General features: G+C 63.5%; 57 protein-coding genes and 1 tRNA gene (2 of these 58 cut by a window edge). 33 read left to right on the top strand and 25 right to left on the bottom strand.

Features of this window, described 5'->3' with window-relative positions; translation table 11 throughout:
* Positions 1-1,550, bottom strand: partial view of an ABC transporter permease gene (locus JOD97_RS30875; RefSeq protein WP_209726638.1) — the 5' portion only. Its footprint begins 988 nt before the window's first position; 1,550 of the gene's 2,538 nt are visible here — the first part of the coding sequence; its start codon is at positions 1,548-1,550; its stop codon lies beyond the left edge, outside the window.
* Between the two features lie 18 nt (positions 1,551-1,568).
* A complete protein-coding gene (locus JOD97_RS30880; protein WP_209726639.1) occupies positions 1,569-2,582 on the bottom strand; it encodes an adenosine deaminase in 1,014 nt (337 codons plus the stop codon).
* A 565-nt stretch (positions 2,583-3,147) separates the two neighbouring features.
* Between JOD97_RS30880 and JOD97_RS30885 the strand changes: the two genes are divergently transcribed.
* From JOD97_RS30885 to JOD97_RS30955, 15 genes are all read left to right on the top strand, one after another.
* Positions 3,148-5,070 carry a PrkA family serine protein kinase gene (locus tag JOD97_RS30885; protein ID WP_209726640.1) on the top strand — a complete coding sequence of 641 codons (1,923 nt, stop codon included), beginning with the start codon at positions 3,148-3,150 and terminating at the stop codon, positions 5,068-5,070.
* Between the two features lie 94 nt (positions 5,071-5,164).
* A complete protein-coding gene (locus JOD97_RS30890) occupies positions 5,165-6,433 on the top strand; it encodes a YeaH/YhbH family protein (protein ID WP_209726641.1) in 1,269 nt (422 codons plus the stop codon).
* Between the two features lie 36 nt (positions 6,434-6,469).
* Positions 6,470-8,014, top strand: a complete 1,545-nt coding sequence (locus tag JOD97_RS30895) for a SpoVR family protein (RefSeq protein WP_209726642.1) — start codon at positions 6,470-6,472, stop codon at positions 8,012-8,014.
* A 519-nt stretch (positions 8,015-8,533) separates the two neighbouring features.
* Entirely contained in the window at positions 8,534-9,196 is a 663-nt protein-coding gene (locus JOD97_RS30900) for an energy transducer TonB (protein WP_209726643.1), read from the top strand.
* Between the two features lie 86 nt (positions 9,197-9,282).
* Positions 9,283-10,206 carry a MotA/TolQ/ExbB proton channel family protein gene (locus tag JOD97_RS30905; RefSeq protein WP_209726644.1) on the top strand — a complete coding sequence of 308 codons (924 nt, stop codon included), beginning with the start codon at positions 9,283-9,285 and terminating at the stop codon, positions 10,204-10,206.
* 6 nt (positions 10,207-10,212) lie between these two features.
* The gene (locus tag JOD97_RS30910) at positions 10,213-10,641 is read left to right on the top strand and encodes a biopolymer transporter ExbD (RefSeq protein ID WP_090322587.1); all 429 of its coding nucleotides are present in this window, start codon (positions 10,213-10,215) and stop codon (positions 10,639-10,641) included.
* Between the two features lie 59 nt (positions 10,642-10,700).
* The gene (locus JOD97_RS30915) at positions 10,701-11,129 is read left to right on the top strand and encodes a biopolymer transporter ExbD (protein ID WP_209726645.1); all 429 of its coding nucleotides are present in this window, start codon (positions 10,701-10,703) and stop codon (positions 11,127-11,129) included.
* A 107-nt stretch (positions 11,130-11,236) separates the two neighbouring features.
* Positions 11,237-12,424, top strand: coding sequence for a tetratricopeptide repeat protein (locus JOD97_RS30920; RefSeq protein WP_209726760.1), 1,188 nt, complete (start codon positions 11,237-11,239; stop codon positions 12,422-12,424).
* 263 nt (positions 12,425-12,687) lie between these two features.
* Entirely contained in the window at positions 12,688-13,680 is a 993-nt protein-coding gene (locus JOD97_RS30925; protein WP_209726646.1) for a bifunctional riboflavin kinase/FAD synthetase, read from the top strand.
* 63 nt (positions 13,681-13,743) lie between these two features.
* Positions 13,744-16,614 (top strand): isoleucine--tRNA ligase, encoded by a 2,871-nt coding sequence (gene ileS / locus JOD97_RS30930; protein ID WP_209726647.1) that lies wholly within the window; start codon positions 13,744-13,746, stop codon positions 16,612-16,614.
* A 64-nt stretch (positions 16,615-16,678) separates the two neighbouring features.
* Positions 16,679-17,182: a signal peptidase II gene (gene lspA, locus JOD97_RS30935; protein WP_209726648.1), complete on the top strand. Its 504-nt coding sequence runs from the start codon at positions 16,679-16,681 to the stop codon at positions 17,180-17,182.
* A 16-nt stretch (positions 17,183-17,198) separates the two neighbouring features.
* The gene (gene coaBC / locus JOD97_RS30940; protein ID WP_209726761.1) at positions 17,199-18,422 is read left to right on the top strand and encodes a bifunctional phosphopantothenoylcysteine decarboxylase/phosphopantothenate--cysteine ligase CoaBC; all 1,224 of its coding nucleotides are present in this window, start codon (positions 17,199-17,201) and stop codon (positions 18,420-18,422) included.
* A 13-nt stretch (positions 18,423-18,435) separates the two neighbouring features.
* The gene (gene dut, locus JOD97_RS30945) at positions 18,436-18,885 is read left to right on the top strand and encodes a dUTP diphosphatase (protein WP_209726649.1); all 450 of its coding nucleotides are present in this window, start codon (positions 18,436-18,438) and stop codon (positions 18,883-18,885) included.
* Between the two features lie 19 nt (positions 18,886-18,904).
* Positions 18,905-20,008 (top strand): M48 family metalloprotease, encoded by a 1,104-nt coding sequence (locus JOD97_RS30950; RefSeq protein WP_209726650.1) that lies wholly within the window; start codon positions 18,905-18,907, stop codon positions 20,006-20,008.
* 4 nt (positions 20,009-20,012) lie between these two features.
* Positions 20,013-20,414, top strand: coding sequence for a surface-adhesin E family protein (locus JOD97_RS30955; protein ID WP_209726651.1), 402 nt, complete (start codon positions 20,013-20,015; stop codon positions 20,412-20,414).
* 77 nt (positions 20,415-20,491) lie between these two features.
* Here JOD97_RS30955 and JOD97_RS30960 read toward each other — a convergent pair whose 3' ends face one another.
* Positions 20,492-20,629: a hypothetical protein gene (locus JOD97_RS30960; RefSeq protein WP_209726652.1), complete on the bottom strand. Its 138-nt coding sequence runs from the start codon at positions 20,627-20,629 to the stop codon at positions 20,492-20,494.
* Positions 20,630-20,672: 43 nt separating this feature from the next.
* Here JOD97_RS30960 and JOD97_RS30965 point away from each other — a divergent pair, with 43 nt between their 5' ends.
* From JOD97_RS30965 to JOD97_RS30995, 7 genes are all read left to right on the top strand, one after another.
* Positions 20,673-21,695, top strand: a complete 1,023-nt coding sequence (locus tag JOD97_RS30965) for an XdhC family protein (protein ID WP_209726653.1) — start codon at positions 20,673-20,675, stop codon at positions 21,693-21,695.
* Positions 21,696-21,861: 166 nt separating this feature from the next.
* Positions 21,862-22,752: a DMT family transporter gene (locus tag JOD97_RS30970; protein ID WP_209726654.1), complete on the top strand. Its 891-nt coding sequence runs from the start codon at positions 21,862-21,864 to the stop codon at positions 22,750-22,752.
* Complete coding sequence (locus JOD97_RS30975; RefSeq protein ID WP_209726655.1) at positions 22,749-23,660, top strand: DNA-3-methyladenine glycosylase; 912 nt, start codon at positions 22,749-22,751, stop codon at positions 23,658-23,660. Before JOD97_RS30970 ends, JOD97_RS30975 begins: the two co-directional genes overlap by 4 nt.
* 61 nt (positions 23,661-23,721) lie before the next feature.
* Positions 23,722-24,624 (top strand): acetyl-CoA carboxylase, carboxyltransferase subunit beta, encoded by a 903-nt coding sequence (accD, locus tag JOD97_RS30980; RefSeq protein ID WP_209726656.1) that lies wholly within the window; start codon positions 23,722-23,724, stop codon positions 24,622-24,624.
* Between the two features lie 84 nt (positions 24,625-24,708).
* On the top strand, positions 24,709-25,755 hold the full coding sequence (locus JOD97_RS30985) for a MerR family transcriptional regulator (protein WP_209726657.1): 1,047 nt from the start codon (positions 24,709-24,711) through the stop codon (positions 25,753-25,755).
* A gap of 69 nt (positions 25,756-25,824) precedes the next feature.
* Entirely contained in the window at positions 25,825-26,265 is a 441-nt protein-coding gene (locus JOD97_RS30990) for a DUF29 domain-containing protein (protein ID WP_209726658.1), read from the top strand.
* Between the two features lie 13 nt (positions 26,266-26,278).
* Positions 26,279-26,719 carry a DUF29 domain-containing protein gene (locus tag JOD97_RS30995; protein ID WP_209726659.1) on the top strand — a complete coding sequence of 147 codons (441 nt, stop codon included), beginning with the start codon at positions 26,279-26,281 and terminating at the stop codon, positions 26,717-26,719.
* A gap of 102 nt (positions 26,720-26,821) precedes the next feature.
* Here the strand turns inward: JOD97_RS30995 and JOD97_RS31000 are convergent, their stop codons facing one another.
* The 3 genes from JOD97_RS31000 to JOD97_RS31010 all read right to left on the bottom strand — a co-directional run bounded on the left by JOD97_RS31000 (position 26,822) and on the right by JOD97_RS31010 (position 27,871).
* Positions 26,822-27,172 (bottom strand): DNA-binding transcriptional regulator, encoded by a 351-nt coding sequence (locus JOD97_RS31000; protein ID WP_229264851.1) that lies wholly within the window; start codon positions 27,170-27,172, stop codon positions 26,822-26,824.
* The gene (locus JOD97_RS31005; RefSeq protein ID WP_373999980.1) at positions 27,150-27,557 is read right to left on the bottom strand and encodes a type II toxin-antitoxin system RelE/ParE family toxin; all 408 of its coding nucleotides are present in this window, start codon (positions 27,555-27,557) and stop codon (positions 27,150-27,152) included. The genes JOD97_RS31000 and JOD97_RS31005 overlap by 23 nt, the downstream gene beginning before the upstream one ends.
* A gap of 237 nt (positions 27,558-27,794) precedes the next feature.
* Positions 27,795-27,871: transfer RNA gene (locus tag JOD97_RS31010), tRNA-Met, on the bottom strand.
* A 173-nt stretch (positions 27,872-28,044) separates the two neighbouring features.
* Between JOD97_RS31010 and JOD97_RS31015 the strand changes: the two genes are divergently transcribed.
* From JOD97_RS31015 to JOD97_RS31040, 6 genes are all read left to right on the top strand, one after another.
* Entirely contained in the window at positions 28,045-28,632 is a 588-nt protein-coding gene (locus tag JOD97_RS31015) for an NUDIX hydrolase (protein WP_209726660.1), read from the top strand.
* The gene (gene aat, locus JOD97_RS31020) at positions 28,629-29,357 is read left to right on the top strand and encodes a leucyl/phenylalanyl-tRNA--protein transferase (protein WP_209726661.1); all 729 of its coding nucleotides are present in this window, start codon (positions 28,629-28,631) and stop codon (positions 29,355-29,357) included. The genes JOD97_RS31015 and aat overlap by 4 nt, the downstream gene beginning before the upstream one ends.
* 85 nt (positions 29,358-29,442) lie before the next feature.
* Complete coding sequence (locus JOD97_RS31025; protein WP_209726662.1) at positions 29,443-30,171, top strand: arginyltransferase; 729 nt, start codon at positions 29,443-29,445, stop codon at positions 30,169-30,171.
* Positions 30,172-30,203: 32 nt separating this feature from the next.
* The gene (locus tag JOD97_RS31030) at positions 30,204-31,244 is read left to right on the top strand and encodes a quinone-dependent dihydroorotate dehydrogenase (protein WP_209726663.1); all 1,041 of its coding nucleotides are present in this window, start codon (positions 30,204-30,206) and stop codon (positions 31,242-31,244) included.
* 9 nt (positions 31,245-31,253) lie between these two features.
* A complete protein-coding gene (locus JOD97_RS31035; RefSeq protein ID WP_209726664.1) occupies positions 31,254-32,300 on the top strand; it encodes an aldo/keto reductase in 1,047 nt (348 codons plus the stop codon).
* Between the two features lie 283 nt (positions 32,301-32,583).
* Positions 32,584-34,941: a TonB-dependent siderophore receptor gene (locus tag JOD97_RS31040; RefSeq protein ID WP_209726665.1), complete on the top strand. Its 2,358-nt coding sequence runs from the start codon at positions 32,584-32,586 to the stop codon at positions 34,939-34,941.
* Positions 34,942-34,981: 40 nt separating this feature from the next.
* On the opposite strand, the gene JOD97_RS31045 is transcribed toward JOD97_RS31040, so the two are convergent.
* From JOD97_RS31045 to JOD97_RS31085, 9 genes are all read right to left on the bottom strand, one after another.
* The gene (locus tag JOD97_RS31045; RefSeq protein ID WP_209726666.1) at positions 34,982-36,568 is read right to left on the bottom strand and encodes a methyl-accepting chemotaxis protein; all 1,587 of its coding nucleotides are present in this window, start codon (positions 36,566-36,568) and stop codon (positions 34,982-34,984) included.
* A gap of 134 nt (positions 36,569-36,702) precedes the next feature.
* On the bottom strand, positions 36,703-37,635 hold the full coding sequence (locus JOD97_RS31050; protein WP_209726667.1) for a CysB family HTH-type transcriptional regulator: 933 nt from the start codon (positions 37,633-37,635) through the stop codon (positions 36,703-36,705).
* Positions 37,632-38,702, bottom strand: coding sequence for a sulfate/molybdate ABC transporter ATP-binding protein (locus JOD97_RS31055; protein ID WP_209726668.1), 1,071 nt, complete (start codon positions 38,700-38,702; stop codon positions 37,632-37,634). Before JOD97_RS31055 ends, JOD97_RS31050 begins: the two co-directional genes overlap by 4 nt.
* Position 38,703: 1 nt before the next feature.
* Positions 38,704-39,597, bottom strand: coding sequence for a sulfate ABC transporter permease subunit CysW (gene cysW / locus JOD97_RS31060; protein ID WP_209726669.1), 894 nt, complete (start codon positions 39,595-39,597; stop codon positions 38,704-38,706).
* A 1-nt stretch (position 39,598) separates the two neighbouring features.
* Positions 39,599-40,405 (bottom strand): sulfate ABC transporter permease subunit CysT, encoded by an 807-nt coding sequence (cysT, locus tag JOD97_RS31065; RefSeq protein WP_373999982.1) that lies wholly within the window; start codon positions 40,403-40,405, stop codon positions 39,599-39,601.
* Positions 40,406-40,584: 179 nt separating this feature from the next.
* Complete coding sequence (locus tag JOD97_RS31070) at positions 40,585-41,358, bottom strand: sulfite exporter TauE/SafE family protein (protein ID WP_209726671.1); 774 nt, start codon at positions 41,356-41,358, stop codon at positions 40,585-40,587.
* A 159-nt stretch (positions 41,359-41,517) separates the two neighbouring features.
* The gene (locus JOD97_RS31075; protein WP_209726672.1) at positions 41,518-42,156 is read right to left on the bottom strand and encodes a peroxiredoxin; all 639 of its coding nucleotides are present in this window, start codon (positions 42,154-42,156) and stop codon (positions 41,518-41,520) included.
* A gap of 150 nt (positions 42,157-42,306) precedes the next feature.
* Positions 42,307-43,308, bottom strand: a complete 1,002-nt coding sequence (locus JOD97_RS31080; protein ID WP_209726673.1) for a sulfate ABC transporter substrate-binding protein — start codon at positions 43,306-43,308, stop codon at positions 42,307-42,309.
* A gap of 98 nt (positions 43,309-43,406) precedes the next feature.
* Positions 43,407-43,790, bottom strand: a complete 384-nt coding sequence (locus tag JOD97_RS31085; protein WP_209726674.1) for a diacylglycerol kinase — start codon at positions 43,788-43,790, stop codon at positions 43,407-43,409.
* Positions 43,791-43,893: 103 nt separating this feature from the next.
* On the opposite strand from JOD97_RS31085, the gene JOD97_RS31090 reads away from it, so the two are divergent.
* A complete protein-coding gene (locus JOD97_RS31090; protein ID WP_209726675.1) occupies positions 43,894-44,673 on the top strand; it encodes an IclR family transcriptional regulator in 780 nt (259 codons plus the stop codon).
* Here JOD97_RS31090 and pbpG read toward each other — a convergent pair.
* From pbpG to JOD97_RS31105, 3 genes are all read right to left on the bottom strand, one after another.
* The gene (gene pbpG / locus JOD97_RS31095; RefSeq protein WP_209726676.1) at positions 44,655-45,731 is read right to left on the bottom strand and encodes a D-alanyl-D-alanine endopeptidase; all 1,077 of its coding nucleotides are present in this window, start codon (positions 45,729-45,731) and stop codon (positions 44,655-44,657) included. The genes JOD97_RS31090 and pbpG overlap by 19 nt on opposite strands.
* 138 nt (positions 45,732-45,869) lie before the next feature.
* Positions 45,870-46,565 carry a nitroreductase gene (locus tag JOD97_RS31100; protein ID WP_209726677.1) on the bottom strand — a complete coding sequence of 232 codons (696 nt, stop codon included), beginning with the start codon at positions 46,563-46,565 and terminating at the stop codon, positions 45,870-45,872.
* 9 nt (positions 46,566-46,574) lie between these two features.
* Complete coding sequence (locus JOD97_RS31105) at positions 46,575-47,510, bottom strand: DMT family transporter (RefSeq protein WP_209726678.1); 936 nt, start codon at positions 47,508-47,510, stop codon at positions 46,575-46,577.
* A gap of 350 nt (positions 47,511-47,860) precedes the next feature.
* Between JOD97_RS31105 and phaP the strand changes: the two genes are divergently transcribed.
* The gene (gene phaP / locus JOD97_RS31110) at positions 47,861-48,421 is read left to right on the top strand and encodes a TIGR01841 family phasin (RefSeq protein WP_209726679.1); all 561 of its coding nucleotides are present in this window, start codon (positions 47,861-47,863) and stop codon (positions 48,419-48,421) included.
* Between the two features lie 210 nt (positions 48,422-48,631).
* On the opposite strand, the gene JOD97_RS31115 is transcribed toward phaP, so the two are convergent.
* From JOD97_RS31115 to JOD97_RS31140, 6 genes are all read right to left on the bottom strand, one after another.
* On the bottom strand, positions 48,632-49,354 hold the full coding sequence (locus tag JOD97_RS31115) for an ABC transporter ATP-binding protein (protein ID WP_209726680.1): 723 nt from the start codon (positions 49,352-49,354) through the stop codon (positions 48,632-48,634).
* A complete protein-coding gene (locus JOD97_RS31120) occupies positions 49,354-50,124 on the bottom strand; it encodes an ABC transporter ATP-binding protein (protein WP_209726681.1) in 771 nt (256 codons plus the stop codon). Before JOD97_RS31120 ends, JOD97_RS31115 begins: the two co-directional genes overlap by 1 nt.
* A gap of 11 nt (positions 50,125-50,135) precedes the next feature.
* A complete protein-coding gene (locus tag JOD97_RS31125) occupies positions 50,136-51,353 on the bottom strand; it encodes an ABC transporter ATP-binding protein (RefSeq protein ID WP_209726682.1) in 1,218 nt (405 codons plus the stop codon).
* A 12-nt stretch (positions 51,354-51,365) separates the two neighbouring features.
* Positions 51,366-52,295 carry a branched-chain amino acid ABC transporter permease gene (locus JOD97_RS31130; protein WP_209726683.1) on the bottom strand — a complete coding sequence of 310 codons (930 nt, stop codon included), beginning with the start codon at positions 52,293-52,295 and terminating at the stop codon, positions 51,366-51,368.
* 270 nt (positions 52,296-52,565) lie between these two features.
* On the bottom strand, positions 52,566-53,528 hold the full coding sequence (ispH, locus tag JOD97_RS31135) for a 4-hydroxy-3-methylbut-2-enyl diphosphate reductase (protein WP_209726684.1): 963 nt from the start codon (positions 53,526-53,528) through the stop codon (positions 52,566-52,568).
* A 7-nt stretch (positions 53,529-53,535) separates the two neighbouring features.
* Positions 53,536-53,988, bottom strand: a complete 453-nt coding sequence (locus tag JOD97_RS31140; protein ID WP_209726685.1) for a peptidylprolyl isomerase — start codon at positions 53,986-53,988, stop codon at positions 53,536-53,538.
* 150 nt (positions 53,989-54,138) lie between these two features.
* On the opposite strand from JOD97_RS31140, the gene JOD97_RS31145 reads away from it, so the two are divergent.
* The 3 genes from JOD97_RS31145 to radC all read left to right on the top strand — a co-directional run bounded on the left by JOD97_RS31145 (position 54,139) and on the right by radC (position 55,458).
* Positions 54,139-54,444: a type II toxin-antitoxin system prevent-host-death family antitoxin gene (locus JOD97_RS31145; RefSeq protein ID WP_209726686.1), complete on the top strand. Its 306-nt coding sequence runs from the start codon at positions 54,139-54,141 to the stop codon at positions 54,442-54,444.
* Positions 54,419-54,694 carry a type II toxin-antitoxin system RelE/ParE family toxin gene (locus tag JOD97_RS31150; RefSeq protein ID WP_209726687.1) on the top strand — a complete coding sequence of 92 codons (276 nt, stop codon included), beginning with the start codon at positions 54,419-54,421 and terminating at the stop codon, positions 54,692-54,694. The genes JOD97_RS31145 and JOD97_RS31150 overlap by 26 nt, the downstream gene beginning before the upstream one ends.
* 89 nt (positions 54,695-54,783) lie before the next feature.
* Positions 54,784-55,458 carry a DNA repair protein RadC gene (radC, locus tag JOD97_RS31155; protein ID WP_209726688.1) on the top strand — a complete coding sequence of 225 codons (675 nt, stop codon included), beginning with the start codon at positions 54,784-54,786 and terminating at the stop codon, positions 55,456-55,458.
* Here the strand turns inward: radC and JOD97_RS31160 are convergent, their stop codons facing one another.
* A protein-coding gene (locus JOD97_RS31160; protein WP_209726689.1) for a hypothetical protein crosses the window boundary here: on the bottom strand, positions 55,459-55,933 show its 3' portion. 290 nt of this gene lie beyond the right edge of the window; only the last 475 of its 765 coding nucleotides appear in the window; its start codon lies beyond the right edge, outside the window; its stop codon occupies positions 55,459-55,461.

Below are 55,933 nucleotides of genomic sequence, written 5' to 3' on the forward strand. Positions count from 1 at the left end.
GGCGTGGCGTTGCGCCAGGCCGTCATCAAATCCTCGCGCACCACCGTCAGCACCAGCAGCGCCATCATGCCCAGCGCCAGCGACACCACCTGCACGATGGTCGCGCCCGGACGGCGCTGCAGCGAGGTGATGGCGAAGCGCCAGCTTTGATGGTCGATGGCGCCGCGCAGCGGCTTGAGCGCCTTCAGTCCCAGCCACGCCACCAGTCCGAACACGACGAACGCGCCGAGGAAGCCGGCCGCCGTGTACGCCGCCAGTTCGGCGTCGCCCGCCTGCCACAGCAGCAGCAGGCCGAAGCCGCCCAGGCCCAGCCCGTAGGTGGCCAGCGCCGCCACTTGCGGCGGGTCCTGCTCGCGGCGGATCACGCGGTTGTGCGGCACCTTGCGCAATTGCAGGATCGGCGGCAGCGCGAACCCGGCCAGCAGCAGCATGCCGATGGCCAGGCCCTGCAGCGCCGGGTAGATCGTCGGCCCCGGCAGATCGGCCGCCACCAGCTTGCCGAGCACTTCCAGCAGCACGTAATGCGCGCCGAAGCCGACCGCGACGCCGATCGCGCTGCCGGCCAAGCCGACCATCAAAAATTCGACTAGGTACATCGCCGTGACCTGGTTCTGCGTCAGCCCCAGGCAGCGCAGCATGGCGCAGGCGTCCAGGTGGCGCTGCATGAAGCGGCGCGCGGCCATCGCCACGGCCACCGCCGCCAGCATCGCCGACAGCAGGCCCACCAGCGACAGGAAGCGGTCGGCGCGGTCGAGCGTGTTGCGCATTTCCGGGCGGCCGTTTTCCAGCGATTCGACGCGCACGCCCTTGATGTTGCCGGCCTTGATCTTGTCGTCGAGCCATTGCTGGAACGACGCCGCGACGGCGGCGCCGTTCTGCAACGCCGGCGGCGCGGCCAGCAGCACGCGGTAGGTCACGCGCGAGCCCGGCTGGATCAGGTTGGTCGCCGGCAGATCGGCCAGCGCCAGCATCACGCGCGGCGCGAAGGCCAGGAAGTTGGCGCCCCGGTCCGGCTCGGACGCGATCAAGCGCGTGATGCGGAAGCTCCGGTCACCAAGCTTGAGCTCGCTTCCAACCGTCGTGTTCAGGCTGCCCAGCAGGCCGGCGTCGATCCACACCGTGCCGGGCGCCGGGATGTCGGCGGCCGGCGTGCCCTGGCTTTGCTCGGCCTGGGCCGGATCGGTGGTCCATTTCAGCTTGCCGCGCAACGGGTAGCCGGGGCCGACCGCCTTGAGCGAGGCCAGCATCGAGGTCGATTGCTCGCCGACGCCCGCCTGCGCCATGCTGGGGAAGACCACGGTGTCGGTGGCCACCAGGCCGCGCTTGAGCGCCTCGGCGCGCCAGGCCGGATCGACCGGCAAGTCGGCGCTGATGACGACGTCGGCGCCGAGCAGCTGGTGCGCATCGCGCTCGAGGCCGCTGCGCAGGCGGTCGACGAAGAAGCCCGTGGCCGACAACGCGGCCACCGCCACCGTCAGCGCGATCAGCAGGAAGCGCAGCTGGCCGGCGCGCCAGTCGCGCGCCGTCATTTTCAGGGCAAGCTTGAACATTGGGGTGACCTTGCTGTCTTAGACGGTGGCGGCGGCGAAGTAGGCGTCGACCTCGTCGAGGAAGCGCTGTTTGTCCTCGGGCGGCAGGAAGGCGGCGGCGAAGCCGTTGCGCGCCAGCCGCTGCGCGTGCGACAGGCCCAGCGGCAACGCGTCGAAGGTGGCGATGAAGTTATCGTTCATATAGCCGCCGAAGTAAGCCGGATCGTCGGAGTTGACGGTGGCCGCGATGCCGGCGTCGAGCAACTCGAGCAGGTTGTGCTGGCCCATGTGCTGGAACACGCACAGCTTGACGTTCGACAGCGGGCAGACGGTCAGCGCGATCTGCTCGCGCGCCAGGCGTTGCGTCAGCGCGGCGTCGTCGAGGCAGCGCACGCCATGGTCGATGCGCTCGACCTTGAGCACGTCGAGCGCCGTTTCGATGTACGCCGGCGGGCCCTCCTCGCCGGCGTGGGCGACCAGGTGGAAGCCGAGCTCCTTGCAGCGCGCGAACACGCGGGCGAACTTCTCCGGCGGATTGCCCAGCTCGGACGAATCGAGGCCGATGCCGATGTATTTGTCGCGGTACGGCAGCGCCTCCTCGAGGGTGGCGAAGGCGTCCTCCTCCGACAGGTGGCGCAGGAAGCTCAGGATCAGGGTGGCGCTGACCGGGCTGTCCTGGCAGGCGCGGTGGATGCCGTCGATGACGGTCTTGATCGGCACGCCGCGCGCCGTGTGCGTCTGCGGATCGAAGAAGATCTCGGCGTGGCGCACGTTGTCGGCCTCGGCGCGGCGCAGGTAGGCGGCCGTCATGTCGTAGAAGTCCTGCTCCTGCAGCAGCACGCTGGCGCCCGCGTAGTAAATGTCGAGGAACGATTGCAGGTCGGTGAAGGCGTAGGCGGCGCGCAGGTCCTCGACCGAGGCGTACGGCAGGCTGACGTTGTTGCGCCGGGCCAGCGCGAAGATCAGCTCGGGCTCGAGCGAGCCTTCGATGTGGATGTGCAATTCGGCCTTCGGCATCCCTTCGAGGATGGCGCGCAATTGTGGGTTCAACATGTTCTTTTTCCTGATACGGGTGGCGATAACGGGACATCTTATCTCATCCCGGCGCCGCCTTCACCGCGCGCCGCGGCGGCGGCGCGCGCGCGGGCGGCGGGCGGTGCGACAGCGGGCGCCGACTTGCGGCAAAATTTATCTATTTGAGGCGCGATCAGCACGGCGCCCACAGGCGTGATAATGTGGCATCAGTGTGGTAAAAACGAGCGAAAAAAATGCCATAAGACTCACGGAAAAGGTCGGAAATTGCGCAATATTATTCTTTAAAATCAGCATCTTACGAAAGAGTATTAACGATATTACGACATATCTTTTGACTTCCTGCGGCAATAGAGCAATAATAAATTTCATAGACGTAAGAAGCATTACGACCGACACATAAAAGCCGTCATCGGCGGACAGCCAGCGGCGATAAAGCCAGCTCGAAGGCACGGGCAATCCGTGCCGCCAAAAGGAAGCTGGAGATAAGAAAAACAAGATAGAAAGGGATCGCACAAATTAGGGCCAGGGCAGCCGTAACTGCCGGTGACCCGTGACTGGTAGGCTTACATTAAAGGACACCCAAATGACCATTTTTGACAACTACGCCGCACGGTACGAACGGACCAAAGAAGAAGAGATGTCCATGAAGGAATATCTCGAGCTTTGTAAAAAAGATCGACTTACCTACGCGAGCGCCCCCGAGCGCATGTTGGCCGCCATCGGCGAGCCCACCCTAGTCGACACCCGCAACGACACCCGGCTGTCCCGCATCTTTGCCAACAAGGTCATCAAGATCTATCCGGCGTTCCGCGAGTTCTACGGCACCGAGGAAGTGATCGAGCAAGTCGTGTCCTACTTCCGCCACGCGGCCCAGGGCCTGGAGGAACGCAAGCAGATCCTGTATCTGCTGGGCCCGGTGGGCGGCGGCAAATCGTCGATCGCCGAAAAGCTCAAGTCGCTGATGGAGCACGTGCCCTTCTATTGCCTCAAAGGCTCGCCGGTCAACGAGTCGCCGCTCGGCCTGTTCAACGAGGAGGAGGACGGCGTGCTGCTGGAGGAGGATTACGGCATCCCGCGGCGCTACCTGCGCAACATCCCCAGCCCGTGGGCCGTCAAGCGCCTGCACGAGTTCAACGGCGACATCAACCAGTTCCGCGTGGTCAAGCGCTACCCGTCCGTGCTCAAGCAAGTGGCCATCTCCAAGACCGAGCCGGGCGACGAGAACAACCAGGACATCTCCTCGCTGGTGGGCAAGGTCGACATCCGCAAGCTCGAGGATTACTCGCAGGACGATCCGGACGCCTACAGCTACTCGGGCGGCCTGTGCCTGGCCAACCAGGGCCTGATGGAATTCGTCGAGATGTTCAAGGCGCCGATCAAGGTGCTGCACCCGCTGCTGACGGCCACGCAGGAGGGCAACTACAAGGGCACCGAGGGCTTCGGCGCGATCCCGTTCGACGGCATCATCCTGGCCCACTCGAACGAGTCGGAATGGAAGACCTTCCGCAACAACCGCAACAACGAGGCCTTCCTCGACCGGATCTACATCGTCAAGGTGCCGTACTGCCTGCGCGTGACCGACGAGATCAAGATCTACGACAAGCTCGTGGCCAACTCGTCGCTGTACCAGGCCCCGTGCGCGCCCGGCACCCTGAAGATGATGGCGCAGTTCGCGATCCTGTCGCGCCTGAAGGACCCGGAGAACTCCAGCATCTTCAGCAAGATGCTGGTGTACGACGGCGAAAACCTCAAGGACACCGATCCGAAGGCCAAGTCCATGCACGAGTACGTCGACTACGCCGGCGTCGACGAGGGCATGAACGGGCTGTCGACGCGCTTCGCGTTCAAGATCCTGTCGAAGGTCTTCAACTTCGACAACACCGAGGTGGCGGCCAATCCGGTGCACCTGCTCTACGTGCTCGAGCAGCAGGTCGAGCGCGAGCAGTTCCCGCCCGAGACCGAGCAGAAATACTTCTCGTACATCAAGGAGCACCTGGCGCAGAAGTACGTCGAGTTCATCGGCAAGGAAATCCAGACCGCCTACCTGGAGAGCTATTCCGAATACGGCCAGAACATCTTCGACCGCTACGTCACGTTCGCCGACTTCTGGATCCAGGACCAGGAATACCGCGATCCGGACACCGGCGAGAGCTTCGACCGCGAGTCGCTCAACAACGAGCTGGAGAAGATCGAGAAGCCGGCCGGGATTTCGAACCCCAAGGATTTCCGCAACGAGATCGTCAACTTCGGGCTGCGCGCGCGCGCCAACAATGGCGGCAAGAATCCCGCGTGGACCAGTTATGAGAAATTCCGCACGGTGATCGAGAAGAAGATGTTCTCCAATACGGAGGAACTGCTGCCGGTGATCTCGTTCAACGCCAAGGCCAGCGCCGAGGACGCCAACAAGCACGCCGACTTCGTCGCGCGCATGGTGGAAAAGGGTTACACGGCCAAACAGGTCCGCTTGCTGTGCGAATGGTATTTGCGCGTGAGGAAGTCGTCCTAGGCCTGGCAGTAATTCTAGGCCGCAATGCGCGCGCCGGCCCGACCGATCACGGCGGGCCGGCGCGGCGCCGACCAATAGCAGCAGGAGGCTTCTTTTGACTTACCTCATCGATCGACGTTTGCAGGGCAAGAACAAATCCGCGGTCAACCGCGAACGCTTCTTGCGGCGCTACAAGTCGCAGATCAAGGACGCGGTGGGCCGGGCCATCAAGGGCCGCTCCATCACCGACATTGAGAACGGCGAAAAGGTCTCGATCCCCGTCAAGGACGTGGGCGAGCCCTCCTTCGGACACGCCCATGGCGGCGTGTGGGAAACCATCAACCCCGGCAACCAGGAATACCAGAAAGGCGACTTGATCAATCGCCCCAAGGGCGGCGGCGGCGCCGGCCGCGGCAAGGCGGGCAATAGCGACCAGATGACCGAGGATGACTTCATCTTCGAGCTGTCGCGCGAAGAATTCATGAACTATTTCTTCGAGGACCTGGAACTGCCGCACATGGTCAAGACGCAGCTGACCGCCACGACCGAGTTCAAGAACCAGCGCGCCGGCTACAACATGTCGGGCACGCCGTCCAACATCCACGTGCTGCGCTCGCTGCGCGGCGCGCTCGGGCGGCGCATCGCCGTCGGCGGCAACTCGCGCAAGCGGGTCGAGGAGGCCGAGGCCGAGCTCGAGGCATTGCTGCTCGACGGCGCGCCGCTCGACGCCCCGCGCGTGGTCGAGCTCAAGAAACTGATCCACCATCTGCACACGCGGCTGCTGGCGATCCCCTTCATCGACCCGTTCGACCTGCGCTACAGCAACCGCATCAAGGTGCCCAAGCCGATGACGCAGGCGGTGATGTTCTGCATCATGGACGTGTCGGGCTCGATGGACGAGACGCGCAAGGACACCGCCAAGCGCTTCTTCATCCTGCTGTACCTGTTCCTCAAGCGCGCCTACGACAAGATCGACGTGGTCTTCATCCGCCACCACACGGCCGCGGCCGAGGTGGACGAGGAGGAATTCTTCCACTCGCGCGAGTCCGGCGGCACCGTGGTGTCGTCGGCGCTGCACCTGCTCGACAAGATCATCGAGGAGCGCTACGGCGCCGGCGCCTGGAACAGCTACGTGGCGCAGGCCTCGGACGGCGACAACTGGGACAACGACTCGGTGCTGTGCCGCCAGATGCTGATCAACACCATCATGCCCAAGGTGCAGTACTACACGTATGTCGAGATCACCGACGGCCCGCCGCAAAACCTGTGGGAGCAGTACTCGCAGATCCCGGACCACCACGCCAATTTCGCCATGCAAAAAATAGTCACGCCGGCCGATATCTATCCGGTGTTCCGCGAACTGTTCAAGAAACAGCCGAAATAAGGCGGCCACGCCGGCCGCCCCCTTAGCGAGCGCCCCATGAACGACATGACGCACCAGCCCAAGCCGCGCCACCCGCGCGCCCTGCCCGAGCAGTCCGAGTGGACGTTCGAGCTGATCGAGCAGGCCCACGCGGAGATCCGCCGCGTCGCCGAGAACTTCGGCCTCGACACCTATCCGAACCAGCTCGAGATCATCACCGCCGAGCAGATGATGGACGCCTACACGTCGGTCGGCATGCCGGTGTCGTACAACCACTGGTCGTTCGGCAAGCATTTCCTGTCGACCGAGAAGGGCTACAAGCGCGGCCAGATGGGCCTGGCGTACGAGATCGTCATCAACTCCGATCCGTGCATCGCCTATCTCATGGAGGAAAACAGCCTGACGATGCAGGCGCTGGTGATCGCGCACGCCGCCTACGGCCACAACTCCTTTTTCAAGGGCAACTACCTGTTCCGCACCTGGACCGACGCCGAGGCCATCGTCGACTACATGGTGTTCGCCAAGAACTACATCGCCGAGTGCGAGCAGCGCCACGGCATCGACGCCGTCGAGCTGCTGCTCGACTCGTGCCACGCGATCCAGAACTACGGCGTCGACCGCTACAAGCGCCCGGCCAAGCTGTCGATGATGGAGGAGCGCGCGCGGCAGAAGGAGCGCGAGGCCTACGTGCAGTCGCAGATCAACGACCTGTGGCGCACGCTGCCGCGCCGCGAGGAAGAAGAAGCCGAAAAGGCGGCGCCGCGCTTCCCGCCCGAGCCGGAGGAGAACCTGCTGTACTTCATCGAGAAGTACGCGCCGCTGCTGGAGCCGTGGCAGCGCGAGATGGTGCGCATCGTGCGCAAGATCAGCCAGTACTTCTACCCGCAGCGCCAGACCCAGGTGATGAACGAGGGCTGGGCCACGTTCTGGCATTACACCATCCTCAACCAGTTGTACGACGAGGGCGTGGTCGGCGACGGCTTCATGATGGAGTTCCTCAAGAGCCACACCAACGTGGTCTACCAGCCGCCCGTCAACAGCCCCTATTACAGCGGCATCAACCCGTATGCGCTCGGCTTTGCGATGATGACCGACATCCGCCGCATCTGCGAGCACCCGACCGCCGAGGACCGCGAATGGTTCCCCGACATCGCCGGCAGCGACTGGCGCAAGACCCTGGATTTCGCGATGCGCAACTTCAAGGACGAGAGCTTCATCGCCCAGTACCTGTCGCCCAAGCTGATCCGCGAGTTCCACTTCTTCGCCGTGCTCGACGACGACAACAACGAGAAGCTGGCGATCTCCGCCATCCATGACGACCTCGGCTATCGTTACGTGCGCCAGCAGCTTGCAGAACAATATAATCTCGGCAATCGCGAGCCCAATATCCAGGTCTGGTCGGTCAACACCCGCGACGACCGGGCGCTGACCTTGCGCCATACGCAGTTCCAGCGCCGTCCGCTGAACCAGCAGGCCGGCGAAGTGCTCAAGCACGTGGCGCGCCTGTGGGGCTTCGACGTCCACCTCGAGACGGTGGCGCCGAACGGCGAGGTGGTCAGCTCGATGGAGGTCAAACGGGAGAAGCGCGCCCGCGGAAGTTGACCGACATATATATAGTGCTGACGCGGGACGCGCGTGCGGTTTCAGGCACGGGTCTTGCAAGGTATGGATCGGGGTCAGGGGCGGTGCTCTGGCCCCGGTTTTTTTTGGTGAATGCATGATGCCGGCGGGAAGTCAACCCTTTTTTGCGCCCGCCGGCAACTTATCCTTCGCAACAATTTCATGCAAGAAACATCTACGGCCAAATTATCAACTGTTGGTAGTAAAATTACGCTGATAATATTCCGTAATTGGGCTTAAGGGAAAACTAAGTAATGTGGAGGTTCGCAATGCCCCATTTCCGCCCCGCGCACGCTTGCCGGGCGAACCGTTTTGGTGCAAAGTGAGCGCTATCACATAGGAAAACCCTATGAAATTTAACCGGTTTTAGGGATGAAAATTCTATGTAAAATCAAGAATTCGTATGTATAATTCGCCGACGTCCCGGATGCGGCTGTTGTTTTGTGTCGCCATTTTGGGGTTTAGTAGCAACAAAAAGAGTTGGTATTGGAGAAAGCAGGCATGAATTTCACGCACAACGAGAAAAGCACCGGGAAGAACTTTACAGGCATTACCATTGTCGTTTTGTTGCACATCCTGGTTGCATATGGGATCGTGACGGGCTTGGGTACCCGCCTGGTGGCAAAGATGGTCGCCCCTGTGGAGACAAAGATCATCGAGGAAGTAGCACCTCCTCCACCAAAAGAACTCCCACCACCGCCACCTCCGCCTGAGATGAAAGCGCCACCGCCGCCATTCATCCCGCCAGTCGAGGTGAACGTGCAGCAGCCGCCGCCGCAGCAGAACGTGATCGCCAACGCGACCAACGTGAAGCCACCGTCGAACGACCTGCAAAAGACGCCGCCGGCCCCGCCGGCGCCGCCAGCGCCGGGACCGGCCAAATCGGTCAACGTCGCCGCGGTAGCGGACTTCAGCACTTGCGCCAAGCCGGAATGGCCGAAGTCCTCGTTGCGTAACGAAGAAACGGGAACGGTGACGTTGTCGTTCCTGATCGCCGCCGATGGCCGCGTTGCCGACTCCAAAGTCGTCAAGTCCAGCGGCTTTAGGGATCTGGACAAGGCAGCGGTGAATGGCATCAGCAAATGCCGTTTCAAACCGGGTCTGACCGACGGGAAACCGACGGAAGCGTGGATGCAGATGCAATACGTCTGGACGCTGGAGTAAAAACCGAGACAGCAGTGACGTCTCACTTAGTAAGTTTCGTTGTCATACATTCAGCGATCTGATTATTTTATCAATTTGGAGGAAGCATGTTTAAGAATACCCGTTTGTCCGCTGTACTGGCCGCTGTGCTGTTTTCCGTGACCGCAGCCACCGCCCTGGTAAGCGCCCCAGCTTTCGCTGACGCGCCAGCCTCGGCCGCTTCGGCGCCGGCAGCCGCTCCAGCGGATGCGGCAGCAGCACCAGCACCGGCAGCCGACGCCGCTGCCGCTCCAGCAGCTTCGGCCCCGGCAGCCGCCGGCGGCCACGAAGAAGTGGCAAACCCATACGGCTTCTCCGCGGTTTGGGACGCGGGCTTCGTGTCGCGCGGCACCCTGATCATCCTGTCGATCATGTCGATGGGTTCGTGGTACATCATCATCACCAAGCTGATCGACCAGGCCAAGATCTTCAAGCAATCGAAGGAAACCTCGGCCAAGTTCTGGAAAGCCTCGTCGATCGCCGCCGGTTCGGCCGCGCTGAAAGAAGGCTCGCCATTCCGCTTCATCGCTGAAACCGGCACCAAGGCCACCGTGCACCACGACGGCGCCCTGCTGGAACAAATCGACCTGTCGACCTGGGTGACGATGTCGATCCAGCGCGCTGTCGACAAAGTTCAGTCGCGTCTGCAAGATGGCCTGTCGTTCCTGGCAACCGTCGGTTCGACCGCACCGTTCATCGGTCTGTTCGGTACCGTTTGGGGTATTTACAATGCGCTGATCGCCATCGGCATGTCGGGTAACGCGTCGATCGACAAGGTTGCAGGTCCGGTCGGTGAAGCGCTGATCATGACCGCCTTCGGTCTGTTCGTCGCCGTTCCAGCCGTTCTGGGTTACAACTGGCTGGTGCGTCGTAACAAGTCGGCGATGGAAGATGTCCGTTCGTTCTCGGCCGACGTGCACTCGGTGCTGATCTCGGGCGCCATGTCCACCAGCGAAGCCGGCCGTATGGCTGGTGCTAAAAAGATTGGATAATTAATCATGTCGATGTCCGTAGGCTCCGATAGCGGAGACGAAGATCAAGTCATGTCAGAAATCAACACGACGCCCCTGGTGGACATCATGTTGGTTCTGCTGATTATCTTCCTGATCACGAGCCCGGTTGTTCTGAAGCTGATCAAGATCAAGCTGCCAGAGGAAACCAACCAGGTCATTCAGACTAAGCCGGAAGATGTCAACATCGTTGTGAGCAAGGATGGCGACATCTACTGGAACCAAAAGAAGATGCGCGACGCGAATGAGTTGTTCGACAATCTGAAGGTGGAAGCAGTGAAATTGCCGCAGCCGGAAGTGCACGTTCGTGGCGACCAAGAAACACGCTACGAAGCGATCGGCAAGGTTATTTTCACTACCCAGCGCGCTGGTATTCAGAAGGTCGGCTTCATCACCGAACCGCCTGATAAGGGTTAATCCCCATTAGCGCATCGCGGGCCTGTGGTTCAGGCCTGCCCTTCTTAAAAGGAAACATCATGAGTATGAATGTCGGCTCCCCATCCGCAGGCGCGGATCCGGAACCAATGATGGAAATGAATATGACGCCCCTCATCGACGTGATGCTGGTGCTGATTATCATGATGATCATTACGATTCCGAAAGCCAACCACTCGGTGAACTTGAACATGCCGGTCGGCACCCCGCCGCCACCGACCAAGGATCCAGTGGTGATCACGATCGACGTCGACTTCGACGGCACGATTCTGTGGGATAACGCGGTCGTTCCCGACCGTGGCACCCTGGAAGCGAAGCTGACCGATGTCGCGGCGCAAGCGGACCAGCCGGAGGTGCATCTGCGTCCGAACAAGCTGGTGTCGTACAAGGTCGTGGCCGGCGTCATGGCTTCGGCGCAGCGTCTCGGCGTGACCAAGATTGGCCTGGTCGGCAACGAACAGTTCCAATAATCAGTTCTATGTTCAACGATAGGCAGGACCATTCCTGCCTATTTCGCATTTTGAAGAAAGAAAACTTACCCATGACCAAGTTTCGTCTCGCTCATTTCGGCCTGGTAATGGCCGCTATTGGTTTTACAGCAGCAGCTCCTTTGGCAGGTTTTTCGTCGGTCGCTTACGCTGCCGAGGCGGTGCGCGCTGAAATCGGCAAACCATTGCAGGAAGCACAGAAACTGGCTGCGGCAGGCAAGAACAAAGAAGCAGTAGCAAAACTGAAGGAAACCGACTCGGTCGGCAACAAGAGCGCCAACGAGACCTATCTGATCGAGCGCACCCGCGCCTCGGCCGCCGCCTCCGCCGGCGACTACGACACCGCCGCGCGCGCCTTCGAGAGCGTGATCAACTCGGGCAAGCTGTCGGCCGCCGAACAACCGAAATTCACCCAGGCGCTGGCCGGCATCTACTACCGCATCAAGGATTACCCGAAGGCCATCACCTGGATCCAGCGCGCGCTCAAGGACAATCCGAACGACGGCGCCATGCATGAACTGCTGATCCAGACCTACTACATCAGCGGCAAGTACGCCGAGGCGGCCAAGGAACTGCAGGCCACCAAGAACCTGAACGAAGCCCAGCTGGGCATGCTGGCCAACATCCAGCTCAAGCAGAACGACAAGGCCGGCTACGTGCAGACCCTCGAGCGCATGGCCGCCAGCTATCCGAAGCCACAGACCTGGGCCGACCTGCTGCAGCGCGTGCAAGCCAAGCCTGGCTTCTCGCCAACGCTGTCGCTCGACGTGCTGCGCCTGCGCCTGGCCAACGGCCTGCTGACCAAGCCGGCCGAATACATGGAAATGAGCCAGCTGGCGCTGCAAGCGGGCAACCCCGCCGAGGCGATCAAGATCATCAACGAGGGCTACAAGAAAGGCGCGCTGGGCACCGGTTCCGACGCCGCCCGCCACCAGCGCCTGAAAGACCTGGCCGCCAAGACCCAGGCCGAGTTCGACGCCAAGCAGGCCGCCGAAGAAGCCGAAGCCGTCAAGAACAAGGACGCCGACGCGCTGGCCGCCATGGGCTACGCGCTGGTTTCCGCCGGCAAGGCCGACAAGGGCCTGCCGCTGATGGAACAGGCGGTCAAGCTGGGCACCGGCAAGAACCCGGAAGCGATCAAGCTGCACTACGGTATCGCCCAATCGATCGCCGGCAAGAAATCGGCCGCGCTGTCGACCCTCAAATCGGTCAAGGGCACGGACGGCACCGCCGACCTGGCCCGCTACTGGACCCTGGGCCTGAACAAAGCCGCTTAATCGGCGTCTATTCGCGCGAAGGTTGCACTCGATGAAGCGCTGTCTGCTCCGGCAGGCGGCGCTTTTTTTTTAGGCAAAACCCGCACGGCCGACCGGGGGCCGGCCCACTGGGCCGGCGGGGCGAAGCCCCTCTCCGACCCTTCGGGGGTACGACCCCTAAGCGGCACAGCCCGCGTTTCGCCAACCGGGTGAGGGGTTAACAGTGTGCATCCCCGAAACAAACCGTATAATCCTCCATTTAGCGACAGTTCCCCCAGATTCCCATGAAGGTATTTCGAGGTCTCCCCAACGCCGCGGCGCGCGCGCCGTGCGCGCTCACGATCGGCAACTTCGACGGTGTCCACCTCGGCCACCAGGCGTTGCTGGCGCGCGTGCGCGGCGCCGCCACCGGCCTCGGCCTGGAAGCGGCGGTGATGACCTTCGAGCCACACCCGCGCGAGTTCTTCGCCCTCAAGGCCGGCGACCCGGCCAAGGCGCCGCCGCGCATCGCCAACCTGCGCGACAAGCTGCAATCGCTGTCCGACAACGGCATCGACCGCGTCATCGTCGAGCACTTCTCGGCGCCGTTCGCCGCGCTCACGCCGCGCGAATTCACCGAAAAAGTGCTGGTCGAGGGCTTGCACGTCAAATGGCTGATGGTCGGCGACGACTTTTGCTACGGCGCGCGCCGCGCCGGCAACGTGCAAATGCTGCTCGAGGCGGGCAAACAATACGGTTTCCACGTCGAGACCTTGCCGACGGTGATGAACGGCAGCATCCGCATCTCGTCGTCGGCCGTGCGCGCCGCGCTGGCCGAGGGCGACTTCGGCCACGCCGAGGCGCTGCTGGGCCATCCTTACGCGATCTCCGGCCATGTGATCCACGGCCAGAAGCTGGGCCGCACCCTGGGCTTTCCGACGCTGAACCTGCGCGTGCCGCACCGCCCCGCGCTGGCCGGCATCTTCATCGTCCAGGTGCACGGCCTGGCCGAGCGGCCGCTGGCCGCCGTCGCCAGCCTGGGCGTGCGCCCCACCGTCGACGACAGCGGCCGCGTGCTGCTGGAGGTGCACGTGTTCGACTTCGACCAGGGCTGCTACGGCAAGCAGGTGCGGGTCGAATTCCTGCAAAAGATCCGCGACGAGGAAAAATACGTCGACCTGCCTACCTTGACGGCCGCCATCCACCGCGACGCCGACATCGCCCGCGCCTGGTTTGCGCAGCGCGACGGCGCCACGGGCGACCTCATTAGCGCGACCAACGCCACCGACCGAATTTGAGCGCGCGACCAGCTACGCGCGCCGGCTATCCAGAATCCCCGAATACATCACTGAAGAAAAAACATGTCCGATAAAAGCAAAGCCCCGAAGAAGCCAGAAAGCAAATACCCGGTCAACATGACCGAAACCCCGTTCCCGATGCGCGGCGACATGGCCAAGCGCGAACCGGGCTGGGTCCAGCAATGGCAGGAAAAGAAGATCTACGAGCGCGTGCGCAAGGCCGCCGCCGGCCGTCCGAAATTCATCCTGCACGACGGCCCGCCGTACGCCAACGGCGACATCCACCTGGGCCACGCCGTCAACAAGATCCTCAAGGACATGGTGGTCAAATCGCGCTCGCTGGCCGGCTTCGACGCCCCCTACGTGCCGGGCTGGGATTGCCACGGCATGCCGATCGAGATCCAGATCGAAAAACTGTACGGCAAAAACCTGCCGACCGCCGACGTGCTGACCAAGGCCCGCGCCTACGCGCTCGAGCAGGTCGACCGCCAGCGCAAGGACTTCATCCGTCTGGGCGTGCTCGGTGAATGGAACAACCCTTACCTGACGATGAACTATTCGAACGAGGCCGACGAACTGCGCGCGCTCGGCAAGATGCTCGACAAGGGTTACGTCTACCGCGGCCTGAAGCCGGTCAACTGGTGCTTCGATTGCGGCTCGGCGCTGGCCGAGGCGGAGATCGAATACGAAAACAAGCGCGATCCGGCAATCGACGTCGGCTTCAAGTTCGCCGAATTCGACAAGCTGGCCGCCACCTTCGGCCTGCCGCAACTGCCGACCGAGAACGGGTTTATCGTCATCTGGACCACCACGCCGTGGACCATCCCGTCCAACCAGGCGCTCAACGTCAACCCGGAGCTCACCTACGCGCTGGTCAAGGCCGAGCGCGACGGCCAGCCATTGCTGCTGATCCTGGCCCAGGACCTGGTCGAATCGTGCCTGGCGCGCTACAAGCTCGAAGGCGTCACCATCGGCACCTGCCTGGGCGCCGCGCTCGAAGGCGTCAGCTTCCGCCACCCGCTGCACGCGTCGGACCCGTTCTACGACCGCCTGTCGCCGGTGTACCTGGCCGACTACGTGACCGCCGACAGCGGCACCGGCGTGGTGCACTCGGCACCGGCCTACGGCGTCGACGACTTCATCTCGTGCAAGGCGCACGGCCTCAAGGACGACCAGATCCTGACCCCGGTCATGGGCGACGGCAACTACGTCTCGACCCTGCCGCTGTTCGGCGGCATGAGCATCTGGGACGCCTCCAAGCCGATCTGCGCCGCGCTGACGGCCGCCGGCGCCCTGTTCGAACTGAAGATGTTCGACCACAGCTACATGCACTGCTGGCGCCACAAGAAGCCGGTGATCTACCGCGCCACGTCGCAATGGTTCGCCGGCATGGACGTGGTGCCGAACGACGGCGGCGCGACGCTGCGCGAGACCGCGTTGAAGGGCATCTCCGAGACCAAGTTCTTCCCGGACTGGGGCCAGGCGCGCCTGCACGGCATGATCGCCAACCGTCCGGACTGGACGTTGTCGCGCCAGCGCCAGTGGGGCGTGCCGATGGCCTTCGTGGTGCACAAGGAAACCGGCGCGCTGCATCCGCGCACGCCGGAGCTGCTCGAACAAGTGGCCCAGCTGATCGAAAAAGGCGGCATCGACGCCTGGCTGGCGCTCGACCTGAAGGACCTGATCGGCGACGAGGCGGCGCTCTACGTCAAGAACAAGGACACGCTGGACGTCTGGTTCGATTCCGGCACCACCCACCAGACGGTGTTGCGCGGCTCGCACAAGGAGCAGTCGGCCTTCCCCGCCGACCTGTATCTGGAGGGTTCGGACCAGCACCGCGGCTGGTTCCACTCGTCGCTGCTGACGTCCTCGATGCTGAACGGCGCGCCGCCCTACAAGGCGCTGCTGACGCACGGCTTCACCGTCGACGGCGAAGGCAAGAAGATGTCCAAATCGCTGGGCAACACGCTGGCGCCGCAAAAGATCTCCGACACCCTCGGCGCCGACATCCTGCGCCTGTGGATCGCCTCGACCGACTACACCGGCGAATTGTCGATCTCCGACGAGATCCTCAAGCGCGTGACGGAAGCGTATCGCCGCATCCGCAACACGCTGCGCTTCCTGCTGGCGAACATCTCGGACTTCGACCACGCGCGCGACGCCGTGCCGGTGACCGAGCTGCTCGAGATCGACCGCTACGCGATCGCCAACATGGCCGCGCTGCAGAAGGAAATCGAAGCGCACTTCGAACAGTACGAATTCCAGCCGGTCTACTCCAAGCTGCAGAACTTCTGCTCGGAAGACCTGGGTGGCTTCTACCTCGACATCCTCAAGGACCGCCTGTACACGTCGGCCGTGACGTCGCACGCGCGCCGTTCGGCGCAGACGGCGCTGTGGCACATCACGCAAAGCCTGCTGCGCGTGATGGCGCCGGCGCTGTCGTTCACCGCCGAGGAGGCATGGGCCATCTTCGCCGGCGACCAGGCTTACCAGGCCAGCGGCGAGACCATCTTCACGCAAACCTGGTGGCAGCTGCCGGAACTGGCCGACGCCGAGGCGCTGCTGGCCAAGTACACGGCGCTGCGCGCGGTGCGCACCGACGTCACCAAGCAACTGGAAGACCTGCGCACCTCGGGCGCGATCGGCTCGTCGCTGCAGGCGGAGCTGACCATCAAGGCCGCCGGCGACAAGTACCAGCTGCTGGCCAGCCTGGAGGACGACCTCAAATTCGTCTTCATCACATCGCTGGCGCAAGCCGTCGAAGTGGCGGCCGAAGCCGATGAAGCGGTCGAAGTGGCCGCCTCCACGGCCGAGAAGTGCGAGCGCTGCTGGCACTACCGCGCCGACGTGGGCAGCCACGCGGACCATCCGACGCTCTGCGGCCGTTGCCACAGCAATCTGTTCGGTGCGGGCGAAAAACGCAAGTTCGCTTAATATTGGGGCCGCCGATTTCCGATGGAATCGGCGGCGCCGCCGCCACGAACCTCCCTGATATTTTATGGCCACTAAAAAAATCTTCCCCACCAAGTCTTCGTCCAGCCTGACGCCGTGGCTAGGTATCGCCTTCATCATCATCCTGCTCGACCAGCTGTCGAAGATCACCATCACCCGGATGTTCCAGCTGGGCGAGGAGAAGTTCGTCACCTCGTTCTTCAACCTGGTGCTAGCCTATAACAAGGGCGCGGCCTTCAGCTTCCTGCAGCACAGCGGCGGGTGGCAGCGCTACTTCTTCACCGCCATCGGCCTCGCGGCGGCGGTCTACATCATCGTCCTGCTCAAGAAGCACGGCGGCCAGCGCATGTTCTCGTGGGCGCTGTCGCTGATCCTGGGCGGCGCCCTTGGCAACGTCATCGACCGGCTGATGTACGGCCACGTGGTCGACTTCCTTGATTTCCACTGGGACGGCGTGGGCCACTTCCCGGCGTTCAACCTCGCCGACTCGGCCATCTGCCTCGGCGCGGCGCTGTTCATCCTCGACGAACTGCGGCGCGTTAACAAATAAGCGGGAGAGCGGCATGATGGAACTGACTGGTAAAAAAATCGTCCTCGGCTTGTCCGGCGGCGTGGCCTGCTACAAGGCGGCGGAGCTGTGCCGCGCGCTGACCAAGGCCGGCGCCTCGGTGCAGGTGGTGATGACCGACGCCGCGACCCACTTCATCACCGCCGTCACCATGCAGGCCCTGTCGGGCAACAAGGTGTTCAGCAGCCAGTGGGACCCGCGCGTGGACAACAACATGGCCCACATCGACGTCACCCGCGACGCCGACGCCATCCTGATCGCGCCCTGCTCGGCCGATTTCATGGTCAAGCTGGCGCACGGCGTCTGCGACGACCTGCTGTCGACCATGTGCCTGGCGCGTCCGCGCCGCGTGCCGCTGCTGGTGGCGCCGGCCATGAACGTCGAAATGTGGCAGAACCCCGCCACCCAGCGCAACGCCCGCCAACTGGAGGAAGACGGCATCGTCATCTTCGGCCCGGCCGCCGGCGACCAGGCCTGCGGCGAAGTGGGCATGGGCCGCATGCTGGAACCGGCGCAGCTGCTGGAGGAACTGATCGCGTCGTTCCAGCCGAAGGTGCTGGCCGGCAAACGCATCCTGATCACCGCCGGCCCGACGTTCGAGCCGATCGACCCGGTGCGCGGCATCACCAATCTGTCGTCCGGCAAGATGGGTTACGCGGTGGCGCGCGCGGCGCGCGAAGCCGGCGCCGAGGTGGTGCTGGTGTCCGGCCCGACCGCGCTGCCGGCGCCGTTCGGCGTCCAGCGCATCAACGTCCAAAGCGCGCTGCAGATGCACGACGCGGTGATGGCCAACGTCGACCACCAGCACATCTTCATCGCCGTGGCGGCCGTCGCCGACTGGCGCGTGTCCAACGCCAGCGTGCAAAAACTGAAGAAGAATCCGGACGGCTCCGTGCCCGACCTGAAGTTCGAACAAAACCCGGACATCCTGGCCACCGTTGCCGCGCGCACGTCGCTGGCGGGCCATCCGTACTGCGTCGGCTTCGCCGCCGAATCGGAAAACCTGATCCAGTTCGGCGCCGACAAGCGCGAGAAAAAAGGCATCCCGCTGCTGGTCGGGAACATCGGCCACCACACCTTCGGCCAGGACGACAACACCATCGTCCTGTTCGACGAAAACGGCCACACGATCCTGCCGCGCGCCGACAAACTGACCCTGGCGCGCCAGCTCATTTCCGAAATCTCCAAACGCATCTCGCAGCACTCGCTGTTCGCGAAATAATACAAGTACACGCATGAAAAACATCGACGTCAAAATCCTCGACCCGCGCATGAAGGACCAGCTGCCGGCCTACGCCACCCCGGGCTCCGCCGGTCTCGACCTGCGCGCCTGCATCGACGCGCCGCTCACCATCGAAGCCGGCCAGACGGTGCTGATCCCGACCGGCCTCGCGATCCACGTCGCCGATCCGGGCTACGCGGCCATGATCCTGCCGCGCAGCGGCATGGGCCACAAGAACGGCATCGTCCTGGGGAATCTGGTAGGCTTGATCGACTCCGATTATCAGGGTCAGTTGATGATCTCGACTTGGAACCGTGGCAACAGCGCCTTCACCCTGAACCCGATGGAGCGCCTGGCGCAGCTGATCATTGTTCCGGTCGTGCAAGTCGGTTTCAACGTCGTCGAAGAATTCGACACCAGCGAACGCGGTGCCGGCGGATTTGGAAGCACCGGAAAACACTAAAAAAATACGGAGACTAGGGATGGTCCTGCAAAACAATTCGAAGAAATTCGCCACTATATCCCTGCCAGCCATCGCAGCGGCGCTGTCGCTGTCGGCCTGTTCGACCTTTTCATCAAAGCCGGCCGCACCCGAACAGGGTCCGGTCGTCGCGCGCACCATCGAGGAAGGCGCGCCGGTGGTCACCGCCAAGATGGCCGCCGCGCGCCAGGCGCTGGGCCAGATGGTGGCGCTGCAGGACCGCCTGTACCGCATCGCCGGTCCGCTGTTGATCAACAACGCGGACCTGTGCCGCACCCAGGCCCGCAACCTGCTCGGCTTCACCGCCAAAAACAAATACTCGTACACGGGCGAATTCGTCGACGCCGCCCAGGCCGTGCTCAATTATGGCGACCGGCTGGAGGTGGCCAGCGTGCTGCCGGGCAGCGGCGCCGCGCGCGTCGGCCTGCGCAAGGGCGACGTGCTGCTGGCGGCCGAGGGCAAGAGCCTGCCGACCGGCCAGCACGCCGAGACCGAAGCCGCCGGGGTTCTGGGGCCGCTGGTGGCCAACAACCAGGCGCTCAACCTGATCGTCGAACGCAACGGCAGCAACCAGGCGCTCAAGGTGCCGGTCACGCGCGCGTGCGCCTTCAAGATCGACATCGGCAATTCGGACAACATCAACGCCTATTCGGACGGCCAGCGCGTGATGATCACGCGCGGCATGGTCAACTTCGCGCAGACCGACGAAGCGATCGCCTACGTGCTGGCCAAGGACATCGCCCACAATGTGCTGGGCCACGCCGCCAAAACCCGCTCGGCCTACACGGTCGGCAGCATCATCGACAACCTGGTCGCGGTGCGCCCGGATGTGTCGATGCTGATCGGGACCGCCGGCATCAAGCCGATGCCGCAGGAGCTCGACGCGGCCGCCGATTCGCTGTCGCTGTACATGGTCGCGCGCGCCGGCTACAGCACCGCGCAGGCGCGCGCCTTCTGGCAGCGGCTGGCCAACCAGTATCCGGCCTCGGTGCTGAACGGCTACACCGCCAACCACCCGGCCGTGAACTACCGCTTGGCCGTGATCGACAAGACCGTCGCCGAAATCAAGGGCAAGCAGGCGGCCAAGAAGCCGCTGGTGCCGTGACGCCATGAACAAACCGGCATTGATCGCGCTTCTGCTGATGTCGGCGGTGGCGCCGGGCTGGGTCCAGGCGGCGCAATGGACCAAGGTGGGCGGCGCCAGGGGCGAGGCCTTCTACATCGACAAAAGTCACGTCATCAAGAAGGACAAGACGCGCAAGGTGTGGTCGATGCACTCGTACGCCAAGGCGCAAACGACGCCCGAGGGCAAGCCTTACCGCTCGGTCAAGGCACAGCACCTGTATTCCTGCGACGAGCGCACCACGGTGATGCTGTCGCAGGTGTTCTATCCCGAAGCGATGGGCAAGGGCGAACCGGTGGAAAACTACATCTACGAAAAATTCAGCCCAGAGGAAGTGGCCGCCGACAGCCCGTTCGCCAAGGCGCTGTCGAAGGTGTGCAAGCGCTAGCTCCGGAGCGGGTCCCCGTAGGGCGGATTAGCGCAGCGTAATTCGCCATGCGCCGCCAGCGGCTAAAAATCCTGCCCCTAGCGGAAATCAGGAAAATTCGGAAAAACGGTGCCCATCAGCCAAGTCAGCAAACCGCAAAACACCACGGCGAGTACCAGCACGATCAGCAGCCGGCCGAATTTGGGCGAGCCGTCGTCTTCCTTGTGGTCGGTCATAGCGATTCCTGCAAGCTTTGAATAGCCGTAGTATATTCCATCCATGGACAGCATCGATCTCGAAGTACTCAAGACCAGCGCCGCGTGGATCGCCTCCGGGCGCCGCTGCGAACTTATCACCGTTATCAAGACCTGGGGCTCGAGCCCCCGTCCGGTCGGCGCCACGCTGGCCATCTGCGAAGACGGCACGGTGATCGGCTCCGTCTCCGGCGGCTGCATCGAGGACGACCTGATCGCGCGCGTGCGCGACGAAGGCATCAGCCGCACCTTGCCCGAAATCGTCAGCTACGGCATCACCGCCGACGAGGCGCACCGTTTCGGCCTGCCCTGCGGCGGCACCATCGAACTGTCGATCGAACCGCTGTCGGAGCGCAGCCGCGTCGCCGAACTGCTGGAACGCCTGGAGCGGCACGAACTGGTGCAGCGGCGGCTAGATCTGCACACGGGCGATGTCGAACTGTCGCAGGCGGCGCCGGGCGCGCAGATGCAAGTGAGCGAACGCGCGATGGTCACGCTGCACGGACCGCGCTGGCGGCTGCTGATCATCGGCGCCGGCCAGTTGTCGCGCTTCCTGGCGCAAATCGCCACCGCGATGGACTACCACGTCATCGTCTGCGACCCGCGCGAGGAATACCGCGCCGGCTGGCAGGTCGACGGCGTGCAGCTGGTGCACGACATGCCCGACGATATCGTGTTGTCGATGAAGCTGGACCACCGCAGCGCCGTGGTGGCGCTGACGCACGACCCCAAGCTGGACGATCTCGCGCTGATGGAAGCGTTGAAGTCGGACGCGTTTTACGTCGGCGCGATCGGCTCGCGCCTGAACAACAGCAAGCGCCGCGAGCGGCTGTTGGAATTCGACCTGACGCCGGAGCAGCTGGCGCGCCTGCACGGACCGATAGGGCTGTACATCGGCAGCAAAACCCCGTCGGAGATCGCGATATCGATTCTGGCCGAACTGACGGCGATCAAAAACGGCGTACCGACGACGATGCTGATACCGCACGCCGCCTCGCCGGTGGCGCCTGGCGACACCGTGTGCGCGATCGACAGCGGCGCGGTTTAACCCACAGACCGAAAGGGGTCGTACCCCACGGGGTACGACCCCGGGGCCACGCGGAGTGCGGGGTAAACGCGAAAACAAAACAAAAGCAAGAATCGGCTGGCGCGCCCGAACCCCGACACGTAACAATGCCGCAATCACGTCATTACAAACCGCAACCGGAACCCCCATGAGCACCGCCAACCTCCTCCGCCTGATCTTCCTGGCCGCCATCTGGGGCGGGTCCTTCCTGTTCATGCGGATCGCCGCGCCGGTGCTGGGCGCCGCCGTGCTGATCGAATACCGCGTGCTGTTCGCCTCCCTGTTCCTGGCGGTGATCGCCGTCGTGCTGAAAAAGCCGCTCAACCTGCGCAAACACTGGAAGCACTACCTCATCCTCGGCCTGTTCAACTCCGCGCTGCCGTTCCTGATGTTCGCCTTCGCCGCGCGCACGCTGTCGGCCTCCCTGCTGGCCGTGCTGAACGCCACCACGCCGCTGTGGGGCACCCTGATCGCCGCCGTCCTGACGCGCCGGATGGTCAGCGCCAAAGTCATGCTCGGCCTATTACTAGGCGCATGCGGCGTCGCGCTGCTGGTCGGCTTCGACCACGCCAGCGCCAAACCCGGCGCCGCGCTCGCGATCGCCGCCGTGCTGTTCGCCTCCTTCAACTACGGCATCGCCAGCAATTACGCCAAATCGGTCAAGGACGTCGAACCGCTGTCCAACGCGCACGGCTCGATGTGGGCCTCGGCGCTGCTGGTGCTGCCGGTGGTGCCGTTCTTCCCGGCGCCGGGCGAACCTACCGTCGGCATCATGGGCGCGGTGATCGCGCTCGGTGTGCTGTGCAGCGGTATCGCCTATTTGATCTACTTCCGCCTGATCCAGGATGTCGGCCCATCGTCGGCGCTGACGGTGACCTTCCTCAGCCCCTTGTTCGGCATCCTGTGGGGCACGCTGTTCCTGGGCGAGACGGTCGGCTGGTACACGCTCGTCGGCGCCGCCATCGTCCTTGTCGGCACGGCGCTGGTCACCGGCTTCCGCCCCAACTTCGGCACGCTGCGCAAAACCAAACCCGTATGAAAACCTTCGCACTCGAGCTGCCGGCCAACTACCGCCTGCACGACGTGCTGGCCTTCCACAGCCGCGACACCGAAAGCGTGGCCGAGGAAGTCAGCGCCACGCGCCTGCGCAAAGGGATGCTGATCAACGGCGTGCCGGTGGTGCTCGACATTGCGCTGGCGCCCACCAGCGCCAGCTGCAAGGTGGACGCCGACGGCAAGCTCTCCAAGTCCGCGCAGCAGCGCGTGCGCGAAGCGGCGCTCAGCATCCTCGGGCTGCGCATCGATCCCGAACCGTTTTGCGCCTTCGCCGCCAAGGACGACATGTTCGGTCCCCTGACCCTGGCGCAACCGGGACTGCGCATCGTGCAATCGGCCACGGTGTTCGAAGCGCTGACCTGGGCCATCATCGGCCAGCAAATCAACCTGTCGTTCGCCATCTCGCTGCGCCGCACGTTCATCCTGCAGGCGGGCCGCCAGCACAGCAGCGGCTTGTGGTGCTACCCGGAGGCGGCCGACGCGGTGAAACTCAGCATCGACGACCTGACCAGCCGCAAATTCTCGCGCGCCAAGGCGGAGACCTTGCTACGGCTGGCGAATTTGGTCGCCAGCGGCGACCTGCGACTGGACGTTTCGCCCACCAACAGCATCGAACAAATCTCGGCGGCGCTGCTGGCGGTCAAAGGCATCGGCCCGTGGACGGTCAACTACGGCCTGCTGCGCGGCTACGGCTACGCCGACTGCTCGCTGCACGGGGATGTCGCCATCCGCGCCGCGCTGCAGCAGCTGCTGGGAGAAGACGTCAAGCCCGACATGCCGCGCACCGAACAAATCCTGGCCCGCTACGCCCCACACCGCACGATGGCCGCCGCCCACCTGTGGGCCAGCCTGCATCCGCCCGGCGACCAGCAGGACGAAGATTCCCCTTGATCCTGACGTAACGTCAGGCTTTACGATTCCGGCATCCCTCCGACCACTACCAAGGATGCCCATGAGCTGGATCGAAAAACTCCTGCCGCCCCGTATCAACCGCAGCGGTGCCGAAGCGCGCCAGTCGATACCGGCCGGCCTGTGGATCAAGTGCCCCGCGTGCGAGGCGGTGCTATACCGCGCCGACCTCGAAGCCAATTTGCACGTCTGTCCCAAATGCACGCACCATCTGCGCATCCGCGCGCGCGCCCGCCTCGACGCGCTGCTCGACACCGGCGGCCGGCACGAGATCGGCCAGGAAGTCCTGCCGGTCGACACGCTCAAGTTCAAGGGCAGCAAAAGCTATCCGGCGCGCCTGCAAGCGGCCATGGAGGCCACCGGCGAAACCGACGCCATGATCGTGATCTCCGGCGCCATCCTGTCGGTGCCGGTGGTGGTGGCCTGCTTCGAATTCGACTTCATGGGAGGCTCGATGGGATCGGTGGTCGGCGAGCGCTTTGTGCGCGGTGCGCGGGCCGCGATCGACCAGCATGTGCCGTTCATCTGCATCACCGCCAGCGGCGGCGCGCGCATGCAGGAGGGGCTGATGTCGCTGATGCAGATGGCGAAAACCACCGCGATGCTGGCCAGGCTGGCGGAAAAAAAACTGCCCTTCGTCTCGGTGCTGACCGATCCCACCTCGGGCGGGATATCGGCCTCGTTCTGCTTCCTGGGCGATATCGTGATCGCCGAACCGAAGGCGCTGATCGCCTTCACCGGCGCGCGCGTCATCAAAAGCACGTTGGGCGTGACGCTGCCGGAGGGTTACCAGCGTCCGGAATTCCTGCTCGAACGCGGCGCCATCGACATGATCGTCGACCGCCGCGACATGCGCGCCGAACTGGCGTCATTACTGGCCATATTGCTCAAGCTACCGACGGACGCCATCGCCAAAAACAAAGCGGAATCACGTAGGGCGGATTAGCGCAGCGTAATCGGCCATTGCAAGCGCCGGCGACGACTCATACAATGGCCGATTACGGCGTTCCGCCTAATCCGCCCTACGCGCATGAAAGAACCTCGCAATCAAGCCGTGTTAAAAATCGGCGAGCTGGCCGCGCGCTCCGGGCTGACGGTACGCGCGCTGCACCACTACGACAGCATCGGCCTGCTCACGCCATCGGCGCACACCGATTCCGGCTACCGCCTTTATAACCGCGCCGACGTCGCCCGCCTGCACCAGATCCAGGCGCTGCGCCGCTTCGGCATGTCGCTGGCCGACATCGGCACCTTCCTCGCCAGTCCCGACGCGCCGTTCGCCGACGTCGTCGCCCAGCAGATCGCCACGCTGGACCGGCAGATCGCGCAAGCGAGCGCGCTGCGCGAGCAGCTCTCGCAGCTGCACCGGCAGATGGCCGGCGGCGGCCAGCCGGAACTGGCCGACTGGCTCTCGACGCTGGAGCTGATGAACCTCTATGACAAATACTTCACAAAGGACGAATTGCACCGCCTGCCCTTCTGGCAGCAGGACGCACGCCGCAACAGCGGCTGGGCGGCGCTGGTCGCGCGGATACAGGAGCTGATGCGGCAAGGCGTGCCGCCGGCCGACGCCGAACCGCGCCAGCTGTCCGAACGCTGGATGCAGATGCTCGAACGCGACACCGCCGCCAATCCCGAATTCGCGCGCCGCATCACCGTCATGATGGAAATGGAGCCGGCCGCGCAACTGCACACGGGGATCACGCCGGAGCTGAAACAATACGTGATCGAGGCGTTCGGCGAACACAAACTGGCGCTGTACGCCGACTACCTCGACGCCGACGAATTGCGCCGCATGCGCGACGGTGCCGGCAAACACGGCGCGCAGTGGATGGCGCTGATCGCGGCAGTGCACCGGCGGCTGGAAGCCGGCGCCGATCCCGCCGATCCCGCATCGCAAGCATTGGCACGCGAGTGGATGACATTATTCAGGGTCCGCATCGGCGACGACCCGGCGACGCTGGAAAAGATCCGCCACGCGCACGCGGCGGAGCCACGATTGCTGACCGGCACATGGGTCACACCGGCCATGCTCGACTTCATCCGCGCATCATGCGCCACGTTGCCATCGGCGTGACTTGCCCGCCCCTTTGAGCGGGCGTAAAGTGAAGCCGCGACGACCGCATTACGCTGGTGGAGGTGCCCCATGGACGATCACATCAAAACCGATTACGACACGGACTTTCTAGTCTGGCTGGAAAGCCAGGCCGCGCTACTGCGCACCAAACAATTCGACCGACTGGACCTGGAACATCTGATCGAGGAGCTCGACAGCATGGGCAGCAAGGAGAGGCATGCGTTCAAAAACCGCATCGTGCAATTAATGATGCATCTGCTGAAGTGCAAGGTTCAGCCTGACCACATTTCCGGCAGTTGGCTGCGTTCAATCAGAGAACAGCGCTATAGCATTGCCGATCTCATGGAAGAAATGCCCAGTCTAAAACCACTACTGGACAATTACATCGCACGAAACTACGCCCGGGCAATATCCCTAGCGGCAGACGAGACACGCCTGCCCAAGTCAGCCTTTCCGGCCACGCTGCCGTTCACCACGGAGCAATTGCTCGATCCCGACTACCTACCGTGAGCGAAGGTACAACATGGACGATCACATCAACACCGACCACGACACCGACTTTCTCATCTGGACTAACGCCCAAATCGAACTACTGCGCGCCAAACAGTTCGACCGTCTAGACCTGGACAACATCGTCGAGGAGCTCGAAAGCATGGCGCGCGCAGAAAGACGTGAATTCAAGCACCGCATTGAGCAGTTAATCATGCATCTGTTGAAATGCCAGCTGCAGCCTGACCACATCTCTGGCAGTTGGCTGGGCACGATAACGGAACAGCGCCACTGCATCACTGATCTGATGGAGGAAATGCCCAGTCTAAAGCCGCAACTAGACGCGTATATCACACGAAGCTACGCGCACGCAGTCGCACGCGCGGCAGACGAAACACATCTGCCCAAGTCGACCTTCCCGGCCACGATGCCGTTCACCAAGGATCAATTGCTCGATCCCGACTATTTGCCATAAAGCCGCAGCACAATAGAAAAAGCCGCTGATCCCTAAGAATCAACGGCTTTCGAATTTGGTTTCGAGTAACGCATCCCTGTCCAGTTCGCGCCCCGCACGGATTCACCCCGGCGCCATAATCGCTTCGATACCCTTCTTCTCGACTAACTGAAGTAATTTCGCGGCGGCGCCAGTGGGATGTTTATTGGAGCTTTCTGATTCCCATTTTTGAACTGTAGAAACGCTTACATTGAGCACGGCGGCAAATACGGACTGACTCATCTTAGCTTTATTGGTTCGAAGAGCGACGACCTTTTCAGGCGGATACGCCGGCGGCGCTTCGCATAACTGCGTAATGAGGTCCAAGTCCTTTTTTGACATCATGCCGTTTTGACTTAGCCCGATCGCTGTTTCCATCAGCTCTTTGAGCACTCTCTCTTTTTCCTGAACCTTAGCCACCGCAGCCTTCGTCATCGCAAATCTCCTTAAGCTCACCCTTGGCCACCAAATGATCGAACTGGGCCGAGGTCATACCATGAAAGCTCTTCGCAATTGCTTTCGTCACTGCCACTTCGACGTCCGAGAAATCAGACCCTGGAGTACTTTTCTTTTTCCCCACGATGTAGACAACCGCAATCGCGCTCTTCTTGGCGACCAGAACCCTCGTTGAGGAGCTTTTCCCCTGCCCGGCGACGGCGACTCTTTTTTTACATACACCACCACCCGGGTCCGCCTCCCAAATTCCTCTTTCAATTTCGTCGGCGGATGCACAGAGAGCGGTGTCCGTGACGACTCCGCCTGCCCAGCGGTCAAATGTTTTCGTTTTAAACACTCGTTTGGAGCACATCGAATTTACCACCCCATAGCACCTGGTGCAATAGCATCACCGACAATAGCTCGGTTCCGTCAACCGGGCACAGCACATACTCACTGCCGCCGTGCTTGACGCCTCATGATGTTGGGGGATGTTCGAACGGTTGTGCGACTAAGGCCCAGACAATTGTTGAAAGGGTTGATCCGCATCAGATCACCGATCAGCAAGCTAGCCTGAAAATGAAAAAGCCGCTGATCCCTAAGAATCAACGGCTTTCGAATTTGGTTGCGGGGACAGGATTTGAACCTGTGACCTTCGGGTTATGAGCCCGACGAGCTGCCAGACTGCTCCACCCCGCGTCTGTGCAATCATTATAGGGCACTTCGGCAATTTAGGCAATGTTAATCCTGAAATCGCGCGCGATAGGCCGAATAAATGCATTTGCCGGTCCCTGTAGCCCATGCCGTGCGGGGCGCAATCGGTGTAAAGTAACCAATATGAACAAAAATCCCCGCCCCGAGTACCTCCCCTTATGAAATTCTGTTCCGAATGCGCCTCCCCCGTCAGCCTGCTCATTCCCGCCGGCGACAACCGCCCCCGCTACGTCTGCGAAAGCTGTTCCACCATCCACTATCAGAACCCGAAAATGGTGCTGGGCACGATCCCCGTGTGGGAGTGCGATGGCGAATTGAAAATCCTGCTGTGCAAGCGCGCGATCGAACCGCGCCACGGCTACTGGACGCTGCCCGCCGGCTTCATGGAAAACGATGAAACCACGGCCGAGGCGGCGATGCGCGAGACCCGGGAAGAAGCCGGCGCCAACATCGAACTGGGTAAATTGTTTTCACTGTTGAACGTCGCGCGCGTGCACCAGGTCCACATGTTCTACCTGGCCACGTTGCTCGACCTCGACTTCGCGCCCGGCGAGGAAAGCCTGGACGTGCAAATGTTCAGCGAGGCGCAGATCCCGTGGGACGACCTGGCCTTCCCCACCATCCGCACCACGCTGGAACTGTTCTTCGCCGACCGCGCGCGCATGCTTGCCGGCGACGGCGGCGACTACGGCTTCCACGCCCAGGACATCACCCGCGCCATGCGCTCGGACGCGGAACCGACGTGATCCCCTGGCTCGACAGCGACACGCCGTTTCCCGACGTCGCGCAGGCGCTGACGTCGGAGGCGCCCGGCCTGCTGGCGGCCGGCGCCGACCTGTCGCCGCGGCGCTTGCTGATGGCCTACCGGCGCGGCATCTTCCCGTGGTTTTCCGAGGGCCAGCCCATCCTGTGGTGGAGCACCGATCCGCGCATGGTGCTGATGACCGACCGCTTCCGCATCTCCGACAGCCTGAAGAAGACGCTGCGCAAGGTCGAGCGAGACATCGCCGCCGGCGGACGCTGGCAGGTGCGCTTCGACAGCGCCTTCGAGGACGTCATGCGCGCCTGCGCCGCGCCGCGCCGCGACGGCCCCGGCACCTGGATCTCGGAAGACATCATCGACGGCTACACCGGCCTGCACCGGCTCGGCTACGCGCACTCGGCCGAGGTGTGGCTGGACGGCGAGCTGGTCGGCGGCGCCTACGGCGTCTCGATCGGCCGCATGTTCTACGGCGAATCGATGTTCGCGCGCGTGACCGACGGCTCCAAGATCGCGCTGGCCTACCTGGTGCGCTTCCTGCGGCGGCACGGCGTCAAGATGATCGATTGCCAACAGGAGACCGGCCACCTGGCCTCGCTGGGCGCGGCGCCGATTCCGCGCGCGCAATTCCTGGCGCATCTGCGCAACACTATTGAATTGCCGCAAATCACCGTGTGGGAACCCATTGCACCGCTGGCGCCGGACAGTTAAGCTAAAGGTGACAAGCGCCTTCGACAAACAAGCGCTATCATCAGGTATAGACCCGGAACAGAATCTCGCCCTCGATAGGACGTGCATGACGCACCTGAACGATCTGCCTTTCGCGACGCTGCAGTTTTACACCACGGCGCCCTACCCCTGCAGCTATCTGGACGCGCGCCAGGCGCGCTCGCAGGTGGCCACGCCTTCCCACCTGATCAACGCGGACGTGTATTCCGAACTGGTCAAAAACGGCTTCCGGCGCAGCGGCATCTTTACTTATCGACCATATTGCGACGGGTGCCAGGCCTGCATCCCGGTGCGCGTGGTGGCCGACCAGTTCAGCCCCAACCGCGGCCAGCGACGCGCCTGGGCCCGGCACAACGACCTGCGCGCCGGCGTCGCCACCTTGCAATTCTCGGACGAGCACTACGAGCTGTACCTGCGCTACCAGAGCAAGCGCCACGCCGGCGGCGGCATGGACCAGGACAGCCGCGACCAGTACGCGCAATTCCTGCTGCAAAGCCGCGTCAACACGCGCCTGGTCGAGTTCCGCGAGCCCGGCGGCACGCTGCGCATGGTCAGCATCATCGACGTGCTGTCGGACGGCTTGTCGTCCGTGTACACCTTCTTCGATCCCGACGTCGAGAGCGCCTCCTACGGCACCTACAACGTGCTGTGGCAGATCGCCCAGGCGCGCGAGCTGGGCCTGCCCTACATCTATCTGGGCTACTGGATCAGGGAAAGCCCGAAAATGTCCTACAAAACCAACTTCAAACCGCTGGAGGCGCGCATCAAGGGCGTGTGGAGCGTGCTGGAGGCCTGATAAAATACCGGGGCCAACAACCAGAGCTCCCCATGTCCGAAAAATTCCTGTATTCCCTGGCCCGTCCGCTGCTGTTCTCGATGGACGCCGAAGCCGCCCACCACTTCACTCTTCCCGCGCTCAAACGCGCCGCCGCGCTGGGCCTGACCAAGCTGGTCAAGCAACCGGCGGCCGACCCGCGCACCGTGATGGGTGTCACGTTCAAGAATCCGGTCGGCCTCGCCGCCGGGCTGGACAAGGACGGCGCCTACATCGACGCGCTGGCGGACCTGGGCTTCGGCTCGATCGAGGTGGGCACGGTCACCCCGCGCGGTCAGGCCGGCAACCCCAAGCCGCGCATGTTCCGCCTGCCGGCCGCGCACGCCATCATCAACCGCATGGGCTTTAACAACGGCGGCGTCGACGCCTTCGTCGCCAACGTGCAGGCGTCGCGCTTCTACCAGGACAAGGCCGGCGTGCTGGGCCTGAACATCGGCAAGAACGCCGACACGCCGATCGAGCGCGCGGCCGACGACTACCTGCACTGCCTGGAAAAAGTCTATCCCTACGCCAGCTATGTGACGGTCAACATCTCCTCGCCCAACACCAAGAACCTGCGCCAGCTGCAGGGCGGCTCCGAGCTCGACGGCCTGCTGGCGCAACTGAAGGACGCGCAGGCGCGCCTGTCGGACCAGCACAAGCGCTACGTGCCGCTGGCCCTGAAAATCGCGCCGGACATGGACGGCGACCAGGTCAAGAACATCGCCGACGCGCTGCTGCGCCACAAGATCGACGGCGTCATCGCCACCAACACCACGTTGAGCCGCGACGCCGTGGCCGGCATGCGCCACGGCGCCGAGGGCGGCGGCCTGTCGGGCGCGCCGGTGTTCGAGCTGTCCAACACCGTGATCCGCCTGCTCAAGGCCGAGCTGGGCGACGCCGTGCCGATCATCGGCGTCGGCGGCATCATGCGCGGCGCCGACGCCAAGGTCAAAATGGACTGCGGCGCCCGGCTGGTGCAGCTGTACAGCGGCCTGATCTACGCCGGCCCGGCGCTGATCAACGATTGCGCGCAGGCCGTGCGCGGACACTAAGGAGCCCGCATGCAAACGATACAACTGGGTTCCAGCCACCTGCACGTGACCAGGATATGCCTGGGCACGATGACCTTCGGCGAGCAAAACACCGAGGCCGACGCGCACAGCCAGCTCGACTACGCGATCGAACGCGGCATCAACTTCATCGACACGGCCGAGATGTACCCGGTCATGCCGCGCGCCGAAACGCAGGGCGCGACCGAGCGCTTCATCGGCAGCTGGCTGAAGAAGTCGGGCATGCGCGACAAGGTGGTGCTGGCGACCAAGGCCGCCGGCCCGAATCCCAACATCGGCTGGGTGCGCGGCGGCAAGCAGAACTTCGACGCCGCCAACCTGCGCGCGGCGGTCGACACCAGCCTGCAGCGGCTGCAAACCGACCATATCGATTTATACCAATTGCACTGGCCCAGCCGCAACGTGCCAATCTTCGGCGCCAGCGTGTTCAATCCGCAGCTCGAGCGCGAATGCGTGGCGGTGGAGGACACCTTGGCCGCGCTGGGCGAGCTGATCAAGGAAGGCAAGATCGGCGCGATCGGCGTCTCCAACGAATCGTGCTGGGGCGTGAGCGAATTCATCAAGCAATCGGAGATGAAGGGCTTGCCGCGCATCGCCTCCATCCAGAACCTGTACAACCTGACGGCGCGCCACTACGAGACCAGCCTGCTGGACGAGACCTGCTTCCGCGACAACGTCGGCCTGCTAGCGTACAGCCCGCTCGCCTTCGGTCAATTGACGGGCAAGTACCACGACGACCCGAAGGCCCGGGGACGGCTGACGATTTTCCCGCCGACATGGAGCCCGCGCTACCTGCGGCCGGCGGTGCTGGCGGCGGTCGCGCGATACACCGAGCTCGCGCGCGACAACGGCCTGACGCCGACGCAACTGGCGCTGGCGTGGTGCTACGGCCGCTGGTGCGTGGCCTCGACCATCATCGGCGCGACCACCTTGGCGCAGCTGAAGGAAAACATCGACGCCTACGAGGTCCAACTGTCGCCGGAAATCATCGCGGCGGTGGACGCCATCCACGCCAGCGTGCCCAACCCCGGCCAATAACGCACGATCAAATCTAATCCGCCATGCATGCGCCGCCAACAACGCATGACAGACCAGCCCGTGTAGAAATGGTGGACCTGACCCCGGAGGCATAACCGTAGGGCGGATTAGGCGGCACGCCGTAATCGGCCATGCATGCGCCGCCAACAACGCATGACAGACCAGCCCGTGTAGAAATGGTGGACCTGACCCCGGAGGCATAACCTTAGACACAATCGTTCGTTTGTGCGGCATCGCCGGGCTGATATGCTGTGCCACCACCACAGCCCCACGAGACCGCCACATGAGCACACGCCCCATCGCCACGCCACTGCTGCTGAGCACGCTGATCGCGACCATCGTCATCCCCGCCTTCGCCCAGGACGCGCCCGCCGACGGCGAGCTGCAGTCGGTGGTCGTCACCGGCACCTACGCCAAGAACCGCCGCACCATCGATTCCGAATCGCCGGTCGACATCATCGGCGCGCGCGAACTGCAGGCCAGCGGCTCGACCGAACTGGCCACCGTGCTGGCCCGCCTGGTGCCGTCGATGAACTTCCCGCGCCCGTCCGGCGCCGACACCAGCGACGCCGTCCGCCCGGCCCAGCTGCGCGGCCTGTCGCCCGATCAAACCCTGGTGCTGGTCAACGGCAAGCGCCGCTACACCTCGGCCGTGGTCAACGTCAACGGCACCCAGGGCCGCGGCTCGGCGCCGGTCGACCTGAACGCGATCCCGCTGGCGGCGATCGAACGCATCGAGGTGCTGCGCGACGGCGCGGCGGCCCAGTACGGCTCCGACGCGATCGCCGGCGTGATCAACATCATCCTCAAAAAAGGCGCGGAAGGCGGCGACATCGAAGTCGGCTACGGCGAGTACAAGGAAGGCGACGGCAAGCAACGCACCGTGCGCGGCTCGACCGGCTTCGCCCTCGGCGACCAGGGCTGGGTGCGCGTGGCCATCGAGGCCGCCGACCGCGATCCGACCAACCGCGCCGGCGTCGACACGCGCCCGGTCGCCGGTTCCCAGATCGGCAAGGTCAACCAACGCTACGGCGACCCGGACAGCAAGCCCCGCACCCTCCTCGCCAACGGCCAGTACCGCGTGACCGACGATATCGACTGGTACGCCTTCGCCAGCTACGGCGAGCGCAAGACCTCGGCGGCGGCGACCTGGCGCACGCCGGACCGTTCGCCCACGCTGTATCCGCAAGGCTTCCTGCCGCTGCAGGACAGCACCTCGACCGACCAGTCGCTGGTGACCGGCCTGCGCGGCGAACTGTCGGGCTGGCGGTGGGACGCCAGCCTCAACTACGGGCGCAACAAATTCGAGCTGGACCTGGACAACACCGTCAACCTCGACCTGGGCGCGAACAGCCCGACCCACTTCTACGCCGGCAAGCTGCAAAACACGCAGGGCCTGTTCAACTTCGATATCGCCAAGGAGTTTCCCGTGGCCGCGTTCAGCGGCCCGCTGACGGTGGCGCTGGGCGTCGAGGCGCGGCACGAGGAATACGAGATCGGCGCCGGCGACCAGGCGTCGTACAGCGGCAGCGGCGCGCAGGGCTTCTCCGGCTTCCGTCCGGTCAACGCCGGCAGCAACAGCCGCCACAACAAATCGATCTACGCCAACTTCGAGGCCGACATCACCAGGCAGTTCTCGGCCTCGGCCGCGTTGCGCCACGAACGTTACAGCGACTTCGGCAACACCACCTCGGTGAAGGGCTCGGCACGCTACGCGGTCAACCCGCTGGTATCGCTGCGCGCGACGGCCTCGTCGGGCTTCCGCGCGCCGTCGCTGGCGCAACAGTTCTACACCATCACGACCACCAATTTCTCGATCATCAACGGCCAGAACACGGCGATCGAAACCGGCACCTTCGCCGTTGGCAGCGCCGCCGCCGACGCACTGGGCGCGCAGCCGCTGAAGGCCGAAAAAGCCCGCAACTACAGCGTCGGCCTGCAAGCGCAACCGACCCGCAACTGGAGCGCCAGCGTCGACGCCTACCGCATCGACATCGACGACCGCATCGCGCTGTCGACCAGCATGACCTTGTCGCCGGCGCTGCGCAACACGCTGGCCAGCCAGGGCCTGCTGGTGGGCGCGGCGCGCTACTTCACCAACGCCATCGACACCCGCACCACCGGCGTCGACGTGGTCAGCACCTACCGCTGGGATCTGGCCGCCGCCGGCCGCTACGATTTCACGCTGGCGTACAACCACAATAAAAACACGGTGCAGCACGTCAACGCCAACCCGGCCATCCTGAGCGCCAACAACCTGACCCTGATCGACCGCCAGACCATCAACCGCCTGACGGTCGGCTCGCCGAAGGACAAGTTCAGCCTGGCCACCGACTACACCCTGGGCGCCTGGAACGCGCGCGGCGTGGTGACGCGCTACGGCAGCTTCACGGTGCCGCAGAACAATCCGGCGCAGGATCAGGTGTACGATCCGCAATGGGTGCTGGATCTGTCGGCCAGCGTCAAGCTGGGCAAGAACTGGCGTTTGAGCGCGGGCGTGGACAACGTCACCGACAAGTATCCGGACAAGATCACGTCGGTGGCCAACCTCAACCTGAACGGCGTCAACCTGTACAGCGGCTGGGCGCCGAACGGCTTCAACGGCCGCTACTACTACGCCAAGGCCGGCTACAGCTGGTAAGCGGGTGACGTGATCGGCATGGCCGGGTTGGCGCCGGCGCTCACCCCAGCGCCAGCGCGCGGCCCGGCGCGCCGGCCAGCTTGAACACGCTGACGGCCTGCGTCAGCAAGTCCGCCTGGTCGCGCATGCTCTGCGCGGCGGCGGCCGCCTGCTCGACCAGCGCGGCGTTCTGCTGCGTCACGCCATCGATCGAGATGATGGCCTGGTTGACCTGCTCGATCCCACTGCTCTGCTCGCTACTGGCGGCGCTGATCGCGCTCATGATCTCGGCCACCTGCCTGACCGACTCCACCAGCCCCGCCATCGTCGCGCCCGCCTCGCCGACCAGCACCGCGCCGGCGTCGACCGTCTGCACCGAGCGCCCGATCAATTCCTTGATCTCCCTGGCCGCGCTGGCCGAGCGTTGCGCCAGATTGCGCACCTCGGACGCCACCACCGCGAAGCCGCGCCCCTGCTCGCCGGCGCGCGCCGCTTCGACCGCCGCGTTCAAGGCCAGGATATTGGTCTGGAACGCGATGCCGTCGATGACGCCGATGATGTCGACGATCTTGCCCGAGCTTTCCTTGATCGCGCCCATGGTGTCGACCACCTGCCCGACCACCTGGCCGCCCTTGGTGGCGTAAGCCGACGCCGCCACCACCAGCTTGGTCGCCTGGCGCGCGTTCTCGGCGTTCTGCGACACCGTCGACGTCAACTCCTCCATCGACGACGCCGTCTCCTCCAGGCTGGATGCTTGCTGCTCGGTGCGGCTCGACAAATCGAGGTTGCCGCTGGCGATCTCGTTGGAGGCGGTGGCGATGGTGTCGGTGCCGGCGCGCACTTGCCCGACCGTGCGCGCCAGGCTCTCGTTCATGTCGATCAGCGCGCGCAGCAGCTGGCCGGTCTCGTCGGTGGTGTGGCATTCCATGCGCATCGTCAAATCGCCGCCGGCCACCGCCTGCGCCATGCCGACCGCCCGGTTCAGCGGCAGCGTGATGCTGCGCGAGATGATCGTCAGCACCCATGCAGCGATGCCGGCCGCGAACACCGCCAGCAGTATCATCGTGTTGCGCGAGCCGGCGTACGCTTGCTCGGCCACGGTGGCGGCCTCCTCCACCGCGGCGTTCTGGAACTTGACCAGCTCGGTCAGCGCGTTGAGGTAGGCGGTCTGCTCCTTGCGCACCGTGGTCAGCAGATAGGCGATCGATTCGTCGCGCCGCGCCTCATCGGCGGAGCGCTTGAGGAACTCCGTTTGCACCACCGCATACTTGTCGCGCGCTTCGAGCACGGCCTGCAATTTTTGCGCGCTGCGCGGGTCGTCATCGTCGGCGATCAAGGCGCGCAGCCGGTCGAGCCGCTCGCCGATTTCGATCTTGCGCTGGTCGACGCGCTCGAGCTCCGCCTTGACGACGGCCGGGTCCCTGGACAGCATGGCGTTGCGCATCGCGCGGGCGATATCGTTGAGGCCGCCTATCGTTTCGTAAGCCACGATGACCTTGGGCACCTTGTCGGTGGCGAGGTCTTGGGTGTTGTTGTTGAGCTTGCCAAGATTGCCGATGCCGACGATGGCGATGCCAAGCATGAAGATGATCGCCACGCCCAGGCCGGCACCCAGGCGGGTGCCGATTTTCCAATTCCCCATTCCCATTTTGTCTCCCAGAGTAGGCCGAAGAAACCGCAACAGCGTTGGAAAAATTAGTATAGGGTGGTTTGTTAGTTCCGGTTAAGAAAATTATCAGACTGTTTTATGGCCGCCACATTGCTGCGGCGGCCATATGGACACTAAGACAAATCCCCGCCGTTCAAGGCGGCGTCGATTTCCGCCCGCGTCAGATCGGGCGCGAACTGCTGGATGAAGTGGTAGGCGTACGAGCGCAGATAGGCGCCCTTGCGCACCGCCAGCCGCGTCGTGTTCGACGCGAACAGGTGCGACGCCTCGACCGCGCGCATGCCCTTGTCGCGGCCGTGATCGAAGGCCATCGAGGCGACGATGCCCACGCCCAGCCCCAGCGCGACATACTGCTTGATGACGTCCGAATCCATCGCCGTCAGCACGATGTCGGGCTTGACGCCGGCGTGCGCGAACGCCGCGTCGATATGCCCGCGGCCGGTGAAGCCGATGTCGTAGGTGATCAACGGGAACTCGGCCAGATCCTCCAGCCGGATCGGCGAACGGCCCAGCAATGGATGGCCGTCCGGCACCACGATCAAATGGGTCCAGCGGTAGCACGGGAACGACACCAGGTCCGGGAACTGCGACAAGCCCTCGGTGGCGATGCCGATGTCGGTCTTGCCGGACAAGATCCATTCGGCGATGTGCTCCGGCGCGCTCTGCTGCAAGGCGATGCGCACGTCCGGATAAGCCTTGCGGAAACTTTGCACCACCTTCGGCAGCGCGTAGCGCGCCTGCGTGTGCGTGGCGGCGACGCTGAGCGTGCCGCTTTGCTGGCCCGTGTACTCCAGGCTGGCCTGCTGCAAATTCTCCGCCTCGATCAGCAGGCGGTCGATGATCTTGAGGATGCCCTTGCCCGGCTCGGTCATGCCGGTCAGGCGCTTGCCGTTACGTTCGAAAATCACCACGCCCAGTTCATCCTCGAGCTCGCGGATCTGGCGGCTCACGCCGGGCTGCGAGGTGAACAAGGCGTTGGCCACTTCGGTCAAATTGTAGCCGCGTCGGGCGGCTTCGCGGATCGACCGCAATTGTTGAAAATTCATATTGAAGCTCCAGCGTCGACAAACACATGCAGGCGTTTTGGACGCACTACCAAAGTCTCACCCTCCTTCAGTTGCAGAAGGCTGAAACGCTCATTGGACATCACCGCTTCGATCAGCTCGGCCGTATCGTCGCGCTCCAAATCCAGTTGCGCCAGCGGCCCGATCGCGTGCGCGCGGCGCAGCTTGACGACGATGCCCTCGGCGCCGGGCGTATAGCGCTCGATGTCGAGGTCGTGCGGACGCACATAGGCGGTGCCCTTGCCGTCGGCGTCCGGCTGGCCCGGCACCTCGAAGGTGGCGCCGCCGCTGGCCAGCACGCCGTCCTGCACGCGGCCGTGGAACATGTTGACGTTGCCCAGGAAGCCGTACACGAACGGCGAGGCCGGATGGTTGTAGACCTGTTCCGGCGCGCCGATCTGCTCGACGTTACCCTTGTTCATCAGCACCACCTGGTCGGCCACCTCCAGCGCCTCCTCCTGGTCGTGGGTGACGAAGATCGACGTCACGTGCAAGTCGTCGTGCAGCCGGCGCAGCCAGCGGCGCAATTCCTTGCGCACCTTGGCGTCGAGCGCGCCGAACGGTTCGTCCAGCAGCAGCACGCGCGGTTCGACGGCCAGCGCGCGCGCCAGCGCGATCCGCTGGCGCTGCCCGCCCGACAGCTGCGGCGGATAGCGGTCGGCCAGCCAGTCCAGCTGCACCAGCTCGAGCAGCTCCTTGACCTTGCGGCGGATCTGGTCTTCCGACGGCCGCTCGGCGCGCGGCTTGACGCGCAAGCCGAAGGCGACGTTCTCGAACACCGTCATGTGCTTGAACAGCGCGTAGTGCTGGAACACGAAGCCGACCTGGCGCTCGCGCACGTGGCGGTGCGAGGCGTCGTGCGAGTCGAGCAGCACCTGGCCCGAGTCCGGATGTTCGAGACCGGCGATGATGCGCAGCAGGGTGGTCTTGCCGCAGCCGGAAGGGCCCAGCAGCGCGGTCAGCTCGCCCGCCGGGAAGTCCAGCGAGACATTGTTGAGGGCGACGAATTCGCCGAACCGCTTGTTGATGTTTTTAACTTCGATCGTCATGTCAGTGCTCCTTGGAACGTGCGTCATCGGCGATCGATTCGTTCAAGCGCCAAGAGATAAAGGATTTCAGGGCCAGGGTCACCAGCGCCAGCAGCGCCAGCAGCGAGGCCACGGCGAAGGCGGCGGCGAAGTTGTACTCGTTGTAGAGGATCTCCACCTGCAGCGGCACGGTGTTGGTCTCGCCGCGGATGTGGCCGGACACCACCGACACCGCGCCGAACTCGCCCATCGCGCGGGCGTTGCACAGGATCACGCCGTACAGCAGGCCCCATTTAATGTTGGGCAAGGTCACGCGGCGGAAGGTATCCCAGCCGGACGCGCCCAGCACGATGGCGGCCTCCTCCTCCTCGCTGCCCTGCGCCTGCATCAGCGGGATCAGCTCGCGCGCGACGAAGGGGAAGGTGACGAAGATCGTCGCCAGCACGATGCCCGGCACGGCGAACAGGATCTTGATGTCGTGCTCCTGCAGCCACGGGCCGAACCAGCCCTGCGCGCCGAACAGCAGCACATAGATCAGGCCGGAGATCACCGGCGACACCGAGAACGGCAGATCGATCAGGGTCAGCAGGAAACTCTTGCCACGGAACTCGAACTTGGCGATGCACCACGACGCCGCCACGCCGAACACCAGATTGAGCGGCACGGCGATGACGGCCGTGATCAGGGTCAGCTTGATGGCCGAGATCGCGTCCTCCTCGACGATGGCGGCCACGTAGGCTTGCCAGCCCTTGCGGAACGCCTCGGCGAACACGGCCACCAGCGGCACGAACAGGAACAAGGTCAGGAAGATCAGCGCGATGGCGATCAGCACCGCGCGCACCCAGCGCGGTTCGAGGATTTGCGGCGCCGACGGCAACTCGCCGCGGCGCGCCGGGATGGGAGGCAGTGCGCTCATGTCATTTCCCCGTCTTTCCGCGCGCCCAGGCTTGCAGCAGGTTGATCGTCAACAGCATGAGGAACGACACCACCAGCATCACCACCGCGATCGCGGTGGCGCCGGCGTAGTCGTACTGCTCCAGTTTGGTGATGATGAACAGTGGCGTGATCTCGGAAATCATCGGCATGTTGCCGGCGATGAAGATCACCGAGCCGAATTCGCCGGTGGCGCGGGCGAAGGCCAGCGCGAAGCCGGTCATCAGCGACGGCATGATGGTCGGGAACACCACGCGGGTGAAGGTCTGCAAGGCGTTGGCGCCCAGGCTGGCGGCGGCCTCCTCCAGTTCGCGTTCGGCGTCCTCGAGCACGGGCTGCACGGTGCGCACCACGAACGGCAGGCCGATGAAGGTGAGCGCGATGACCACGCCGATCGGCGTGAACGCCACCTTGATGCCGAGCACGCCCTCGATGAACTGGCCGAACCAGCCGTTGGCCGAGTACAGCGCCGTCAAGGTGATGCCGGCGACGGCGGTCGGCAGCGCGAACGGCAGGTCGACCAGCGCGTCGATGATGCGCTTGCCGGGGAACTCGTAGCGCACCAGCACCCAGGCGACGATGCCGCCGAAAATCACATTGATGAAGGCGCCGATCAGCGAGGCGCCAAAGGTCAGCCGGTACGAGGCCATCACGCGCTCGGAGGTGACGGCGGCCCAAAAGCCTTCCCACGTCATCGTGAACGTCTTCAGGAAGACCGCCGACAGCGGGATCAGCACGATCAGGGTCAGGTAGAAAACCGTGAATCCGAGCGAGAGCCGGAAACCGGGCATCACGCGGAACGGCGCGCCCCTGGCGGCCACGGGGGCCGTGGCGGGCGCTGCGAGAACTGCAGACATGAAATTGCTCCCTTATTACAAATTCTTCTATAAGGGCTGCATAATCTCATCTGCACATCATATTACAAACGAAGCTTTTTTCATTTGGTTAGATGGTTCCGGTATATAGCTACTCAGAATATGAGTTTGGCGGCCACCGCTACCAAAACGAAAGCCAGCAGGCCGCGCAACATCCGTTCCGGCACCGCGCGCGCGAAGTACGAGCCCACGGTGATGCCGGGCAGCGACCCCACCAGCAAGGTCAGCAGCAGCGACCAGTCGATCGACCCCAGCCACCAGTGGCCGAAGGCGGCGATCGCCGTCAGCGGCACGGCGTAGGCGATATCGGTGCCGGCCACTTCGGCCGGGCTCAGGCGCGGATACAGCATCACCAGCACGGTCGCGCCGATGGCGCCGGCGCCGATCGACGAAATGGTGACCAGGGTGCCGAGCACGGCGCCGGCGAAGATGGTGGCGGCCGTCAGCGCCCCGCCCTGCAGCTGGCGCTCGGGACGGGCGTTGATCCAGGCCAGCATCTTGCGGCGGAACAGCAGCGCGCACACGGTCAGCAGCACCGAGGCGGCGATGGTGTAGCGGATGATCTTGCCCAGTTCCGGGCTGAGGGTGCCGAAGTATTTGAGGCCGAAGCTGGCCAGCACGGCGGCCGGCAAGGCGCCCATGCACAGGCGGCGCACGATGTCCCAGTGGACCGTGCCGCGCAATCGGTGGGTGAAGGTGCCGACGCCCTTGGTCAGCGAGGCGAAGGCCAGGTCGGTACCGACGGCGACGGCCGGCGTGACCCCGAACAGCAAGGTCAACAGCGGCGTCATCAGCGAGCCGCCGCCCACGCCGGTCATGCCCACCAATAGGCCGACCGCGAATCCTGAAATAACGAACGATACATCCATGCAATTCCCCAAGAGTAGCCCGAAGGTTACCTACTCTTGGGAAATATCCAAACAACGCAATCCTTATTTGCTTATGCGTTATTTAATCCAAACCCAACCCGAAGGGGTCGTACCCCGTGCGGGGTACGACCCCGGGCTTGGCGGGCTGCGGGGTTGAGCTTACTTGTTCGGCTGTGGCGTGACGCGCAGGTAAGGCTTGGCGGCGGTGAAACCTTTCGGGTACTTTTGCTTGAGCACTTCCGGATCCTGCACCGTCAGCGGGATGATGACGTCGTCGCCATCTTTCCAGTTGCCGGGCGTGGCCACGGTGTAGCCGTCGGTCAGTTGCAGGGCGTCGATCACGCGCAGCACCTCGTCGAAGTTGCGGCCGGTGCTCATCGGATAGGTCAGGCTCAGGCGGACCTTTTTGTTCGGGTCGATGACGAACAGGGTGCGCACCGTGGCCGTGGTCGAGGCGTTCGGGTGGATCATGTCGTACAAGGTGGCGACCTTGCGGTCCTCGTCGGCGATGATGGGGAAGCCGACCACCGTGTCCTGGGTTTCCTCGATGTCGGCGATCCAGCCCTTGTGCGATTCGGCCGGGTCGACCGACAGCGCGATCGCCTTGACGTTGCGCTTGTCGAATTCCGGCTTCAGCTTGGCGGTCAGGCCCAGCTCGGTGGTGCAGACGGGCGTGAAATCGGCCGGGTGGGAAAACAGCACCACCCAGGAGTCACCGGCCCACTCGTGGAACTTCAGCTTGCCGATGGAAGAGTCTTGTTCAAAATCGGGGGCGGTATCGCCCAGTCGCAGTGTCATGGTGGTCTCCAGAAATTGTTACGGGTTCAGGTGGCAAGGGCGCGCTCAATGCGCCGCGAGAGTCCTATTCTGCACCGGATCTATCAATAAATACAATGTTTCGGACCCGATGATGATCGACGCGACCGCCGGCGGCCGCGTCGGCAAGCGCTACTTGGGCTGGTAGATCTGGTCGAACAGGCCGCCGTCGGCGAAGTGGGTCTTCTGCGCCTTGGTCCAGTCGCCGGCGATCTGGGCGATCGTGAACAGTTTTACGGCCGGGAATTGGGCGGCGTATTTCTTCGCCTCTTTCTCGACGGCCGGACGGTAGTAATTCTTGGCGATGATTTCCTGGCCCTCGTCGGTGTAGAGGAAGTTCAGGTAGGCCTCGGCCACCTTGCGGGTGCCGCGCTTGTCGACCACCTTGTCGACCACGGCCACCGGCGGCTCGGCCAGGATCGACACCGACGGCGCGACGATGTCGAACTTGCTCGGTCCCAGTTCCTTGATGGCCAGCAGCGCCTCGTTCTCCCACGCGATCAGCACGTCGCCGATGCCGCGCTCGACAAACGTGGTGGTGGCGCCGCGCGCGCCGGAATCGAGCACCGGCACGTTCTTGTACAGCTTGCCGAGGAAGTCCTTGGCCGTGGCCTCGTTGCCGCCCGGCTGGCGCAGCGCGTAGCCGTAGGCGGCCAGGTGGTTCCAGCGGGCGCCGCCGGAGGTTTTCGGATTCGGGGTGATAACGGCCACGCCCGGCTTGACCAGGTCGTTCCAATCCTTGATGCCCTTGGGGTTGCCCTTGCGGACCAGGAACACGATGGTCGAGGTGTACGGGGTGCTGTTGTGCGGCAGTTTCTTCTGCCAGTCCGGCGCCAGGAGCTTGCGCTCGGCGATGGCGTCGATGTCGTAGGCTAGCGCCAGCGAGACCACGTCCGCCTCCAGGCCGTCGATGACGGCGCGGCCCTGCTTGCCGGAACCGCCGTGCGATTGCTTGATCTTGACGGTGTCGCCGGTCTTGGCCTTCCAGTCCTTGGCGAAGGCGGCGTTGACGTCCTGGTACAGCTCGCGCGTCGGATCGTACGAGACGTTGAGCAGGGAGACTTCGGCGGCCAGCACGGATGAGGCGGCGGTGGCGGCGAAAACGGCCGCGGCGATGATTTTTTTGGACAGCATGGAATTCCCCTAGTTGTGTTAAACCAAAGAGTAATGCCGTCCCTTATTAATTAGAACTAAGCTTTTATCAGTTCCATATGCGAAAACCTTATATGCGGCTAGTAGAACCGGTTGAACAGCACCACGCCCCAGGTGGCCGCCGCCAGCAGGCAGGTCAGCAACACCGCCGCGCTGCCGAAGTCCTTGGCGTTCTTGGACAGCGGGTGGCGTTCCAGCGAAATCCTGTCAACCACCGCCTCCAGTGCCGAGTTAATCAGTTCGACGATCAGCACCAGCACCAGCACCGCGATCAGCACCAGCTTCTCGAACGCCGAAATCTTCAACACCAGCGCGATCAGCGCGCCGACGACAAACAGGGCCAGCTCCTGGCGGAACGCGTGCTCGTGTTTCCAGGCCGACTTGAGGCCGTCGATCGAGTAGAAGAAGGCCGAAAAGATCCGCTTGAGGCCGCTTTTGCTTTTGAATTCGCTGACAGGTTCCATGGGAGACAAACAAGATAAAGATAGCGCATTATGCATCAATTCACATTTTTTTCACATTATGGTATAACGTAGTTACCGCATACTGCACCGCACCAACCACATCATGAAAATCGAAACCGTTCCCGAGCAAAAGACCACTATCCAGGTGATCGAGCGCATGGTGGCGCTACTAGACGCTCTCGCCAAGTATCCCGATCCCGTCAGCCTGAAGGAATTGTCCAAGGTGTCCGGGCTGCACCCGTCGACCGCGCACCGCATCCTCAACGACATGGTGCTGACCCGTTTTGTCGACCGCATCGAACCGGGCACCTACCGGCTCGGCATGCGGCTGTTGGAATTGGGCAACGTCGTCAAGAGTCGGCTGTCGGTGCGCGAGGCCGCGCTCGATTTCATGCGCGCATTGCACAAGAAGACGCAGCAGACCATCAACCTGTCGGTGCGCCAGGGCGACGAGATCGTCTACATCGACCGCGCGTTCTCGGAGCGCTCGGGCATGCAGGTGGTCCGCGCGATCGGCGGGCGCGGTCCGCTGCACCTGACCTCGACCGGCAAGCTGTTCCTGTCGGTCGACGAGCCGAAGGCCATCCGCGCCTACGCCACGCGCACCGGGCTGGCCGGGCACAACAAGAATTCGATCACGGATTTGTCCAAGCTCGAGCGCGAGCTCAGCCTGGTGAAGTCGCGCGGCTACGCGCGCGATAACGAGGAACTGGAACTGGGGGTGCGCTGCATGGCCGCCGGCATCCACGACGACAGCGGCAAGTTGATCGCCGGGCTGTCGATCTCGGCGCCGGCCGACCGCCTGCAGGAGGATTGGCTGGACGATCTGGTCACGACCGCCAGCCAGATCTCCGCCACGCTCGGTTACATGCCGGTCGAATAAACCGGCGAGGTGCTGTTGGTGGTCAGCGCCGCGGGCTTGAGCGCCTGCAGCCAGCTGCGCATGCGGCCGGCGTCGGCGGTGCGCGACTGCTTGCCCTTGGAGTCGAGGAACACCATGATCACCGAACGGCCTTCGATGACGGCCTGCATCATCAGGCAGCGTCCCGCTTCGTTGATGAAACCGGTTTTCTGCAAGCCGATCGCCCAGTCCGGATTGGCCACCAGGTGATTGGTGGTGCCGAACTGCATCGGACGGCCGTTGGCTTCGACGATGGCCTTGGCGTCGGTCGAGAACTGGCGCAGCATCGGATGCTGGTACGCCGCCATCGCCAGCTTGGCCAGGTCGCGCGCGCTGGCCACATTCATTTTCGACAAGCCGCTCGAATCGACATAATGGGTGTCGGTCATGCCCAGTTCGCGGGCCTTGGCGTTCATCGCCTCGACAAACGCCGGCTTGCCGCCCGGATAGTTACGGCCCAGCGCCGAGGCGGCGCGGTTTTCCGAGCTCATCAGGGCGATGTGCAGCATGTTGGCGCGGGTCAGCTGGGCCCCCACGCGCAGGCGCGAGCTGCTGAATTTTTCGCGGTCGACGTCCTCGTCGGTGACGGTCAGCAGCTCGTCCATGTCCTGGTTGGCTTCGACCACGACCAGGCCGGTCATCATCTTGGTGATCGAGGCGATCGGCAAGGCGACGTTGGAATTCTTTTCAAACAATACTTCGGAATTGGCCTGGTCGAGCACCAGCGCCACGTTGGACTTGAGGTCGAGCGGATCGTGCGTCGCGCTCAGGCCGGCCAGGTCGCCCATGGTCGGCACCGGCGGCGCGGCCGTGATCATGCGCTGGTACACCACCTTGCGGCGGCCGTTGACCTTGGTCACGCGCTTGACCACGCGCTCGCCCGCCTCGGCGGCGGCCACGCGCACCGGCTGGCGCGACTTGCCTTTCTTGACGTGGGCCTTCTTGGGCGCGGCGGTATCGGCGGTCGCGGCCTGGGCGGCGCTGAGGCCGGCGGATGCGAACATCAGCGAAATGAGCGCACTTAACGCTAGTTTATACATTCATATCCCCAAAAGAAGAAAAGCCGCATTTCACAATCGACAGTTGCAGTGTAGCAAAACGGTGCGCAAGCGCAAGCTAATTTAAGCTTGGTGGCATCTTTGGTTGCGTATCTGCAATATGCTTAAAGCAAGCTAGTCCTAAGCGACAAATTTAACAAATTCTTCGACCGGCATACGCTCCGTGATCAAAGAATTCTCGATTTTTGTCGTGTCGGCGTAACCGAGGGCCATGCCGCACACCACCATTTCGTTGGCGGGGAGATCCAGCGCGGAACGGATGACCCGATGATACTGGGTAAAGGCGGCTTGCGGACAAGTATCTAGTCCCCGCGCCCGCGCGGCCACCATCACGCTCTGCAAGAACATCCCGTAGTCCAGCCACGAGCCCTGCTCCATCACGCGGTCGATCGTGAAGATCAGGCCGACGGGGGCGCCGAAGAACTCGTAGTTGCGGCCGTGCTGGGCCGCCATGCCGGCCTTGTTGTCGCGCGTGAGCCCCAGCAGCGCATATAAATCCCAGCCCACCTTGCGGCGCCGCTCGATGAACGGCGAGACCCATTGGCGCGGGTAATACGCGTATTCCTCGGTGTGCTGGCCGGCTTGCTCCGGATCGTTATGTATGGCCAGGATCGCCGAAGACAACTCCCGCTTGCGCTCGCCTTCGAGCACATACACTTTCCACGGTTGCGTGTTGGTGCCGGACGGCGCCCTGCCCGCCACCCGCAGGATCGCCGTGACGTCCTCGCGCGCCACCGCTTGCGGCAGATAGGCGCGGATCGAGCGGCGCGACGTGATCGCCGCGTCCACCGCCTGCTGTTCTGGAGTAGAAATCATGTGGCCTCGCTATTTGGGTTGGTTTTTGCTGACAACGAAAAACACCCCGGTGACCGCCAGCGCCATGCCGACGATGCCGAGGGCGTTGAATGCTTCGCCGAACATCAGCCACGCCATGACGGCGGTGGTGGGCGGCGTCAGGTACATCAGGCTGGTGACCTGGGTGGCGTCGCTGCGGCGTATCAGCGCGAACAGCACGAAAATGGCGCCGATCGACAGGCCCAGCACCGACCACGCCAGCGCGCCGACGAACTGCGGCGTCCATCGCACCGCAGCAAAATCGGCGCTCAAGCCTTCAAATATGATAGCCAACGGCAACACCACCACGGTGGACGCGGCGAACTGGATGACCGTGCCGGTGCGCAGGTCGAATTGCGGGCAATGGCGTTTTTGATACATGGTGCCGACCGTGATCGACACCAGCGCCAGCACGCACAGCGCGATGGCCTCCACCGACAGCCCGGTCAGCTTGATCTTGGCCGCCACCACCAAGGCGACGCCGCCGATGCCGAACACCAATCCCAGCCACTGGCGCGGCCGCACCTTTTCACCGATCAGCGGCGCGGCGAACGCGGTCAGGATGGGCTGCATGCCGACGATCAGCGCCGACAGGCCGGCCGGCATGCCCTGCTTGATGGCGCACCAGACGCCGATCAGATAACCGGCCTGGACCAGCACCCCGGCCAGCGCGATGTGGCGGATCTTGCCGTGCGGCCAGGGCGCGCGCAACACCAGCACGGCCGGCACCAGCAACAGCAGCACGCCCAGAAAGCGCATCACCAGGAAGGTCAGCGGCGGCGCGTACGGCAGGCCGAACTTGGCCACGATGAAGCCGCTGCTCCATAAAAGGACAAAAAACAACGGCATCGGCGACAAAAAAGTCGCGTGTCCGGCCGCTGCGGCAGCGGGGTTTTGCGGGGAAACGGCGGTAGGGGTATCGGACATGAAAACTTACTATCGGACTGAAAGGAAACGAAAGGCGGGCAGACGGCATCGGCCAGTTGCCCGCCGAGTCTATCACGGCGGCCCGATCGGCACCGGCCCAGCCCCCAAAGCAAGCAACCACGCCAGCCCCGGCGATGCACCGCAATAAGTTTTAGCCGGGAAATACTTCCTCAAATCGACGTTTCATGCCTTGATGCAACGCACAAAAAATCGCTTGACTTAATTTCCCAAGGCCGTAAAATTGGCTTTGTTGCGTTGCACAATTCGATCGGTTTGAAACGTGGATGTTCTGTTTCTCGCCGAGCTAGAACGGCAGTATCCAATTAATGACTATTTTCCTGGAGAGTTAAATGTTTTCAATCCCTGAGCAATTTTCCAATGCGACCAAAGCCAACTTTGAAGCGCAGTTCGCCATCTTCTCGGCCCTGACCAACAAGGCGTTTGAAGGCGTGGAGAAGTTTGTCGACCTGAACCTGACTGCCGCCAAGGCGTCGCTGGAAGAGTCGTCGATCACCACCAAGCAACTGCTGTCGGCAAAAGATCCGCAAGAATTCTTCTCGCTGGCATCCGCTCAGGCCCAGCCGAACGCAGAAAAAACCCTGGCGTACGGCCGTCACCTGGCGAACATCGCCTCGAGCACCAGCGCCGAGTTCAGCAAAGCCGCCGAAACGCAAATCGCTGAAACCAACCGCAAAGTCATCTCGCTGGTGGAAGAAGTCAGCAAGAACGCCCCGGCCGGCAGCGAAAACGCCGTCGCCCTGTTCAAATCGGCCCTAGGCAATGCCAACGCCGGCTACGAGCAGTTCAGCAAGACCGCCAAGCAGGCTGTCGAGTCGATCGAAAGCAACGTCGCGCAAGCGGTGAACCAGTTCTCCGCCGCCGCCGCCAAGGTCGCTCCGGCACGCAAGTAATCAGGATGGTGCCGGCGCCCAGGCGCCGGCACCGTTCCGCTGCCTCCTCGGCATCCACGGTATCTCCGGCGGATGTCCTTAAAAGCCCCGGCACCGCCGGGGCCTTTTTTTTGGCTGGCAGACCCGCACGGCCACGCGGGGTCGTACCCCGAGGGGTACGACCCCTAAGCGGAGACGCAGGCGTCCCGCTAAAAGGATGCAGGGTGGGGTTTACTCGCCCAGATACGCCGCCTTCACGCGCGGATCGTCGAGCATGTCGCGGGCGTTGCCGGTCATCGTGATGTTGCCCGAATCCATGACGTAGCCGCGGTGCGCGGCCTGCAGGGCCAGCTTGGCGTTCTGCTCCACCAGCAGGATGGTGATGCCCTCCTTCGAGACATTGCGGATCACCTCGAAGATCTTGTCGACCATGATCGGCGACAGCCCCATCGACGGCTCGTCGAGCAGCAGCAGCTTGGGATGCGACATCAGCGCGCGCGCCATCGCCAGCATCTGCTGCTCGCCGCCCGACAAGGTGCCGGCCATCTGCGCCGCCCGCTCCTTCAGGCGCGGGAACACGTCGAACCACTTGGCGATGTCGGCCTCGATGCCGGCCTTGTCGTCGCGCGTGAAGGCGCCCATCATCAGGTTTTCCTGGATCGACATGCGGGTGAACACGCCGCGCCCCTCCGGCACCATCGCCAGCTTCCTCTGCACCAGATGGAACGATTTCGTGCCCTTGAGCGACTCGCCCTCGTACGACACCGTGCCCTCGACCTGGCACGGCGGCAAGGTGCCGGTGATGGCCTTCAAGGTGGTGGTCTTGCCGGCGCCGTTGGCGCCGATCAGCGCCACCAGCTCGCCCTGGTTCACCTCCAGGTCGATACCCTTGACGGCCTTGATGCCGCCGTACGCGACTTTCAGTCCCGATACTTTTAGAACATTGCCGCCCATTAGTGCGATCCTCCCAGATAGGCGTCGATGACGGCCTGGTTGCGCTGTATTTCCGCCGGCAGCCCCTCGGCGATCGGCTTGCCGTATTCCAGCACCATCAGCCGGTCGCACAGGCCCATCATCATTTTGACGTCGTGCTCGATCAGCAGCACGGTCTTGCCTTCGTTCTTGATCTTGACCAGCAGCTCGCGCAGCGCCAGTTTTTCGGTCGCGTTCATGCCGGCGGCCGGTTCATCCAACGCCAGCAGCTGCGGATCGGTGGCCAGCGCGCGGGCGATCTCCAGCCGGCGCTGGTCGCCGTACGACAGGAAGCGCGACGTGCGGTTGGCGAACTGGCCGATGCCGACGAAATCGAGCAACTCCTGCGCGCGCTTGCGAATGCTGGCCTCCTCCTCGCGCGCCGCCTTGTGGCGGAACACGGCGCCGAACACGCCCTGGTGCGAACGCACGTGGCGCCCGACCATGACGTTCTCGAGCGCGGTCATCTCACCGAACAGGCGGATGTTCTGGAAGGTGCGGGCGATGCCGGCCTTGGCCACCTCGTGCGGGGCCGACGGCGAATACGGCTTGCCGGCCAGCTCGAAGGTGCCCGTGTCCGGCTGGTACAGGCCGGTGATGACGTTGAAGAAGGTGGTCTTGCCGGCGCCGTTGGGGCCGATCAGGCCGTAGATCTGGCCCTTCAGGATCTTGATGCCGACATCGGTCAGCGCCTGCAAGCCGCCGAAGCGCTTGTTGACGCCGGCGATGTTGAGAATGACTGGTTCGCTCATTGTGTGTTTCCTCAAGCCGCCACGGTGCCGGACGATTGATCTTTGGTATCCGAATCGCTGTCGGGGCGGTCTTCATGCTTGGGCGCGGGCCACAGGCCGGCCGGACGGTTGAGCATGATCAGCACCATCGCCAGGCCGTACAGCAGCTGGCGCAGCACTTCGGCCTCGATCAGGACGTGGCCGAACATTTGCTGCTGCAGCGGCTCGACCACGTGGCGCAGCACCTCCGGCAACGCCGCCAGCAGCGCGCCGCCCATGATGACGCCCGGGATGTGGCCGATGCCGCCCAGCACCACCATCGCCAGCACGGCGATCGATTCGGTCAAGGAGAACGATTCCGGCGACACGAAGCCCTGGAACGAGGCGAACAGCGCGCCGGCGATGCCGCCGAACGAGGCGCCCATCGAGAACGCCAGCAGCTTGACGTTGCGGGTGTTGATGCCCATCGCCTTGGCGGCGATCTCGTCCTCGCGGATCGCGACCCAGGCGCGGCCCAGGCGCGAATGCTGCAGGCGCGACGTGACGAACACGATGGCGATGCACAGGAACAGGAACAGGAAGTAGTAGGCGTTGACCGACGGCATCGAGAAGCCGCCGATGACGACGTTGGCGCGCGAGCCGGCCTCGCCGGCCAGGTTGACGCCGAACACCTTGATCGGGTCGATCAGGTTGATGCCCTGCGGACCGTTGGTGAAGTTGACGGGCTCGTTGAGGTTGTTCATGAAGATACGGATGATCTCGCCGAAGCCCAGGGTCACGATGGCCAGGTAGTCACCGCGCAGTTTGAGCGTCGGCGCGCCCAGCAAGGCGCCGAACAGGCCGGCGAGCGCGGCCGCCAGCGGCACGATCACCCACACCGACAGGTGGATGCCGTTTTGCTGGATCTCCGGCCCGAAGATGCCGACCAGCGACGCGCCCAGCACCGGATACTGGTTGATCACCGATTCGAGCAGCGCCGCGAATTGCGGCGAGGCCAGCAGGCCGGTCATGTAGGCGCCCACCGCGTAGAACGCGATGTAGCCCAGGTCCAGCAGGCCGGCGAAGCCGACCACGATGTTCAGGCCCAGCGCCAGCATGATGTACAGCAGCGCCATGTCGATGATGCGCACCCACGAGTTGCCGAACTGCGCGGCGAAGAACGGGAAGATCAGCAAACCGATGAAGACCACGGCCATGCTGCCGTAGGCCTTGCGCGGGTTGCGGGAAACGTCGAAATTAAGAATAGCCATGAGATCCCCCTGTTACGCGCGGTCGGCGACGCGCTCGCCCATGATGCCGGACGGACGCACCGTCAGCACGATGATCAGCACGACGAAGGCGAAGATGTCCTGGTAGTGGCTGCCGAGGAAGCCGCCGGTCAGGTCGCCGATGTAGCCGGCGCCCAGGCTCTCGATAATGCCGAGCACGATCCCGCCGATCATCGCGCCGTAGATGTTGCCGATGCCGCCCAGCACCGCCGCCGAAAACGCCTTCAGGCCCGGCACGAAGCCCATCGCGAACTGGATCGACGCGTAGTTGGCGCCCCACATCACGCCGGCGACGGCGGCCAGCGCCGCGCCCAGCGCGAAGGTGGCGACGATGACCTTGTTCGAGTCGACGCCCATCAGGCCGGCGACCCGCGGGTTTTCCGCCGTGGCGCGCATGGCGCGGCCCATCTTGGTTTTTTCCACCAGCAGCACCAGCCCGGTCATCGACACGGCCGCCAGCACCAGCAGCAGGATCTGCGTCTGCGAAATGAGCGCGCCGCCGACCACCACCGGCTCGGTCGACAGCAGCTGCGGGAACGGCAGCGGGTTGCGGGTCCAGATCATCATGGCGAAGGTTTGCAGCAGGATGGAGACGCCGATCGCCGTGATCAGCGGCGCCAGCCGGGGCGCGTTGCGCAGCCGGCGGTAGGCGACGCGTTCGATGATGACGTTGACGATGATGCAGACCGGGATGGCGCCGCCGATGGCGATGGCCAGCTTGACGTAGCCGGGCAGGTCCGGCGCGTACTCGTTGAGATATTTGAGGATGGTCAGGCCGGTCATCGCCCCCACCATCAGCACATCGCCGTGGGCGAAGTTAATCAGATTGAGCACGCCGTACACCATGGTGTAGCCCAGCGCGACCAGCGCGTACATACTGCCCAGCACCAAGCCATTTATGATTTGTTGGATAAAAGTATCCATGAGAGCCTTTAATTTTTGTATTGCACAGACGGTCCAAGTAACAAAAACGGCACCCCGGGGCGAGATGTCCCCGTAGTGCCGCCGTTGACTACACGATAATCATGCAAGTTCCATGCCTGAGCCGGCATAAAACCCTGCGCACCGCTTGGGCGTTTATGAGCCTAATCGACAAGCTTTTGCGAGCGAGGCAATGATAGCGAGATTCCCTAAAAACTTACTGCGGAATAAGTACGCAACTACTGAATTAAGTTCTGCCTGCCGCCTTGCCGCTCAGCCCGCGCCTCCCGCGGCCGCCGGTTTTTGCCCGTCCAGGCCCTTGGGCAGCGGGAAGGTCACCGACTCCAGCACGCCGTCGAGCGGGCGCACGCTGCGCACGCCGCACTCTTTCAGGCGGTCGATGACGGCCTGCACCAGCACCTCGGGCGCCGACGCGCCGGCCGTCACGCCGACCCGCAGCTTGCCTTCGAGCCAGGCCGGATCGATCTGCGTGGCGTTGTCGACCATGTGGGCGGGCGTGCCCATCTTCTCGGCCACTTCGCGCAGGCGGTTGGAGTTGGAACTGTTCGGGCTGCCGACGACGATCACCAGCTCGACCTGCGGCGCCATGAACTTGACGGCCTCCTGGCGGTTGGTGGTGGCGTAGCAGATGTCGCCCTTTTTCGGCTCGATGATGGCCGGGAATTTGCGCTTGAGCGCTTCGATGATGTCGGCGGTGTCGTCGACCGACAGCGTTGTCTGGGAGACATAGGCCAGCTGCTCCGGCTTGGTCACCTCGAGCAGCTCGACGTCGGCCACCGTTTCGACCAGATACATGCCCGCTTCGGTCTGGCCCATCGTGCCCTCGACCTCCGGATGGCCGTCGTGGCCGATCATGATGATCTCGCAGCCCTGCTTGCGCATCTTGGCCACTTCCACGTGGACCTTGGTCACCAGCGGACAGGTCGCGTCGAAGATGCTCAGGCCGCGCGATTCGGCCTCGGCGCGCACCGCCTTGGACACGCCGTGGGCCGAGAACACCAGCGTATTGCCGGCCGGGACGTCGTCGAGGTCCTCGATGAAGATCGCGCCCTTATTGCGCAAGTCTTCCACCACATAGGCGTTGTGGACGATTTCGTGGCGCACATAGATCGGCGCGCCGAATTGCAACAGCGCGCGCTCGACGATCTCGATCGCGCGGTCGACGCCGGCGCAAAAGCCGCGCGGCTGGGCCAACAGGAGTTCTTTATCGCTCATCGGTTCCTCACAGCACGGAAATAAGGTTCACTTCGAACTTCAGCGGCTGGCCGGCCAGCGGATGGTTGAAGTCGAAGAGGCAGGTATCGTCGCCCAGCTCGCGCAGGATGCCGGCGAAGCGGCCGCCGCCGGGCGCGGCGAAGTCGACCAGGTCGCCCACTTTATAGTCGGCGCCGGGCACCGAGTTCTCGTCCAGGGTGGCGCGCGTGACTTCGCGCACCAGTTCCGGGTTGCGCGGGCCGAAGCCGACGCCCGGTTCCAGCTCGAACGTCTTGTGCGTGCCCTCGGGCAGGCCGATCAGCAACTCTTCCAGCACCGGCGCCAGCTGGCCCTGACCCAGCATCAGGGTCGCGGGATTTCCACTGAAGGTAGTGACGATATCAGTACCGTCCAGCGAGGCCAGACGATAATGCAGGGTGAGATAAGCCGATTTGGTGACGACAGGTTGCGCGTTGGACATGACTTGAGGTTCGGTGAGCTAGCAAAGGCTATATTGTAAGCCACCTTGCCCCTCGCGCCCGCCGCCTGTGCTGATTTGGGATCAATTGACTGCGCCGCCCAAGGGTGTATATTGATTTCGCCTGTAGCGCATGATTTTTTAGGAATCGACATGACCACCGCAGCGCCCCTTAAGATATACAACGCCAAGGATGCGGAGACGCAGTTCGGGGAAGTCCTCAACGAGGCGTCGCGCAAGCCCGTTGGCATCACCAAGCGCGGTCGTGTCGCCGCATACATCCTCTCAAGGCGCGATTTCGACGCCATGGTATCCCGCATCCAGGAACTGGAAGATCAACTTTGGTTGGCAAAAGCCGATCTGGCGCGCGAGGGGGGCTTTGTCGGGTCCGAGCGGGTGAAGACCATTCTTGGCGCTATAGGGGACGTTCAAAATGAGGAAGCTGGCGCTAACTCATAATGCCGAGAAGTTTTGGTCCGGACTGGAGCCCAAGATCTACAAGCAAATCGGCCGAACCGTACTCGGACTCTTGCGTAATCCGGAGCCACATGACAGTTCCCTCCTCAAGGGCGGGAAAAATCGTGAGCGCAGGGTGGACGCCGGCGAATATCGCGTGATCTACGCCGTCACCGACGATACGATCGAAGTGCTGGTGATCGGCAAGCGCAACGATGCCGACGTCTACAAACAATGGGACCGAATGAAGTAACTTCGGACTCAAATCGCCTTAATCAGACTCCCATCAGTATTCCAACTTCCGCTTTGACCACAATGGGTACTTCTTCCCGGAGGATACCCATGACGATCAATGACTGGCCGGCCGAACGCCGCCCGCGCGAACGCCTGATCCGCGAGGGCGCGGGCGCGCTGTCGGACGCGGAATTGCTGGCGGTATTTCTGCGCATCGGCGTGCCGGGGCAGGACGCGGTGCAGCTGGGCCAGCACATGATGCACCATTTTGGGTCGTTGCAACGGCTATTTGGCGCCTCGCTGCCGGAGTTCTCCGCAATCCACGGCCTGGGGCCGGCCAAGTTCGCCCAATTGCAGGCGGTGATGGAGCTGGCGCGGCGCGCGATGCTCGAGGAAATCAGGTCGGGCGAGACGCTGGCTTCGCCGCGCGCGGTCAAGGACTATCTGCGGCTCTCGTTCAGCGGCAAGAGCTTCGAATCGTTTCACGTGCTGTTCCTGGACGTCAAAAACCGCCTGATCGACAGCAAGGAATTGTTTCGCGGCACGTTGACCCATACCAGTGTCTATCCGCGCGAAGTGGTCAAGGAGGCGCTGGCGTGCAACGCCGCCAGCGTCATGCTCGCCCACAACCACCCTTCCGGCACGCCGGACCCGAGCGAATCGGATCTGCGGCTGACGCGCGCGCTGGTGCAGGCGCTGGCCCTGGTCGACATCCGCATCCTCGACCATTTCGTGGTGGCGGGCCACCAGGTGCACTCGTTCGCCGAGCACGGGCAGATGTGATCAGGGCGCCACGAAACGCTTGCTGGCGAAGGCCAGGCGCTTCGCCTTCCCGTCGGCAATCAAGGTCGCGGCGATGTACTCCTTACCCTTGGTCAAGCCGCCTGCGGGGATGCTGAAACTGGTCACTTGCGCCGGCACCACGGTCTGGAATTTGATCGGATTGGCGCCGCCCGCCTTCGCCATGCCCGGCTCGATCACGTACACCAGTGTCATGGCCGCGTTGGGCAACTTGGGCCACGACACTTTCGAGGCCGAGACGGTAACCTTGAAGCTGGCCGGCTGGTTCTGCTCGACGGCGAACATCTCCCAACTACCGTTCGGCCCGATGTAGTACTTGATGCAGCCGGGAACATCCTTGAACTGCTTGCCCGCGGCATTCGAATACACACCTTTGTAGTAACCGCTGGCCGGATCGTAACGCCCCTGATACGGCCCGGACTGCGCGCTGTTATCGATGTTGCCGGACCACGTGCCG

Origin of the sequence: Duganella sp. 1411 (assembly GCF_017833525.1) — a bacterium.
GTDB lineage: Bacteria > Pseudomonadota > Gammaproteobacteria > Burkholderiales > Burkholderiaceae_D > Rugamonas.

Bases quoted from the DNA above. Each gene is read 5' to 3' on its own strand.
- JOD97_RS30880 (WP_209726639.1), bottom strand. From the start codon at position 2,582: ATGTTGAACCCACAATTGCGCGCCATCCTCGAAGGGATGCCGAAGGCC.
- JOD97_RS30885 (WP_209726640.1), top strand. From the start codon at position 3,148: ATGACCATTTTTGACAACTACGCCGCACGGTACGAACGGACCAAAGAA.
- JOD97_RS30895 (WP_209726642.1), top strand. From the start codon at position 6,470: ATGAACGACATGACGCACCAGCCCAAGCCGCGCCACCCGCGCGCCCTG.
- JOD97_RS30900 (WP_209726643.1), top strand. From the start codon at position 8,534: ATGAATTTCACGCACAACGAGAAAAGCACCGGGAAGAACTTTACAGGC.
- JOD97_RS30905 (WP_209726644.1), top strand. From the start codon at position 9,283: ATGTTTAAGAATACCCGTTTGTCCGCTGTACTGGCCGCTGTGCTGTTT.
- JOD97_RS30910 (WP_090322587.1), top strand. From the start codon at position 10,213: ATGTCGATGTCCGTAGGCTCCGATAGCGGAGACGAAGATCAAGTCATG.
- JOD97_RS30915 (WP_209726645.1), top strand. From the start codon at position 10,701: ATGAGTATGAATGTCGGCTCCCCATCCGCAGGCGCGGATCCGGAACCA.
- JOD97_RS30920 (WP_209726760.1), top strand. From the start codon at position 11,237: ATGGCCGCTATTGGTTTTACAGCAGCAGCTCCTTTGGCAGGTTTTTCG.
- JOD97_RS30925 (WP_209726646.1), top strand. From the start codon at position 12,688: ATGAAGGTATTTCGAGGTCTCCCCAACGCCGCGGCGCGCGCGCCGTGC.
- ileS (WP_209726647.1), top strand. From the start codon at position 13,744: ATGTCCGATAAAAGCAAAGCCCCGAAGAAGCCAGAAAGCAAATACCCG.
- lspA (WP_209726648.1), top strand. From the start codon at position 16,679: ATGGCCACTAAAAAAATCTTCCCCACCAAGTCTTCGTCCAGCCTGACG.
- coaBC (WP_209726761.1), top strand. From the start codon at position 17,199: ATGGAACTGACTGGTAAAAAAATCGTCCTCGGCTTGTCCGGCGGCGTG.
- dut (WP_209726649.1), top strand. From the start codon at position 18,436: ATGAAAAACATCGACGTCAAAATCCTCGACCCGCGCATGAAGGACCAG.
- JOD97_RS30950 (WP_209726650.1), top strand. From the start codon at position 18,905: ATGGTCCTGCAAAACAATTCGAAGAAATTCGCCACTATATCCCTGCCA.
- JOD97_RS30955 (WP_209726651.1), top strand. From the start codon at position 20,013: ATGAACAAACCGGCATTGATCGCGCTTCTGCTGATGTCGGCGGTGGCG.
- JOD97_RS30960 (WP_209726652.1), bottom strand. From the start codon at position 20,629: ATGACCGACCACAAGGAAGACGACGGCTCGCCCAAATTCGGCCGGCTG.
- JOD97_RS30965 (WP_209726653.1), top strand. From the start codon at position 20,673: ATGGACAGCATCGATCTCGAAGTACTCAAGACCAGCGCCGCGTGGATC.
- JOD97_RS30970 (WP_209726654.1), top strand. From the start codon at position 21,862: ATGAGCACCGCCAACCTCCTCCGCCTGATCTTCCTGGCCGCCATCTGG.
- JOD97_RS30975 (WP_209726655.1), top strand. From the start codon at position 22,749: ATGAAAACCTTCGCACTCGAGCTGCCGGCCAACTACCGCCTGCACGAC.
- accD (WP_209726656.1), top strand. From the start codon at position 23,722: ATGAGCTGGATCGAAAAACTCCTGCCGCCCCGTATCAACCGCAGCGGT.
- JOD97_RS30985 (WP_209726657.1), top strand. From the start codon at position 24,709: ATGAAAGAACCTCGCAATCAAGCCGTGTTAAAAATCGGCGAGCTGGCC.
- JOD97_RS30990 (WP_209726658.1), top strand. From the start codon at position 25,825: ATGGACGATCACATCAAAACCGATTACGACACGGACTTTCTAGTCTGG.
- JOD97_RS30995 (WP_209726659.1), top strand. From the start codon at position 26,279: ATGGACGATCACATCAACACCGACCACGACACCGACTTTCTCATCTGG.
- JOD97_RS31000 (WP_229264851.1), bottom strand. From the start codon at position 27,172: ATGACGAAGGCTGCGGTGGCTAAGGTTCAGGAAAAAGAGAGAGTGCTC.
- JOD97_RS31015 (WP_209726660.1), top strand. From the start codon at position 28,045: ATGAAATTCTGTTCCGAATGCGCCTCCCCCGTCAGCCTGCTCATTCCC.
- JOD97_RS31025 (WP_209726662.1), top strand. From the start codon at position 29,443: ATGACGCACCTGAACGATCTGCCTTTCGCGACGCTGCAGTTTTACACC.
- JOD97_RS31030 (WP_209726663.1), top strand. From the start codon at position 30,204: ATGTCCGAAAAATTCCTGTATTCCCTGGCCCGTCCGCTGCTGTTCTCG.
- JOD97_RS31035 (WP_209726664.1), top strand. From the start codon at position 31,254: ATGCAAACGATACAACTGGGTTCCAGCCACCTGCACGTGACCAGGATA.
- JOD97_RS31040 (WP_209726665.1), top strand. From the start codon at position 32,584: ATGAGCACACGCCCCATCGCCACGCCACTGCTGCTGAGCACGCTGATC.
- JOD97_RS31045 (WP_209726666.1), bottom strand. From the start codon at position 36,568: ATGGGAATGGGGAATTGGAAAATCGGCACCCGCCTGGGTGCCGGCCTG.
- JOD97_RS31050 (WP_209726667.1), bottom strand. From the start codon at position 37,635: ATGAATTTTCAACAATTGCGGTCGATCCGCGAAGCCGCCCGACGCGGC.
- JOD97_RS31055 (WP_209726668.1), bottom strand. From the start codon at position 38,702: ATGACGATCGAAGTTAAAAACATCAACAAGCGGTTCGGCGAATTCGTC.
- cysW (WP_209726669.1), bottom strand. From the start codon at position 39,597: ATGAGCGCACTGCCTCCCATCCCGGCGCGCCGCGGCGAGTTGCCGTCG.
- cysT (WP_373999982.1), bottom strand. From the start codon at position 40,405: ATGCCCGGTTTCCGGCTCTCGCTCGGATTCACGGTTTTCTACCTGACC.
- JOD97_RS31070 (WP_209726671.1), bottom strand. From the start codon at position 41,358: ATGGATGTATCGTTCGTTATTTCAGGATTCGCGGTCGGCCTATTGGTG.
- JOD97_RS31075 (WP_209726672.1), bottom strand. From the start codon at position 42,156: ATGACACTGCGACTGGGCGATACCGCCCCCGATTTTGAACAAGACTCT.
- JOD97_RS31080 (WP_209726673.1), bottom strand. From the start codon at position 43,308: ATGCTGTCCAAAAAAATCATCGCCGCGGCCGTTTTCGCCGCCACCGCC.
- JOD97_RS31085 (WP_209726674.1), bottom strand. From the start codon at position 43,790: ATGGAACCTGTCAGCGAATTCAAAAGCAAAAGCGGCCTCAAGCGGATC.
- JOD97_RS31090 (WP_209726675.1), top strand. From the start codon at position 43,894: ATGAAAATCGAAACCGTTCCCGAGCAAAAGACCACTATCCAGGTGATC.
- pbpG (WP_209726676.1), bottom strand. From the start codon at position 45,731: ATGTATAAACTAGCGTTAAGTGCGCTCATTTCGCTGATGTTCGCATCC.
- JOD97_RS31100 (WP_209726677.1), bottom strand. From the start codon at position 46,565: ATGATTTCTACTCCAGAACAGCAGGCGGTGGACGCGGCGATCACGTCG.
- JOD97_RS31105 (WP_209726678.1), bottom strand. From the start codon at position 47,510: ATGTCCGATACCCCTACCGCCGTTTCCCCGCAAAACCCCGCTGCCGCA.
- phaP (WP_209726679.1), top strand. From the start codon at position 47,861: ATGTTTTCAATCCCTGAGCAATTTTCCAATGCGACCAAAGCCAACTTT.
- JOD97_RS31115 (WP_209726680.1), bottom strand. From the start codon at position 49,354: ATGGGCGGCAATGTTCTAAAAGTATCGGGACTGAAAGTCGCGTACGGC.
- JOD97_RS31120 (WP_209726681.1), bottom strand. From the start codon at position 50,124: ATGAGCGAACCAGTCATTCTCAACATCGCCGGCGTCAACAAGCGCTTC.
- JOD97_RS31125 (WP_209726682.1), bottom strand. From the start codon at position 51,353: ATGGCTATTCTTAATTTCGACGTTTCCCGCAACCCGCGCAAGGCCTAC.
- JOD97_RS31130 (WP_209726683.1), bottom strand. From the start codon at position 52,295: ATGGATACTTTTATCCAACAAATCATAAATGGCTTGGTGCTGGGCAGT.
- ispH (WP_209726684.1), bottom strand. From the start codon at position 53,528: ATGAGCGATAAAGAACTCCTGTTGGCCCAGCCGCGCGGCTTTTGCGCC.
- JOD97_RS31140 (WP_209726685.1), bottom strand. From the start codon at position 53,988: ATGTCCAACGCGCAACCTGTCGTCACCAAATCGGCTTATCTCACCCTG.
- JOD97_RS31145 (WP_209726686.1), top strand. From the start codon at position 54,139: ATGACCACCGCAGCGCCCCTTAAGATATACAACGCCAAGGATGCGGAG.
- JOD97_RS31150 (WP_209726687.1), top strand. From the start codon at position 54,419: ATGAGGAAGCTGGCGCTAACTCATAATGCCGAGAAGTTTTGGTCCGGA.
- radC (WP_209726688.1), top strand. From the start codon at position 54,784: ATGACGATCAATGACTGGCCGGCCGAACGCCGCCCGCGCGAACGCCTG.